A 57,671-nucleotide genomic window follows, 5' to 3' on the forward strand; every position below is an offset into this window, starting at 1 on the left:
TGCAGTCATTTTTATTTTTTCTTAAGTTCTTTTTATGCGATTGCAAAAGTAATTAAAAACATTTTTAATACAACTATTATCTCTTTTTAAAACGGCTAATCCTTTATTGTTTAGCTATAAATCGAAAATCAACATTGTATTTTTGTTCTAAAAACAAATCCATTCTTAGAAATAAAAGCCAAAGGATCCTTTAATTGAAAATTTCTGAGCATCAGGAGTATCCAAATAATTCCCTCGCCAAGTAAAATCAATTCGAAATACCTTAAAAATATTTCCGATTCCTGCACTGTATTCCCAATAACCCGTTTCAGGTGCTACATAAGTCAATCCTGAAGCATTTATCGTCTTATTTTCATCCGAAATAGAACCATAAACTGTTCTTACTCCTATAATTTCTCGCCAATTCAACTTTCGCATAAACGGAATTCGACCAAATAATCTTCCTCCAAAATTATGATTCCATTGAATCGTAGCGTATTGATCAGTTACAAATTCGTAGAAATTCAGGTTACTAAAAGTGTTTTCAATGGTAAAATAACTTTGATTTCCAGGAATCACATTCATTAAGCCTAAAGGAATTTGCCCAAAAGTTTTACCCACTTCCAGAATAATATCTGTTCTCCCTAAAGGCCCGATAATAATAGGTTGCTTGTAATACAACTGTAACTTATCATAATCAAAATCACTATCTAGCATCCCTTTGAAACCATGATTGTAATTAACAAAAAAGCGACTAAACGGACTATCTACTTCTCTTCTTTCTACACCATAACCAACCGTTTTACGATTGGGTGTAAATTCAATTTGAAAACCTACTTCAGATTGTTTTACTTCACTTTTAGTGGTTGTTTGACTGGCATCTATATAATAATCTAAACTAAAAACAGTCGAGGCAGACTCCAAGGTACGGTATGAAAACCCTGTTTGAAAAATTAAATTTTTAACCGGCTCAATTTCCACAGCAACATTGGTCAAATTGATATTGGTTAATTTTCCATTTGAACTGGTATTAAATAAGGAAGAAGAAGCAAAACTTCTGCCCAAAACGTCATTGGTGCTCGTTAAACTCGCCCCAATTTGTTCCACATCACGCCTATTCCCTGCCGAAAGAATAACTCTTTTCTTCTTGTCAACCATCCATTTTCCTGAAACCCCATACTTGAATTTATCATCATCAAACCCATAAGCGGTATATCCTTGCAATCTCCAAACATCATTAGGTCCAAAATAAGTTCGTCCTCCTACTCGCATCCGGATACCCTCTACTTGATTGTAACCAAAAGTGGAAAATATTGGTCCGTAGTCAAAATTACCAAACTGAATATACCCACTCCCTAAAATAGAAACCAAATCATATAATCGTTGAAATTTCTTGACTGTTTGAAGGGTATCCAACATTTTATAAATCCCTTTTTCGTCTTTGTTTAAATTTTCAAATCGATTTTGTGTCCAATAGGCTTCTGACTTATTGTAGACATCATTGTCGATAAAATTGACTTGATCTTTATATAAACTGTTCGGTTTTTCGATATTAAATTGATGGTTTTGATATAAGGTTGTTCGTTTCCCATACATCCCTTTGGATGCTTCTTTTTTGTTCAAAGCAAAATCAGACATCATATAATCCCGAGTCAGTAAAAAGATGGAATCATTTTGAACTTCAAATTCTTGTTCGATATAAATATCTTTTACCCAGTTAATATTGGCACTTTTAGTAACAGCCATATTGATTTTTTTGATGGCAAAAGTCGTATCGCTGACCCAAAAATCACCTTTAAACGTCAATTCATTTTTCCTTCTTGGATAAAACAAAATATTGTAGCACCACTTTTTATCTACAAAAGCACTATCTCTTAACACATAATTATAGACATCAATTCCTGTTTTTGATAGTGGACTGGTAAAACTTTTATCAAAAAACGTTAAGTGATTGCTGTAAATGTCATAGTCAGAATAGAGGTCATTTACGAAAGCTAAAATTTGTTGGTTATCACTAAACCCAGAGTTTTTATTAGCCTTGAGCTTTTCCTTGACTTTGCTTATTTTGTTGTTTCCGTAAACATCATAGAGTGATTCGTTGATGAAAATAGGTAAATAGGTTTTCCCTGTAACCCTTGATGTATCGACATGATTAAAGATAAATTCCATTCCTTTGAAAAATTTACGTTTCATAAAAGCACTATCAATCGTATTCATGTCAAACTCTACTTTCTCGTATTTTTCCATTTGATAGTAATCAAATTGAGAAAGTCCGTTCTTACGTTTTCTTTCCCATATTTTTCGAAGAATATCAAGCGCTGGATTGTCTTTTTTGGAAGTTTTACCAGTGTAAATCGTAACTTCTTTAAGGTTCTCAGCAGAATTTACGATAACTTTAAAATTATAATTAATTGTTTTGGGAAGCACCACCACTCTATCCGAATAACCTACAGAGGTAACAATAATGGCATTATAAGTATTTGGAGATTCTATATAAAACCTTCCATCCTCGTTAGACATCGTCCCTATATTGGAATCTTTAAAAACAATATTCGCAAATGGCACAGGCTGATTTGCATTATCATACACAATACCACTCACCTTAGTTTGAGCAATAAAACTATTGGCAAATCCAAAGAGCACCAATACTAAATACCAGAACTTATTCTTCATAATTATTGTTTAAAAAAAAACTTCATCATACAAACGCATGATGAAGTCTTTATAGTATTCGTATTGTTTTTATTTATTCAATACTTTCTTAACAGCTTTTACAACATCATTTGCATTAGGCAACCACTCTTCTAGTAATACTGGAGAGTAAGGAGCTGGTGTATCGGCTGTAGTAATTCTTTGAATTGGTGCATCTAAATAATCAAAAGCACGTTCTTGAACTAAATAAGTAATTTCAGAAGAAACACTTGCAAAAGGCCAAGCTTCTTCAAGAATTACCAATCTGTTTGTTTTCTTAACTGATGCTAAAACAGCATCAATATCTAATGGACGAACCGTTCTTAAATCGATGATTTCACAAGAAACTCCTTCTTGCGCTAATTGATCTGCTGCGATGAAAGCTTCTTTAATAATTTTCCCAAAAGAAACGATAGTAACATCAGTTCCTTCACGTTTGATATCAGCTACTCCAATTGGAATAACATATTCACCTTCTGGAACTTCTCCTTTATCACCATACATTTGCTCTGATTCCATGAAAATAACTGGGTCATTATCCCGAATAGACGCTTTCAAAAGCCCTTTAGCATCATAAGGAGTAGATGGAACTACTACTTTAAGACCTGGAGTATTTGCGAACCAATTTTCTAAAGCTTGCGAGTGTGTTGCTCCTAATTGCCCTGCAGAAGCAGTTGGCCCACGAAAAACAATTGGCACATTGAATTGTCCACCAGTCATTTGACGCATTTTAGCAGCATTATTTATAATTTGATCTATACCTACTAAACAAAAGTTAAAAGTCATATATTCTACAATTGGACGACAACCGTTCATTGCTGAACCTACTGCAATACCTGTAAAACCTAACTCTGCAATTGGAGTATCAATAACTCTTTTCTCTCCAAATTCTGCAAGCATACCTTTAGAAGCTTTGTAAGCACCGTTATATTCGGCAACTTCCTCTCCCATTAAGTATACAGACTCATCATGACGCATTTCTTCACTCATTGCTTCACAAATAGCCTCTCTAAATTGTATCGTTCTCATATTATATCTTGTATATGTATATTTTTCGAAAAGCAAAAATAAATATTTAAAATCATTTAACGCACCATTTCTATTAAAATAATGATGCGTAATTTATAGTTATTTGTTATATCCTGATAAAAATCAATTCAAAAAATTAACTTTACTTCCATTTAGGAATTGAATCTTAAAATAATTTACTATGCATGCATAGTAAATTATTTCATTTTTTATTCTAAATTTGTATTTGAATTTATTTACTAACAAAAATTAAGCAGTAAAAAGCAGCTTTATTAAGTTCAAATCAAATCCTAAGTATAAACTGAAAGCCATAAAATAAAAAATAAACATCAACATATGAAAATATTAGTTTGCATCAGCCATGTTCCTGATACTACATCAAAGATTAACTTCGCTAATAATGATTCAGAATTTGACACTAACGGAGTACAATTTGTTATCAACCCAAATGATGAATTTGGTCTTACTCGTGCCATTTGGTTTCAAGAAAAACAAGGAGCAACAGTTACCGTGGTGAATGTTGGAGGACCAGAAACCGAACCAACACTAAGAAAGGCTTTAGCAATTGGAGCTAATGATGCAATCCGCGTGAATGCCACACCTACTGATGGATTTTTTGTTGCCAAACAATTAGCTGAAGTAATCAAAAACGGTGGGTACGACTTGGTTATCGCAGGTAAAGAATCTCTAGACTACAACGGAGGCATGGTCCCTGGAATGATTGCCGCAATGACCAATGCCAACTTTGTCAACTCTTGCACTGAACTCACAATTGAAGGCGCCAACGCAAAAGCAGTACGTGAAATTGACGGAGGAAAAGAGACAGTATCCACGACTTTACCACTAATTATTGGAGGACAAAAAGGTCTTGTAGAAGAAAAAGATTTGCGCATTCCGAACATGAGAGGTATCATGACCGCTAGAACAAAACCACTAACTGTAGTAGAACCAACAGAGGCTCCTACACATACTAAAGCTGTAAAATTTGAAAAACCAGCACCAAAGTCAGCTGTAAAATTAATTCCAGCAGATAATTTAGACGAGTTAATCAATTTATTACACAACGAAGCGAAAGTGATTTAGAAAAATTCAGGAATTGGGATTTGGGATTTTAAAAAAATTACAAACCTCAATTCAAAATCCTTAGTCCTTAATTCAATAATCCTTAATCTTATCATTCACTATGTCAATATTAATATACGCAGAATCAGCAGAAGGAAAACTTAAAAAAGTTGCATTTGAACTTGCTTCCTACGCTAAAAAAGTAGCTAACTCACTAGGCACAACTGTTACCGCTCTAACTTTTAACAGTACTGACACCTCTGAGCTATCTAAATACGGAGTAGACAAAGTATTAAAAGTAAACGATACCAAATTAGCACAATTTAACGCTAAGGCATACGCAGATGTTATCCAACAAGCTGCAAAAAAAGAAAGCACCAAAGTAGTTTTGCTTTCATCAACTACTGATAGCACTTACCTTGCTTCATTAGTTGCTGTAGCACTAGAGGCTGGATACGCATCTAATGTAGTTGGACTACCTATAAGCACTTCACCTTTTCAAGTAAAACGAACAGCCTTTTCAAATAAGGCATTTAACATTACCGAAATCAATACGGATATAAAAGTATTGGGACTAGCCAAAAATTCATTCGGAATTATTGAAACTAGCACTTCATTAACTGAAGAAGATTTCACTCCTACACTTTCTGACAATGATTTCAATATCAAAATTGAATCTACGGAGAAAGTTTCTGGCAAAGTTGCTATTGCTGATGCTGACATTGTAGTATCAGGAGGAAGAGGCTTAAAAGGACCCGAAAACTGGGGATTAATCGAAGATTTAGCCTCAGTACTTGGAGCAGCAACAGCTTGTTCAAAACCTGTTTCCGACCTAGGATGGAGACCTCATGGAGAGCACGTAGGACAAACAGGAAAACCAGTAGCAGCAAATTTATATATTGCCGTTGGTATTTCGGGAGCCATACAACATATTGCAGGAATCAACTCCTCTAAAGTAAAAGTTGTTATTAACACTGACCCTGAAGCTCCTTTTTTCAAGGTAGCTGATTATGGTATTGTAGGAGATGCATTTGAAGTAGTCCCTCAATTAATCGAAAAACTAAAAGTGTTTAAAGGACAATAAAACTAAAATTATCCTCCATTAAAACCACAATTACACCCATAAAGAGCTATTATATTAATTTATAATAGCTCTTTTTTTAACGTTTAAACAACTATTTTTATTTACATTTATAAGTAGCATTAGTTTTTTGAAGCTAACAAAAGATTTTGTTTCTTTGTAGGCTAATCATTTCCTTTATTTACAATTGGTGAATAAGAAAAAACTGGTTTCAAAATAATTCTTTGATTTTAGCCTCTAAAATCTAAAACCTAAAATTAACATGAGTTTAGTTAAACTATCCATAAAAGGCATTTCATACAGCCAAACTCAAAATGGAGCTTATGCTTTAATTTTGAATGAAGTTGACGGAGAGAGAAAACTACCTATAGTCATAGGTGCATTTGAAGCGCAATCTATTGCCATTGCACTTGAAAAAGAGATTAAACCGCCACGTCCTTTAACACATGATTTATTCAAAAATTTTGCAGAACGTTTTGACATCATTGTAAAACAAGTTATTATTCATAAACTAGTGGATGGTGTTTTTTACTCCAGTATTATATGCGAAAGAGACAAGATTGAAGAGATTATTGACGCCAGAACCTCTGATGCTATAGCTCTTGCTTTACGATTCAACGCTCCTATTTTTACTTATAAAAATATTCTTGACAAAGCGGGTATTTACTTAAAAGCTAATCCACAAGAAACCGATAAAGATTCTCAAGAAATTGATGATATTCTTTCCAACCCAGAAACTTTTGGCAATGAAGATGAAAGTCAAAACCCTGGACGTCCATATATCAAGCATAGTCTTCAAGAATTATCAGAACTTCTTGAACAAGCTGTTAGCCAAGAAGATTATGAAAAAGCAGCAAAAATTAGAGACGAAATTTCCAAAAGAGAATCTTAACATAAGAGAATTAACAAGCCCACTGAAGCCGTAAAGAACCCCAAGTAATGAAGCAATATTTAGATTTAGTAAAACACGTAATGGAAAACGGTTGCCAAAAAGGAGACCGTACTGGAACAGGAACTAAAAGTGTCTTTGGACATCAAATGCGTTTTGACTTGAACGAAGGTTTCCCAATGGTTACGACTAAAAAATTACATTTAAAATCTATTATTTACGAACTACTTTGGTTTTTAAAAGGGGACACGAATATTGAGTACCTTCAAAAAAATGGCGTAAAAATTTGGGATGCTTGGGCAGACGAAAATGGTGATTTAGGTCCTGTTTACGGACATCAATGGCGCAATTGGAACGGTGAAGAAATAGATCAAATTAAAGATTTAATCAACGAATTAAAAACCAATCCCAATAGTCGCAGAATGCTTGTTTCCGCTTGGAACCCATCTGTACTTCCAGATACCTCTAAATCATTTGCAGAAAACGTTGCCAATAACAAAGCAGCACTACCACCTTGCCACGCCTTTTTTCAGTTTTATGTAGCCGATGGGAAATTATCCTGCCAACTATACCAACGTAGCGCCGATATATTCTTGGGAGTTCCCTTCAACATAGCCTCATACGCCTTATTAACAATGATGATTGCACAAGTGTGCAATTTAGGCTTAGGCGAGTTCATCCATACTTTTGGAGATGCACACATCTACAACAACCACTTTGAACAATTAAAATTACAATTATCACGGGAACCAAGAGCATTACCAAAAATGATATTGAATCCCGAGATAAAAGATATATTTGATTTTGACTATGAAGATTTCACACTTGAAGGCTACGAACCTCATGACAGCATCAAAGGAAATGTTGCAGTTTAATTAAACAGCAATAACTCCGTTTTCAGTACCTGCAAATTCATTCCATTTGTATGAATCAGCTTCAGCGTCGTTTACATATGTACCATCAACTACATATTTAAACTCATAGGAAGCGTCTTTTGGTAATTCAAAAACACCTTTAAAAGTTCCGTTTTTTAATTTATTTAAAGCTCCTTCTTCAACATTCCAATTGTTAAAATCACCAACTACAGCTACATTAATTGCATCTTTAGCTTCGATTGAGAACGTTACTTTACAAACTGGTTTTGACTTTATAAATTGTTTTTTTATTGACATAACTATTTCATTTTTAATATTATGGAACAAAGAAAACAAAATATATTGAACTTTATACAAAAAAATTAAGTTTTGCCAAAATAGCATTTAACTTGTTAATTTTTAATGCATTCAATAATTTAAACACTGTTAAATTTAACATGCCAAAAAAGAAATCGTTTTCTAATTAATTAATAAATCACTGAAACAATAATTTTACAAATTAAATTTTATCTTTATGCTTTAAATTTCAACATATGGAAAGAGACCAACACGAATTATACGAATACGCACGAAAAAGAATCAAGCAAAAAAAAAGACTCTATTTTCATTTTGTCCTGTTAATTTCTGCAACTCTTTTTATTTTCTTGTCAACCAAAATAATGACCATCGACATTAATCCTAATTGGCTTATTTTAGGCATCACCATATGGGCATTTATATTCATTCTACATTTCATAAAAGTCTATATTACTGATCGTTTTATGAATAAAAATTGGGAGAGAGAACAAATCGACAGATTGGTATCCTTACAAGAAAAAAAAATCAACGAATTAAAAACTAAAATCAGCGAAGACCCTACTTCAATAAAATAAAACCAAATGATTATAATGATTGCTGCGGCAGCAGAAAACAATGCCTTGGGAAAAAACAACCAAATGATATGGCATTTGCCTAACGACTTCAAGCGATTCAAAGCCCTCACAACTGGCCACCATATCATTATGGGACGAAAGACTTTCGAGAGTTTCCCAAAACCATTACCTAACAGAACCCATATCGTTATCAGTCGCCAAAAAGAGTATGCCCCTGAAGGTTGCATCGTGGTCAGTAGTATCGAGGAAGCACTGTCTGCATGCCCAAAAGACCAAGACGTATTTATTATTGGTGGTGGTGAAATCTACCAACTAGCCTTACCTCATTCTGATAAAATTGAACTTACCAGAGTACATTACAGTTTTGCGGCAGATGCTTTTTTTCCGGAAATCGAATCTGAAAAATGGGAACTTACCCAATGTGAATCGCATCCCAAAGACGAAAAACATCTTTTTGAATATTCCTTTGAAACTTACACTAAAAAATAAAAGCACCCCAGTAAAACTGGGGTGCTTTTTTTACAATGATAAGGACTTAACTGCCTATTCTTGAAGAAGAATTTGACAACTTAATATAAAAATTACAAATGTCAACATAGCCCCAGTGATGAAGATAATGACATTTGATGTTTTTTGAGAGTACATCTCAAAATAGCCTTTAATACCAAATACCACGAAGGTACTAAAGGCAAAGAAAATTAAAATTTCCAAAAACAAATTTAATCCTAAGAACGTATTTTGCGTTAATAACAAATTACTGTTTAATAAAACAGCACCGTCAAAACTAACAACAAGAACAAACGATATAATTAGCGCAAAAATTAACCATTTGATTTGGCCTGTCAGTCCTTTTATCATCATTGAAATAAATATTTAATATTTATAATGTAAAATTCGGCAATAAAAAACGGACACACAATACCCACTTTTAGTGATATTTCAATTTTAACAAACATTCACACACTATTGATTAACAGTGCTTTACATAATTGTATAATAATACACCTACAAAGCAAAACTCTTTTATAACCACTAAAAAGTCATTTTAAATTAAAATTCTACCTCAAACCATTCTGTTCCTGACCATCTATTTTATTTCAATTTTCTATTCTCAATAAAAGTTCAATTGAGATTGTATTATATTTGTGAAAAATTAAAATAAAATGTCAAAAAACGTCACCCCATATAAAGACTCCACTTTAAGTAAAAAAGAACAAGTAGCAAAAATGTTTGATACTATATCTGGAAATTACGACAATTTGAACCGCGTAATTTCTTTTGGAATTGACGTAAAATGGCGAAAGAAAGTTTTAAACATTGTCAAAAAATCCAATCCCGACACTATTTTAGATATTGCCACAGGAACAGGCGACCTAGCCATCTTATTGGCCCAGACCAAAGCTGAGAAAATTATTGGCCTAGACATCTCTGCAGGAATGCTTGAAGTAGGTGAAAAGAAGATAGCCGCAAAAAATCTCTCTAAGACAATCGAAATGGTTTTGGCAGATTCTGAAAACATTCCTTTTGAAAACAACTTTTTTGACGCCATCACTGTAGCTTTTGGAGTTCGTAACTTTGAACACCTTGAAAAAGGATTGTCTGAAATATTTCGCGTTTTAAAACCTGGTGGCGTGTTCGTAATCTTAGAAACTTCGGTACCTGATAAAACTCCTTACAAACAAGGATATCATTTTTACACCAAAAATATTTTGCCTCTAATAGGAAAACTTTTTTCAAAAGACGATGTTGCTTACGGCTATTTATCAGAATCTGCATCAAAATTCCCTTATGGAGAGGCACTAAACAATATTTTGAGAAAAATTGGGTTTATAGAGGTAAAGGCAATGCCACAAACTTTTGGTGTAGCAACCATCTATTCTGCATCCAAAAAATAAAACTGAACACTCATTAAGGATTCTTATGAAAAAAATTGTGCCGTTTCTACTTATATTCTTGCTTTCGTTCAAGGGAATGGCGCAATCTGGAACAAATATATTTGGAAAGGACCCTATCATCCATTTGGAAAACTTCCAAAAACAACGACTTTATTTTGGCTACTTCCTTGGTTTCAACAATTTTGACTTTAAGATTGATTATAAAGATCTTCAACCCACAGATATTGAAGTCACAAAATCAACTGGTTTTAATGTGGGTGTCGTAGCTGATGTTAAATTGCAAGATTACATTGATTTACGCTTTGAGCCAGGATTGTACTACGGAAAAAGAGAATTGTCTTTTCCAGGTTTCACAACTCAATCCGACAGATTAAGAGAAGTTAGTAGTACATACATCCATTTTCCATTGCTGTTAAAATTCTCGTCCCTTAGAACAGGAAACATTCGTCCTTACTTAGTAGGAGGAGTTTCTTCAACACTGAATCTTTCGGGAAACTCTAAGACAAAAGACGATAATTACGAGCAAAAATTCAGAGTCAAACCATGGTCTTCCAGTTATGAAATTGGATTCGGAATCGATATTTTCTCAGAATACTTTATATTTTCGCCCTCCATTAGAGGCCTTTTTGGATTGACCGATGAATTAATTAGAGACAATAATCCCAATAGTCCTTGGACAGGAAACATAGATGCAATGAAAACTAGAGGTATTTTAATCAACTTTACTTTTCACTAAAAGTTGGAAATCACCTTCTGAATTCACTCAAAACGATAGCCGTTGCAGTTGCTACGTTCAAACTTTCAGTCATTTGTAAGTCACCAAAACGTGGAATTGTAAGCTTGCTTGTCACCCTACTTTCTATAGCTGCTGAAATGCCGTTCGCTTCGTTCCCCATGACAATAATGCCCTCTTTAGGCAAATTGACTTTGTAGATGTTTTCTCCCTCCATAAAAGTACCAAAAACTGGCTTTGAAGTTTGAGATAAATAAGCCTCCAAATCGATATAATTCACATTCACTCTGCTTATAGAGCCCATTGTAGCTTGCACGACTTTTGGATTGTATATATCAACTGTTTCAGGACTACAGAGCAACTGCTTGACACCAAACCAATCACACAAACGCAGTATGGTACCCATATTGCCAGGATCCCGAATGGCATCTAAGGCGACAATCAATCCTGAATCCATTAGAGGTTTTCCCTGTGGAATTTTGAATACAGCCAAACAACTATTAGGAGTAACTAAAGCCGAAATTTTTTTCAAATCAGCTTCTTGAACTAAGGTTTTATTTGCAGAAGCAACAGCAGTAAAATCATCTTTAGTAGTGTACAAATGGACCAATTCAAAATTAGATTGCAACAATTCCTCTATCCCTTTTACACCTTCGGCAAAAAACATTTGATGAACTGCTCTATACTTTTTTTGCTGTAAACTAGTTATAAGTTTTATTTGGTTTTTACTAACCATAAAAATATGTACTTTTGAATTAAATATTTTAGAACACTTGAAGAAAATTTCAACAAAAATATCACTTATTATTCTAATAGGAATAATTATATCTGCTTGTAACGCTGAAAAAAGAGTTCCTGAGGGGAAACATCTCCTTATAAAAAACAAAATTACGGTAAACGGCAAACGAACTACGGAGGAAAACGTAACCAATCAACTTTACCAAAAACCCAATAGCACCTTATTAGGCTATCGCTTGCGTTTGAATATGTACAATTTGGCCAATTTGAATCCTGACTCTACCTACCAAGCCAAGTTTATTGCAAACCCTAAAAAATACGAGCGTAAATCAAAATGGTTGTCTGCCAAACAAGTAAATAGACTGGGAACATCTTTTTGGTATCACGGCATCCATGACTTCTTGAAAAAAACTGGGGAACCTCCAGTAATTATTGACACTGTAAAATCTAGAAAATCAGTATCCAGACTAAAATCTTATTATTTTAACAACGGCTATTTTAACATTAAAGCCAATTACCAATTTGATACAATCAAAAAAAAGAGAGGTCAAATTCGCTATGAGATTGCGACAGGAAAACCATATTTGCTAGACACTATAAAGACCACTATTGCCACACCGGTATTAGATTCGCTTTATGAAGCATCAAAAAATCTTAGCTTCTTAAAATCAGGAAAACAATTTAGAACTGAAAATTTTGAAGAAGAAAAAAACCGCATCTCGAGTCTTTTTAGAAACAACGGAATTTATCATTTCCAGCCTACTTATATCAACTTTGACATTGACACTATTCAAAAAGGAGACAAGGCTAATGTAAATCTTATCATTAACAATTACTCTTATCAAGACCAAGATTCTACCAAAACAGAAACTTTCAAAAGATTTAAAATTAGTGATGTAAACATTTACACGGATTATACTGCTAACAATAGCAATATGCCAATCAAGGACAGTACAACTTATAAAAATTTCAACCTGTACAGCCATGAAAAACTAAAATACAAACCGTATGCAATTACAGACGCCATCTTTATCAATAAAGGAGGTTATTTTGCCGATTTTAAAACAGTACTAACCACCCGTTATTTAAGCAACTTAAAAGTTTTTAATTACCCCATTATTCAATACGAAATTGACCGTAGAGACACCACTACCAACTCATTAATTGCCAAAATATATCTAACCCCTAGAAAAAAATACAGTTTTGGAAGCTTCTTTTGACGTTACCCACTCGAACATTCAAGACATCGGTATCGCTTTCAGTCCGTCTTTGTCCATTCGAAATATATTCAATGGAGCCGAAACACTGGAAATTTCGGCTAGAGGGAACATAGGATCTTCCAAAGATTTGGCCAATCCAAACAATCAATTTTTCAATGTATCAGAGTACGGATTGGATTTAAAATTAAGCTTCCCTAGAATCTTTCTGCCTTTTGATACCGAAAAAATCATCCCTAAAAGCATGATTCCTTCCACCTTAATCGCCACTGGTTTTTCAAGGCAAAAGAATATTGGACTGGACAAAGAAAATTTCACCGGAGCCTTCTCATACAATTGGACTCCCAAAAAGAACAACACGGCTAGATTTGAACTTTTTAACGCGCAATACATAAGAAATTTAAATACTGAAAATTACTTTAACGTATACAGTTCCTCTTACGATGCACTTAACGAAATTGCAAAAAATTACAATAATAACCCTGATTATTTAAACACCTCAGGGAATTTAATTATTGAAAAAGGAACTTCTGGTTTCACCGCTGATGTTTTGACGGGAAACACTGGACTTAATGAAACAGATAATGATTTTAAAAGCGTAAAAAGCATTGAAGAACGAAGAGTCCGTTTGACTGAAAATGATTTTATCTTTTCAAGCAGCTTTACATTTTCAAAAACAACTAAAACCGACTTACAAGACAACACCTTTTACCTCTTTAAGACGAAAATCGAATCTGCTGGTTCCTTATTATCAATGATTTCTAGAGCCGCTAAACTCCCTTATAATTCCAATGGTAACTACGAAATCTTTAACCTAGAGTATTCTGAATATGTGAAAACCGAATTTGACTATATTAAACATTGGGATTTGACCAAAGAAAAAGTACTCGCCGTACGTTCGTTTTTTGGAATAGCCATTCCTTTTGGAAATGCTGATTACATTCCGTTTTCTCGTAGTTATTTTGCAGGAGGTTCTAATGACAATAGAGCTTGGCAACCATACAGTTTGGGACCAGGACGCAGTGGTGCGACCAATGACTTTAATGAAGCTAATATGAAAGTAGCCCTAAGCGCTGAATTCCGATTCAAAATCCTAGGTGATTTAAAAGGGGCCTTATTTGCTGATGCAGGAAACATTTGGAATGTTCTGGACCGAGAGGAAGATGAAAAATACATTTTTAAAAATTTCAGCAGTCTAAAAGATACCGCCCTAGGGACAGGGTTTGGATTAAGATACGATTTAAGCTTCTTTATTGTACGATTTGATTTTGGATTTAAAACCTATAATCCTGCCAAAGAAATAGGCGAAAAATGGTTTAAAGAATTTAATATTTCTAGCACTGTATTAAATTTTGGTATAAATTACCCCTTCTAATGCTATTTAATTCTTATTTTTGCATTCTTAAACTAAAAACTAAAAGTAACTAAAAACAATTAAAATGGCACACAACATCAAACCGGGCGTAGCTACAGGAGATCAAGTTCAAGAAATTTTCAACTATGCAAAAGAAAAAGGATTTGCACTTCCAGCAGTAAACGTTACTGGTTCAAGTACAATAAACGGAGTTCTTGAAACTGCAGCGAAACTAAACGCTCCAGTAATTATTCAGTTCTCAAATGGTGGCGCTCAATTTAACGCGGGTAAAGGATTGTCTAACGCTGGTGAAAAAGCAGCAATCGCAGGTGGTATTGCAGGTGCAAAGCACATTCACACTCTTGCTGAAGCTTACGGAGCAACTGTAATTTTACATACGGACCACTGTGCAAAAAAATTATTGCCTTGGATTGACGGTTTATTAGACGCATCTGAAGAGCATTTTGCTGCAACAGGAAAACCATTGTTTAGCTCTCACATGATTGATTTATCAGAAGAGCCAATCGAAGAAAACATCGAAATCTGTAAAGAATACCTAGCTCGTATGAGTAAAATGGGAATGACTTTAGAGATTGAATTAGGAATCACTGGTGGTGAGGAAGATGGTGTTGACAACTCTGACGTTGATGCATCAAAATTATACACGCAACCAGAAGAAGTAGCTTATGCTTACGAAGAATTATCTAAAGTAAGTCCAAAGTTTACAATCGCAGCTGCTTTCGGAAACGTACACGGGGTATACAAACCAGGTAACGTAAAATTAACTCCAAAAATCTTGAAAAATTCTCAAGAATTCATCCAAGAGAAATATAAAACAGAAGCTAACCCTATTGATTTTGTATTCCACGGTGGATCAGGTTCTACTCTTGAAGAAATCAGAGAAGCAATTGGATACGGAGTAATCAAAATGAACATCGATACTGACTTGCAATTTGCTTACACAGAAGGTATCCGTGACTATATGGTTAAAAACATCGACTATTTGAAAACTCAAATTGGAAACCCAGAAGGGGCTGATGTTCCTAATAAAAAATATTACGACCCAAGAAAATGGGTTCGTGAAAGTGAAGTAACATTCAATACAAGATTAGAGCAAGCATTTGCTGACTTGAACAATGTAAATACATTATAAATTTAGGATTAAGGATTTTGGAATTGAGGATTTTCAACTCCTAATTCCAAAATCCTAATTATCAAAATTCAAAATTCGAAATTATGGCTTGGTTTAAACGACAAGAAAAGGGAATCACTACTGCTACCCAAGACAAAATGGATGTCCCAAAAGGCCTTTGGTACAAATCTCCTACAGGAAAAATCATTGATGCTGACGAGCTAGAACGCAATTTGTTCGTAAGTCCCGAAGACGGTTTTCACGTAAGAATTGGTAGTGCAACTTATTTTGAAATTTTATTCGACAACAATGAGTTTGTAGAATTGGATAAAGACCTAACTTCCAAGGACCCTCTGAACTTTGTAGACACAAAGAAATATTCAGACCGATTGAAGCAAGTGATGGATAAAACCCAACTGAAAGATGCCGTACGTACTGGAGTTGGAAAATCTAAAGGAAAAGATTTAGTCATTTGCTGTATGGATTTTGCCTTTATCGGTGGATCAATGGGAGCTGTAGTGGGCGAGAAAATCTCAAGAGGAATTGACCACGCCATCAAAAACAAATTGCCTTTCGTGATGATATCAAAGTCAGGAGGAGCACGTATGATGGAAGCGGCTTATTCCCTAATGCAGTTAGCCAAAACATCCGTAAAACTAGCACAGTTAGCCGATGCTAAATTGCCTTACATCTCTTTATGTACAGACCCTACAACAGGTGGAACAACTGCTTCTTATGCCATGTTAGGAGACATCAATATCGCTGAGCCAGGAGCCTTAATTGGTTTCGCCGGACCTCGTGTGGTACGTGACACAACTGGTAAAGACTTACCAGAAGGTTTCCAAACCGCTGAGTTCTTATTAGAGCACGGTTTCTTAGACTTTATAACCGCCAGAAAAGAATTAAAAGACAAGATTAACTTGTATATCGATTTGATTCAAAACAACGAAATTAGATAAATGAAAATCCCGAGCAATCGGGATTTTTTTTGTGTTAGATTGAACGCAATCACATTAAAATAAGCGTACTTTCTGCAATCCTATATCTGTGATGATAATTTATTAGATTATGTAGGATTGGCAATGAATTACTCTTGTTTGCAATTCAAAAACCAATAGAATCTTAAATCCCTAATATGTTTTAAAAATAAGTTGCAAATCTCTCTACTTCTTCTTTCGTACACCTATCCTTAACAAAACACACAAGCTTTTCATAAATAAACATACAACTAGATTCCCGTTCTAATCGCTTCCACAGGATCTAATCGGGAAGCGGTGATCGCCGGAATGATTCCTGCTATCAGTCCAATTATAGCAGCCAAGAACGTGCCTAAAAAAACATTTCCATAACTCAATACAAATTCAAAATCGGCTAGATTGGTAGCAACTACCGAAGTAATAAAAACAAATAACAACCCAATGATTCCCCCTATCACAGATAAAATTATAGATTCAAACAAAAACTGAAATAAGATAAAACGGTTTTTTGCCCCCAATGATTTTTGAATCCCAATGAGATTCGTTCTTTCTTTCACCGATACAAACATGATGTTCGCAATTCCAAAACCACCAACTAGCAATGAAAAACCACTGATAATCCAGCCCATCACATTCATTTGACCAATAATCCCATCAATAAAATTGGTAAAACCAGAGAAAACATTGATAAAGAAATTATCGATTTCTCCATCTTTCACTCCTCTATAACTTCTTAGTTTCCCAGTTAATTCCGCTTTATAAGCATCCATATCCACACCGCTGCTAGGTTTTAGAATAATTACTGGCGTCATAGCATCGTTGTTGTCCCCATACATCTTTCGCAAAAAATTAACAGGCAAAAAAACGGAAGTATCATTACTATCCCCAAACAAACCAGCGCCTTGTTTTTTCAAAACTCCAATCACGCTAAAGCGCTGACCATACAACCGTATGTCTTCACCAATTGGATCTTGATTCCCAAAAAGCGTATTGGCTATTTCATCTCCTATCACAATTACCGCTTTCCCAGAATTGGCTTCCGACTCATTATAAAACCGTCCCCTCTCAAATTCCAATCCTTGAATATTGATAAATTCTCCTGATACTGGAACAATATTCACATCACTTACAGATTTATCATCGTGTTTTAAGGTTTCACGACTGACAAACAATTGAAAGCCTACTTCCTCCGTTTGCGTCAAAGTACTCTTCAAATACACATATTCATCGTACTTCACATTGGGAAATTGCTCTCTTTTCCATTGTGGAACTTCGGTAGGAGCGAATGAAAATCTCATTAAATAAATCGTATTTTTATCTAAATTACTCAAATCCTTAGTGATTTTTCGATCCAAAGAATCCACAGCCGCCAAGACAGCAATGATTGAAAAAATCCCTATAGTCACTCCTAACAAGGACAATAAGGTTCGCAATTTATTGTTTGTTAAAGCATCCAAAGCAAAAACAAAACTCTCTTTTAACAATCGGAGGTACAAACGCATTACAACACGGATTTTGAATCAAGTAAAATTCCAACAATTATCTTCAAAAACCTAACAATTTCAATAAACTACTTGATATTAAAAGCCATTTTTAAAAAAATAAGGCTAAATGTTAACTATTTACAAATTATCTCTTTTTCAAATAGCTTAATTTTCAGTTTAAAAAACTATTTTTGCACTTTCAAATTATAACACAAGATGAGCACAACAAAAACAATTCAATCTGCATTAATTTCAGTTTTTTCTAAAGAAGGTCTTGAGCCTATTGTAAGACAACTACACAGTCAAAATGTAACCCTTTATTCAACAGGTGGAACTGAAGACTTTATTAAAAATTTAGGAATTCCTGTTGTACCAGTTGAAGATGTTACTTCTTACCCATCTATTTTAGGAGGAAGAGTTAAAACCTTACACCCAAAAGTTTTTGGTGGTATTTTGAACCGTCAAGACCACGAAGGTGATGTTGCCCAAATGAAAGAATACAACATTCCGCAAATTGACTTGGTAATTGTTGACTTATATCCTTTTGAAAAAACAGTAGCTTCAGGAGCTAGTGAAGCTGATATCATTGAAAAAATTGATATTGGCGGAATTTCATTAATTCGTGCCGCTGCTAAAAATTTTAAAGACACAGTTATTGTTGCTTCTGTTGATGATTATAGTTTGTTTTTAAACATGATTACAGAACAAAATGGAGCTACTACTCTTGAAGACAGAAAACTATTAGCATCTAAAGCCTTTCACGTATCTTCACACTATGACGGTGCCATTTTCAACTATTTCAATACTGACGAAACCATCTATAAAGAAAGTATTGCAAATGGTCAAGTATTGCGTTACGGAGAAAATCCACATCAAAAAGGTTTCTTTTTTGGCGATTTTGAAGCAATGTTTACTAAAGTTCACGGAAAAGAATTATCATATAACAACTTATTAGATGTAGATGCTGCAGTGAATTTGATTAACGAATTCAAAAATGACGGCCCTACATTTGCAATTTTGAAACACAATAACGCATGTGGATTAGCTTCAAGAGACACTATTGAAGAAGCCTATAACGCTGCTTTGGCTTGTGATCCAACTTCTGCTTTTGGAGGTGTCCTAATCGCCAACAAAACTATTGATGTAGCAACTGCTACTGAAATTAACAAACTATTCTGTGAAGTAGTGATTGCTCCATTATATGATTATGAAGCATTGGCGATTCTTCAAGAAAAGAAAAATAGAATAATTTTAATCCAAAACGAGGTAGAATTACCTCTAAGACAAGTAAGAACTTGTTTGAATGGATTATTAATTCAAGATAGAAATAACATCACAGACAATAAAGCAGACTTAAAGACCGTTACCCTTACAAGTCCTACAGAACAAGAAATAGAAGATTTAATTTTTGCTTCTAAAATTTGCAAAAACACCAAATCAAATACGATTGTTTTTGCTAAAAACGGAACTTTAATTTCATCAGGAACAGGTCAAACTTCAAGGGTTGATGCTTTGCAACAAGCAGTTGAAAAAGCAAAACACTTTGGATTTGATTTAACAGGTGCTTCAATGGCAAGTGATGCTTTTTTCCCTTTCCCTGATTGTGTAGCTCTTGCTAAAGAAGCAGGAATCACAGCTGTTATTCAGCCTGGAGGATCTATAAAAGACGGACTAAGCATTGACTATTGCAACGAAAACAATTTGGCAATGGTATTTACAGGAACACGTCATTTCAAACATTAATTTGTTTAACTTTGTGCGCAATTATATTTATAACTTTTAACCCAAAATAATTTATGGGATTTTTTGATTTCATGACTGAGGATATCGCGATAGACCTTGGTACCGCTAATACCTTAATTATTCATAATGACAAAGTTGTTATTGATAGTCCATCCATAGTTGCAAGAGATAGAATTTCAGGCAAAATTATAGCCGTTGGTAAGGAAGCCAACTTGATGCAAGGTAAAACGCATGAAAACATTAAAACGATTCGACCATTAAAAGACGGTGTAATTGCTGATTTTGATGCTTCTGAAAAAATGATTAGTATGTTTATCAAAAGCATACCCGCATTAAAAAAGAGAATGTTTACTCCTGCCCTGCGAATGGTAGTATGCATCCCTTCTGGAATTACAGAAGTAGAAATGAGAGCAGTAAAAGAGTCTTGTGAAAGAGTAAATGGTAAAGAAGTTTACCTTATTCACGAGCCAATGGCAGCAGCAATCGGTATTGGAATCGATATTATGCAACCTAAAGGAAATATGATTGTTGACATCGGTGGTGGAACAACAGAAATTGCTGTTATTGCTCTTGGTGGAATTGTATGTGATAAATCTGTAAAAATTGCAGGTGACGTTTTTACAAATGACATCGTTTATTATATGCGTACTCAACACAACCTTTTTGTAGGAGAAAGTACTGCTGAAAAAATCAAAATCCAAATAGGAGCTGCTATCGAAGACCTAGAAAGTCCTCCAGAGGATATGTCAGTTCAAGGTAGAGATTTACTTACTGGAAAACCAAAACAAGTAGAGGTATCCTATAGAGAAATCGCTAAAGCATTAGACAAATCAATCCAACGTATTGAAGATGCGGTGATGGAAACCTTATCTCAAACACCTCCTGAATTAGCAGCAGATATCTACAATACTGGTATTTACTTAGCGGGTGGTGGATCAATGTTAAGAGGACTTGACAAACGTATTTCTCAAAAAACAGATTTACCCGTTTACATCGCTGAAGATCCGTTAAGAGCTGTAGTTCGTGGAACAGGAATGGCACTTAAAAATATTGGCCGATTTAAAAGTATCTTAATCAAATAAGATTTTCTTATATGTAACTGAATTTTTATATTAGCTATGAAAATTCAGTTACTACGCCTATTTTGAAACACATAATCAAATAAGAGAATGCAGCAAATCTTTAATTTTATATTCAAAAACAGTAATAGACTACTGTTTTTGCTGTTATTATGCATTTCGTTATTGCTTACAATACATTCGCATTCTTACCACAAAAGCCGAGTGATTAGCTCTGCTAACTTTGTAAGTGGTGGCGTGTATGAAAAAATGAACAATGTAAGCGAATATTTGAACTTAAAAACTCAAAATGAAGCTTTGGCATTGGAAAACGCAAGATTAAAAAGTCTCTTATTTAAAACTAAAGACACTACGGAAATTAGAAAAATCGAGAGTCTTAAAGGAGTTGCTCCTGATGACATTGTTGTTTCTAAAGTGATTCATAACTCCTACAACGCCCATGAGAACTATATTACCTTAAATTCAGGCTCCTTAGAAGGCATCAAAACAGACATGGGAGTTATCAATAATTTAGGAATTGTTGGAATCGTAGATAAAACTTCTCCAAATTATGCTACAGTGGTAAGTATCTTGAATGTCAAATCTCAAATCAATGCTAAGATTAAAAAATCAAACCATTTTGGTTCTTTGGTTTGGAACGGAAAAAGCACTGGTTTTGTACAACTTATTGACGTCCCTAGATTGGCCTCCGTTAGAAAAGGAGACACGATTGTAACAGGCGGACAATCTGTAATTTTCCCTGAAAACATCAATATTGGTACGATTGACAAAATTTATATTGACAACCAAACCAATTATTACACTTTGAATATCAAACTTTTTAATGACATGACTAATTTAGGCCATGTATATATCATAAAAAGTAAAAACAGAGACGAATTGAATAATCTAGAAAAACAAAATATTAAAGATGAATAGTACTTTGTTAGTCAATGTTTTTCGGTTTATACTTTTATTAGCCGTTCAAATAGTCATCTTTAACAACATGACTTTTTTAGGGTTTATTTTGCCGCTTCCTTATTTATTATTTATATTGCTGTATCCAGTAAACGGTAACAAATCAGGCCTACTGATTTCTAGTTTCTTATTGGGACTGGTAATGGACTTTTTTTCAAACTCAGGAGGAATTCATGCTACGGCTTGTTTAATTTTAGCTAATTTTAGACCTTCTATTTTTAAATTTTCATTTGGTATCAGTTACGAATACCAAACCATTAAAATAAATGATTCCTTAACACCTGAACGATTTTCATTTATATTGCTAGCGGTGCTCATACATCATATTACGATGTTTGTACTCGAAGCATTTCAGGTCAGTTTCATCTGGGACATCTTAATCAGAACCTTGTTAAGTTCTATATTTACGATTATCAGTTGTATCATTATAATTTATCTTATTAAGCCAAACAAACGATGAGAAAACTTCTGCTGCCTACTTTAATAATCATTGCAGCATCATTGCTACTAATTCGCATATTTTATTTGCAAGTTATCAACGATACTTTCAAATTAAAATCAGAGAATAATGCAATAAAAATAAAATACGATTACCCTGAAAGAGGCTATATCTTTGATAGAAATGGCAAATTACTTGTTGCCAATCAAGCTTCTTATGATATCATGGTAATTCCAAGGGAATTAAAAAACATTGACACCCTAGAATTTTGCCAACTTCTTAACATTACCAAAGAAGATTATATCAAAAAAATTGAAAAAGCAAAAGTCTATAGTCCAAGGCTACCTTCTGTCTTTTTACCACAGCTAAACAAAAGTGAATTTGCTGCTTTTCAAGAAAAAATACGAAAATTTGAAGGTTTCTATTTTCAAAAACGTTCTTTACGTGACTATGAAGTAGACTTTGGAGCCAATATTTTCGGATTTATTACTCAAGTAAACGAAAGACTGATTGAGAAAAACCCCTATTATAAAAGTGGGGATTTGATAGGTCGTCAAGGAGTTGAGGAAAGCTATGAAGAAATTCTACGCGGTATAAAAGGAGTAAAATACATTCAAAAAGACAAATACAACAGAGAAATTGGTTCGTATAAGGATGGAAAATACGATACTATTGCTGTTCAAGGGGAAGACATCAACCTAACCATTGATGCTGAAATTCAGCGTTACGGAGAACAATTAATGATCAATAAACGAGGCGGAATTGTGGCTATTGAACCTAAAACGGGTGAAATACTAGCATTGGTAACTGCGCCATCCTATGATCCAGCCATCCTAGTAGGAAGACAACGATCTAAAAACTACACTTTACTCTACCATGATTCTATTGCTAAGCCACTATATGACAGAGGTTTATTAGCAGAATATCCTCCAGGATCCCCATTTAAAATTCTGACTGGACTCATTGCGTTACAAGAAGAAGTTATAGATGAACACACTACATTTGTATGCCACCATGGTTTTAGTTATGCCCCTGGAAGATTTATGAAATGTCATGGATCAGGGCCACACCAACTGAATAATGGGATATATAATTCATGTAATACTTATTTTGCAAATGTTTATTTACGCATAATTGGAAAATACAAAAGCACACCTTATGCTGTTGACAATTGGAGTAATCACCTTAAAAGTTTTGGTCTCGGACAATTTATGGGCTATGACTTACCTACTGGTAAAAGAGGAAAAGTTCCAACTTCTAAAACCTATAAGAGCATATATCCTAATTGGAACTATAGTGGAAAAACTATTATTTCTAACTCCATAGGACAAGGTGAAGTTTTAATGACTCCAATACAGTTAGCTAATATGATTGCAACCGTTGCTAACGAAGGTTATTACTATACGCCACATATCATTAAAAAAATTAAAGGTGCATCAATAGATAAAAAATTCACCACTAAGCATGTGACAACCATAGATAAAAAATATTTCAAACCTATGATTCAAGGTTTATTTGACGTGTATAACTATGGTACTGCTAGTTCCTTAAGAGTAGAAGGAATTGATATTTGTGGTAAAACAGGAACCGCTGAAAACTTTGCCAAAATTGGAGGCAAGCGCGTACAGCTAAAAGACCACTCTATTTTCGTTGCATTTGCCCCTAAGGACAATCCAAAGATTGCAATTGCTATTCTTGTAGAAAACGGAGGTTTTGGTGCTACAATTGCAGGCCCTATTGCCAGTTTAATGATTGAAAAATACCTTAGAAAAAAAATCACTAGGGTTGATTTAGAAAAAAGGGTTCTTGGTATCAGTTTACGAGATCAATATGCCAAACTTGGTGGTATGAAAGAAGCGAGCGCCATTGAAACAACGCCAAAAGATTCAATCAGCCGAAAAGAAACATCGACTTTAAAAGTCGATTCAACTAAACAAAATTAACTTGAGATTGTTACAATGAAAAATCAAAGTATAAAGAAAAATCTCGACTGGATTTGTATTATTATCTACAGTTTGCTAGTCATACTTGGATTGTTGAATATCTATTCCTCTTCCTTATCATCAACTGATGATACTGCAATGAAGCAATTGTTATTCATTGTTTTATCAATTCCTTTAATTTTTGTTTTACTGGCAGTTGACGGGAAAGTCTATGAAAAATATGCCAGTTTAATTTACATCATCGGACTTTTAGCTTTGGCTGGATTATTTGTTTTTGGAAAAACGATTAAAGGTCAGGCCAATTGGTATTCGTTTGGCTCATTTGGTATTCAACCGTCAGAATTTGTTAAATCAGCTACTTCATTGGCTTTAGCCAAATACCTAAGCGATGTACAAGTCAATTTAAAAGACACCAACAGACAAATTCAGGTTCTAGGCATATTAGGACTTCCTATTTTACTTATTGTTCCACACGACCCCGGTAGTGCCTTGATTTATTGTGTACTTATTCTTGTTCTCTACCGTGAAGGACTACCTGCTTGGTATGTATGGACTGCATTTGCAGCAATTATACTTTTTGTTACCACCTTAATCGTCCAACCCATATACATTATCCTTTCGATACTGGTAATTTTAATTGCTGTGCATTTTAAATCTCGAATGGGAAATCGAAATGTTATCCTAAGTAGTATTCTTTTTATACTGATGTCAGGATTTGTATTATCTGTTGACTATGTTTTCAATAACGTATTCAAACAACACCATAGAGACCGTTTTAATATCTTGTTAGGGAAAACTGTGGATTTAAAAGGCATTGGGTACAACACCAATCAATCAGAAATTGCTATTGGATCAGGAGGCTGGTTTGGAAAAGGATTTTTGGAAGGCACACAGACCAAGGGGGGGTTCGTGCCAGAACAACATACAGATTACATTTTTACTACCGTTGGTGAAGAATGGGGTTTTGCTGGTTGCTTAGTCCTAATCAGTTTATTTGTAACCTTACTATTAAGGATTATCTACTTGGCCGAAAGGCAAAAAACAAAATTTAGCCGTGTATATGGTTATTGTGTAGCCAGTATATTGTTTGTTCACTTTTTTGTAAACATTGCCATGGTAGCAGGTATCTTTCCAACTATTGGGGTTCCATTGCCGTTCTTTTCCTATGGAGGTTCTGGACTTTGGGGATTTACAATTTTGCTGTTTATCTTTCTTAAAATGGACGCTAATAAAGTAAACGAATGGTAATCTTTTAATTAGAAATCCAAAACTTGTAATCGGTATTTTTTTCCAATTCATCTTCGAGTTTGTCCTCTAAATTTGGAAAAAAATCTATTCCTGTCAATACTTCTATGCTATCAACTGAGACCACATATTCATAAAGTGCTTTTTTACTTTTTTCATTGGGCATCAAGAAGGCAATCATTTTATGTTTGCCTTTTTCATTTTCAAAAATAATTTTATAAAAATAATCAGGAACTACGACTTTTTCAGCCCCAATCGTTTTGGAAGTGTTAGTCAAAATTCCTCCTGTAACCACCATTACTCCATTATTCTTTGCTGCCCAATAGCGTACCTTTTGTTCCAAACGGTTCCAAATTCCTCCATTAAATTCGCGATTCTGAGGTGCTATATTTGAGGTGTAAAAGGTGTCGTTATAGGCATCCCAATGAAACTCCATATCTGCGGCAGGACATAGATGTCCTTTATCATAACCTGACTTTTTATAGTTCCTCCAATCAGCAGACCCAGTTCGCACTAATGGATCTTCAACAAAATAAGGCCGCTTAAAATCCCTATTCTTTAAATATTCTTTTTTTAATTCATAAGCCAGCCATTCTGCTTGCTCAGCTTTTTCATTATAAGATAAAGTATAGTAGGTGTGTTTGACAATTTGATTTTTTGAAAATTTGGGTAAAAAATACTCCCAACTTCCATTTGTATTGGTTTCCCGAGAGTCCATCTCTTCTCCTAATTCACTAGACAAACTTTTGATGTCGAAATTTTCGATACTAAGTCTGCTTGACTTAGAATCCATTTTACAAGACTGCAAAAGCAAACAACCAAAAACGCTCCAAAAAATCAAGTAGATTTTCAGGAGCGTTTGATATAAATTTAAAAGATTCTGCATTCAGAATAAATTAAGACTTTACTAATTTTTCTTTTTTGGTATTTACATTTTGCTTCGTAACAGACTTCATTTGTAAATCATCCAAAACATTCAAAGCCTCCTCTACATATATATCCTTTGACAAAGCCTCATGCCATCTGTCTCTTTTCTCTTTTAAGATGTTGTCTTTCAAAATTTGTTCGGTCTCGTAAGGCAAAGAAGCAAACTTCAAATCATTTTTATATTGAGAAATTGGCTTGTATTTTTTAGCTTTTTCTTCAATCTCTTTCTGAGACGCTCTGAATTTTTCCAGATTTAAACTATACGTATTGTCAGCACTACGGCTATCAATCCATTTGGCATTTTCATCAATTAGTTTGAAATGTTCACTTGTCGCGATACGATTTTTACTATTTGCAATTGCCTTATTAAAATTAGTGTTTTTATCCCAAACGGTATATTCTGCCGCATCAATTTTATCCCAAGGCATCGCGTTCTCAATATCACGCTCTCCCATTTTCAAATAAGAATAACGATCTGGCATCACCACATCACTACTCACACCTTCTAATTGTGTAGAACCTCCATTGATTCTGTAAAACTTTTGAGTGGTTGTCTTCAGTGCTCCTAAATCCCCAACAGCACTGTTTCTAACGAATTGATTTAAATCAATCACATTTTGAACCGTACCCTTGCCATAAGTTTGTTTACTACCGATGATAACTCCACGTTTGTAATCTTGAATGGCTGCTGCTAATATCTCAGAAGCCGAAGCTGAAAAACTATTTACCATGATTACCAAAGGCCCATCCCATTCTATCTTTTTATCTTTATCAAAAAGGATTTCTTTTCTTCTTCCTGCCGATTTTATTTGGACAATAGGTCCTTCACTAATAAACAATCCTGCAATATCTACCACCGTAGACAATGATCCACCGCCATCATCACGGACATCCAATACAATTCCGTCTACACCTACTTTCTTCAAACGTTCTACCTCAAGTGCTATATCTTTTCCAGCATCTCTTCCGTTTTTGTCTTCAAAATCAATGTAGAACTTTGGCAAATAAATCACTCCGTAGTTCAAGCCATTTTTATTAACAATACTTGATTTTACATATGTTTCTTCAATTTCAACAATATCTCTAATAATTGAAATTATTTTAATTGTACCATCTACTTTCTTTACAGTCAAACGCACTTCCGTTCCTTTAGGACCTTTAATTTTCTTTACCACATCATCCAGTCGCATTCCTACTACATCTACCGCTTCTGCATTTCCTTGTGCCACTTTCATAATCACATCACCCGCTTCTAGTTGTTTTCCTCTCCAAGCAGGTCCCCCTGAAATCAATTCAGAAATCTCAGTAAAGTCATTTTTCTTCTGCAAACGAGCACCAATACCCTCTAATTTACCACTCATACTTACATCAAAACGCTCTTTTTCATCAGGAGCAAAATAATTAGTATGAGGATCAAAACGTGCTGTTATAGAATTAATAAAAACTGAGAACCAGTCATTTCTATTCAAATCACCCATAAAACTAAAATACTCGTCTAAAGATTTTTTAGCACTTTCTCTTGTCTCTTTCTCTAATTCATCAAATGTTTTAGGCTTTTCATCGTACTTAACTTCTTCTTTTTTAGTAACTGGAGCTACTCCATCGTTTACATGATTTCCTTCTTCATCTCCTGCTTCAGTACTTAATTCTTCCTTGATACCTTTAGCTTTGTTCTCTTGCATTTTTAATCTATCTGTCAATGAAGAAAGTGCAGACAATTTAATTTGCTTGCGCCATCTTTCATTTAACTCGGTTGTGTTTTTGGCATAAGGTGCTTTGTCATAGTCTGTATTAAAACTTTCGTCCACAGTAAAATCAAATGGTTTTTCTAAAATTGTTTTATAAACAGCTTTAGATTCATCCATCCTTTTCATCAACCTTTCATAAGTCAAGCTGAAAAATGTCAAATCTTTATTTAAAATTTGGTTGTCAATTTCAGTCTCATATTTAGAAAACTCGTCAATATCCGCTTGCAAGAAAAAACGCTTAGAAGGATCTAGCGCTTGAATGTAATCTTTATACACACCTTTTGAAAAACTGTCGTCAATAGTCGCTGGACTGTAGTGCCCTTTCTCAATTACAAATGTTAATAATTCTAAAAGTAGTTTATCCTTATCAGAGTTAATTTCATTTTTATAATTACTATTAAAAGCAAACAATGTTATGGAGAGCACAACGATTGTAAGAAGTATTTTATAATGTCTTTTCATAAAGTTAATTATAGTATTCATTCAAATTTTTAAACTAAGTTAAATTAAAAACTATGCCATCAACGGTAAAGCTTCCATAATTTTTTGTTAAAGATATAAAAATGTTTTTTTGTATCTTCCTTAATACTTGAAGTTAATATTTTTTGTTTCCTTTGTTATTCTTATCAAAATAAGCATTAATAATTCAATTTATAAAACAAATATACCCACATGGATAATACCAAACCATTAATATTAGTTACTAACGATGACGGCGTAACTGCTCCAGGAATTCGAGCGTTGATTGCTGTTATGTCAGAAATAGGAAATGTAGTTGTGGTAGCTCCAGACAAACCACAAAGTGCCATGGGACATGCCATCACTATAAACAGCACTTTGTACCTCAATAAAATCTCAAAAGAAAATGCGCCCATCTTAGAATACAGCTGTTCTGGAACCCCTGTAGACTGTGTCAAACTAGGCGTGAATGAAATTTTGAGAAGAAAACCTGATTTGTGCGTTTCTGGGATTAATCATGGTTCCAATTCATCTATCAATGTCATTTATTCAGGAACTATGAGTGCTGCCGTTGAAGCAGGAATAGAAGGAATTCCTGCCATTGGCTTTTCCTTATTGGATTACAATTGGGATGCCAATTTTGATGAAATCAAACCATTTATCAAAAAGATCACGCTTGAAGTATTAGACAAAAAACTACCTAAAGATGTGGTTTTGAATGTTAATTTACCCAAGTTAAAACAGGATGAAATTAAAGGAATCAAAATTTGCCGTCAAGCCAAAGCGCTATGGGTAGAGAAATTCGATAAAAGAACCTCCCCTTTTGGCAAAGAGTATTATTGGCTCACTGGTGATTTCGTAAATGAAGACAAAGGAGAAGACACCGATGAATGGGCCTTGGCCAATGGCTACATCTCCATTGTACCTGTGCAATTTGACTTGACTGCGCATCATGCTACTCAACAACTTAATACTTGGAACTGGAATGAATAAAATAGAATTGTTTTTAGGAGTCTTGATTGGGTTTATCAGCACAGTCATTGGAACCTTTATTTTTATTCAATTTTTCACCGAATTTGACTTTAGCAACGGAATCCAGGCTATGCGAGCTCAAGGTTATTTGGGTAAAATAATCACCTTAGGATCGATTCTAAATCTCGCGGTATTTACCATCTTTATTAAACTCAACAAAGACCTAATGGCTAGAGGAATTATTATGGCCGTGATAATGATGACTATTTTTACTTTATTCATATAAAAAAACAAGAGCATCATTTGATTGCACAACCAGCAATGACTAATTTTGGCTGTTGATTAATTTAAACTATCATACATTACGCTATGAAATACTATATCATTGCAGGAGAAGCATCTGGAGACTTACACGGTTCGAACCTAATGAAAGCCTTGTACAAAGAAGATCCCACTGCTAACATCCGATTTTGGGGAGGTGATTTGATGGAACAAGCAGGAGGTACTTTGGTCAAACATTACAGAGACCTAGCATTTATGGGATTTGCTGAAGTTCTTTTCAATCTAAAAACCATCTTAGGAAATATCAAAATATGCAAAAGTGATATTTTAGAATTCAACCCCGATGTTATTATTTTCATAGATTACCCTGGTTTCAATATGAGAATTGCACAATGGGCAAAGCAACTGGGAATCAAAACACATTATTATATTTCGCCTCAAATTTGGGCTTGGAAAGAAAGCCGCATCAAAGCCATCAAGCGAGATGTAGACAAAATGTATGTTATTTTACCTTTTGAAAAAACATTTTACGAAGACAAACATCATTTTCCAGTCGCATTTGTAGGTCACCCGCTCATTGATGCGATTCACAACCATAAAGGCAATTCTGTCACTAATTTCAGAGCCGAAAATCAATTGTCAGACAAGCCTATTATAGCCTTATTACCTGGAAGCCGAAAACAAGAAATTACCAAAATGCTTTCAGGCATGTTGAGTATTGTAGACGATTTTCCAGATTATCAATTTGTCATTGCAGGAGCTCCTAGCCAAGATTTTTCCTTTTACGAACCGTTTATCACCAAGAAGAATATTCAATTTGTTTCTAATAAAACCTATGCCCTGTTACAAAATGCAACGGCCGCTCTGGTGACTTCAGGAACAGCTACTTTAGAAACGGCACTTTTTAAAGTTCCCGAAGTAGTTTGCTACAAAGGAAATTGGGCTTCCTACCAAATTGCCAAACGTATCATTACCTTAAAATACATTTCCCTTGTCAACTTGATTATGGATGAAGAAGTTGTGACCGAATTGATTCAAGACGAATTCAACCCAAAGAATATCAAACGTGAATTGGTTAAAATCTTAGAACCCAATCACCGAGAAAATCTCCTCAAAAAATACGATATTTTAGAACAAAAATTAGGTGGTTTGGGAGCTAGTGAAAAAACGGCACGTTTGATTGTCAAAGATTTAAAAACATCTTAATTTATTAGTTTTGAAACAAATAGTCTCTTTATTTATAATCACATTATTATTTGCTTCCTGTAAATCCAGTTCATCCCTAGCGAATAAAACCATCAGGAATTCCCTAGCAGATAAAATAGTAACCAACGCCAAGCAACATCTAGGCGCTCCTTATAAAATGGCAGGCAAAACCCCTTCAGGTTATGATTGTTCAGGATTAGTCTACAGTACTTTTGGTGCATTTGACATTCCTCTTCCGCGTACTTCCTACGATCAAGCAAAAGCAGGAATATCATTAGGACAAAACACAAGTAAAGCCGAAAAAGGAGATCTTATATTTTTTAAAACCAATAACAGTTCCCGAATCAATCATGTAGGTATTGTTACGGAAGTGGAGAATGATGAAGTTAAATTCATTCATTCTTCAACCTCTAGAGGTGTAATCATTTCCTCGACCAAAGAATCTTATTATGAAAAAAGTTTTACACAAATCAATAGAATTTTAGAATAACCCAATATTTATTTTAAGAAAATTAGTACTTTAGTTAAATGAAAGTACTCCAATTTCCCCTTTTTCGCCTCACGATTGGATTCCTATTGGGTATCCTTTTTTCTTATTACTTCAAATTAGCTTTAGAGGAAAATCTACTCCTTTTAGGTCTTAGCTTTTTCCCGTTAATTGGCAATTATTTTTATCAAAGAAAAAACACACAACCGCATTTCTCTTTTGGTATTCTTACCCTCTTACTGAGTTTTTCTATCGGATCCTTCACCTTATTTTCACATACTGACTCCAATAAAAAACTGCATTATAGTCACGAGGAATCCGCTTTTGACAGTAACAACCTTATTGTTGCTCACATTCAAGAAAAAATAAAAAGCACTAAAACCAATGAACGCTACATTGCTAATATCACTGAAATCAATGGCAAAAAAACAACTGGGAAAACCATTTTAAACATCAAGAAAAGCGATTTAAATCCAAAAATCAACTGTGGCAATCAGCTAATTATAAAAGGGCAACTCTATAAAACTAAAAACGCCTACAATCCCAATGCCTTTGATTATGGCAAATATTTAGAGAACAAACAGATTTACAGCCAACTCTACACTAAAGATTCCTCTTACCTTTTAACCACTGCAATAAAAAAAGATTTATTCTACTATGCCTCCGCATTTAGAACGACCATCATCACAAATCTTGAAAAAGAGCGCTTCAACAAGCAAACATTAGCTGTTGCTATCGCACTAATATTAGGACAAAAGCAAGAAGTCTCCCCTGAAGTTATGCAAGATTATCAATTTGCAGGAGCCATTCATATTTTATCCGTTTCAGGACTTCATATTGGATTTATATTGTTGTTCTTAAATTTTATTTTAAAACCCATTCCTAACACTCCAAAAGGCTCGTTTTCTAAATTATTCATCACAATTGGCTTGCTTTCCTCTTTTGCATTTATAGCGGGTTTGGCACCATCAGTTGTACGTTCTGTAGTCATGTTTTCATTTGTCGCAATTGGATTTTACCTCAGAAGAACTACAAATATTTACCATACGATTCTCGTTTCAATCTTATTGATTTTATTATTCCAACCCTATTTCTTGTTTGACGTAGGCTTTCAACTGAGCTATCTTGCATTGTTCTTTATCATTTGGGCACAGCCACTGCTTACTAGTATTTGGAATCCAAAGCATAAAATAGCAAAAACAATTTGGGAAATCCTTACAGTTTCTATGGCGGCACAAATTGGAACACTCCCGATTTGTTTGTACTATTTTCATCAATTTCCTGGTTTGTTTTTCTTAACCAATTTGATTATAATTCCCTTTTTGAGCTTTATTATGATTCTGGGAATCTTAGTAATGGTATTGGCTGCATTAAATTATACGCCTCTATTTCTGACCAAACCCTTTGAATGGAGCATAACTGGAATGAACCAAGTTGTAAACTGGATTGCCTCTTTTCGTGGCTTTGTCCTTCAAGACATACCCTTCAATAGCTACTTCTTAATCAGTTCTTACTTTTGTATTATCACTTTAATTGTTTGGTTAAAAAAACCAAATTTCTTAAAATTGAATCTTGTCCTAATTGCAATAATCTGTTTTCAATTGGCTTACATCAAAACCGAATTTGAAATAACCAATGGTAAAGAATGGATTGTATTTCACCAAAAAAACAATAGTCTCATCACAGAGCGAAAAGGCAAAGAAGTTCGGGTTTACACTAATCAGCTGAAAGATTCAAACAACAATCTCAACGATTATCTCACAGCAAATTTCAGCACAATCAAAAAAAGTTCTAACCTCCAAAACCTTTTCTATTTTAACAACCGTAAAATTATGATGATTGACAGCACAGGAGTATATCTGCCCAACCAATCCCCGGATATTCTCTTGCTCACACAATCCCCTAGAATCAATCTCGATAGAATACTGCAGACCATCCGTCCTAAAATAGTAATTGCCGATGGATCGAACTACAAATCCGTTCTAAATGCTTGGGGAAAAAGCTGTGAAAAGCAAAAAATCCCTTTTCATGCTACTGCTGAAAAGGGGTTCTATAAATTGTAATTACACATAAAAGATATTAATTATTGGATCTCAACCATAATTTTTTAAAAGTCCCGTCTCTATCGTACTCTTTTGATTGCTTTTCAATGTTAAAATAACGATTTCCACGAGGATCATTACCCACTCCTGCAAGATAAGCCCAGTTCCCCCAATTACTACACACATCATAATCAATGAGTTGCTGCTCAAAATAAGCAGCACCATAACGCCAGTCTAGTTTCAAGTCGTTACACAAATAACTGGCTACATTTTGTCGACCGCGATTGCTCATGAAACCAGTTTTCTTCAGTTCAATCATATTAGCATCTACAAAATCGACATTTGTTTTTCCATCTATCCATTTTTTCAAAAGACTAGCATTGAGAATTAAGGGCTGTTTTTCTTGATTTTTAATACCCGATTTCAAGAACAATTGATGATTGTATTTCTTCATCACAAACCTAAAATAGTCACGCCATAAAAGCTCAAAAACTAACCAATAAGTGGATTTATTTGCTGAAAATTGTTGCTCGTACTTTTTTAATTCTGAATAAATCATCCGTGGTGAAACACATCCCAAAGCCAACCATGGCGACAACTTTGATGAATAGGATTCGCCAACCATTCCGTTTCTCGTCTCTTTATAAGTGGCGATATGTTTTTTATTAAAAAAATAATCATTCAATCTTTTCAACCCTTCAGTTTCACCACCTTTAAATTCAAGTACCGCTCGATCATCAATTTTGACTGCTTTCAAACCTAAATCAGATAATTTTGGCAGTTCAAATTCTGGTAAGTCTGGACAATTAATTGCTACAGGTGCCTCAAAAACGCCTCTTATTTTAGACTCTTTTTCTACTTTTTTTCGAAAAATTGTAAAAATATCTGGAATATCTTTTATACCAAAAGGCAAATCCTCAGCATGATATAATGTACTCGTGCTAAAGGTTTCAAATTCGCATTTCATTTTAAACAATTCGTTTTGCACCAAACGTTCTGTTTGTTTTTCTTCGAAAGCAACTTCGCGCTTTGCAAATACTTTTTTTATTTTATACTGAGTGACTATTTTGGGAATTTCTATTTCTGGTTTACCTTTAAGTATTAATAAATCAGCGCCACGTTTTTTTAATTCTTTTTGTAGATCTTTTAGGGATTCTAATAAAAATGTGGCTCGGTAACTTCCCGTTTTTTTGAAACCAAAATGTGTTGTTACAAAATGTGCATCATCAAAACAATAAACAGGCAAAACGGACACACTTTTTTCTACCGCTTTCAAAAGCGTTTCATTATCCTGAACTCTCAAATCTGTTTTAAACCATACTATACTTTTCATTACAAATCGTTTATGTTTTCTAAATAAAATTTTGCTTGCTCTATCAACTCTCTTTTGGACTCCGGTTTCATCCTTCGCCATAGATTGTACACCATACCAATTCTAGGATTTTTATCCATTTTTGCTTCATGTTTGTCATAGAAATTCCAATACAGACTATTAAAAGGACATGCTTTATCTCCCGTTTTCTTGTTCTTTTGATAATAACAAGAACTGCAATAGTGACTCATTTTATCTATGTAAGCAGCCGAACTCACATACGGTTTGGTACCCACGATTCCTCCATCTGCAAACTGACTCATGCCACGTGTATTTGTGATTTCTACCCACTGGATTGCGTCCATATAGACCCCCAAATACCAAGCATCTACTTCATCTGGATTTACCCCCGCTAGTAAAGCAAAATTGCCCGTAACCATCAACCGCTGAATGTGGTGAGCGTATCCAAAATCTAAGGACTGATTGATACTGTGCTTGAGGCAGTTCATTTTAGTCCCCCCTGTCCAAAACCAATCTGGGAGTTTTTCTTTATGACCGAAAAAGTTTAAGCTTTCGTATTCTGGCATTTTCAACCAATAAATTCCCCGCATGTACTCACGCCATCCTATTATTTGTCGCACAAACCCTTCGACTTGATTGAAGGCAATTTTACCTTGATTTGATTCCCATTCGAAAATGACTCTATTAATGACCTCAAGAGGAGAAAGCATTTTGGTATTTAAGGAAAATGAAATTCTAGAATGATACAACGACCACTCAGCAGGTGTCATCGAATCTTGAAAATCTCCAAAATGAGATAAAAATTCGGTTGCAAAATAGTCCAACAAAACAATTGACTGCTCCCTATTGATAGGCCACAAAAACCTTTTATCATTAATAGTACCGATGGTTTTTATTTTGGCTAATTGTATTTCTTCAAAGATTTGCTCCACCTTATTTTCAAACTCCAAAGGCAGATTTGGTTTATGATTTTTAGGTAACTTTTTTCTATTATCTTGATCATAATTCCACTTTCCAGTTCTGGGTTGATCAGCGTCCATCAAAACACCATGCTTTTTTCGTATGTGTCTATAAAAAGTTTCCATCAAAAAAGTTTTCTTAGCATGAAAAAAGTTTCCTAAGCCATCTCTTTCTTCAAAAAAATGTTCGGTATCAAAAGCTTCCGTTGGTATATTAACAGCTTCACACCACTTTTTAATCAACTGATCTACTCTATATTCGTCTGGCAACTGATATTCAAACTTATCAAATCCTTCTTTACTTATTAGTTGATTGATATTAAGATCAAAACTTTGTAAGTTGTCAGCATCGTTGAGTTTGATGTAAATCACAGCATGATTATTAGCTATTAATTCTTGTGCAAAATTCCGCATAGCTGCAAAAAAACCAACTACTTTTTGAATATGATGAGTCACATAATCGGTTTCTGTACGCACTTCCATCATCACATAGGTAACTTGAGAATTGTCTGACTGAAACCAAGAATGATTGCTGTTTAATTGATCACCAAGAATGAGTCGAAGTGTTTTCATATTTATTTGGTATTTCTGCAACGGTCGCTACAGTATTTTACACAATCCCAGTTTTTCTCCCATCTTTTACGCCAAGAAAATGGACGATTACAAACAATGCAAATCTTGGTGGGTAAATTGGCTTTTTTAACAGTTTTCATGATTTGACTTTTTTTAACCTGATTTTTTTTTACTTAACCTAGTTGTATTTACATGCTTATTCAGAATACTAGCTGCTTCTTTCATAGTTACTGCCAATTCTCTCACGCTCCAGACACGCTCACTAGCCACTTTTCTTGTTGCTTCAATGTCTACAATAGGGCAAGGATAGTCTTCTCCCAACCTAAAATTGTATAATTGCTGTTCCATTTGACTCAATTTCCATGGCTCGTGTATGAAATTTAAGGGCAGGTTTTTCAATTCCGGCAACCATTGTCTTATAAAAATTCCTTCAGTATCATGTTCTTCAGAATTTTTTATTGGATTATAAATTCGAATTGTATTTATGCCAGTAACTCCCGCTTGCATTTGCAGTTGAGGATAATGAATACCAGGCTCATAATCCAAAAACTGACGTGCCAAAAAATGCAATTCACGCCAGTCTTGCCATAGGTTAAAAACAAAAAACGAAACCACCATGGCACGCATCCTAAAATTGATGTAGCCAGTCGCTACCACGCAGCGCATACAGGCATCTACAATGGGTATTCCAGTTTTGCCTTGTTGCCACGATTCTATGTAGTATTCATTTTTTGGTTTTATAATGGTATCGTAGGCTTTGTTGATGTTCTCGAACTCCATATTACATTCATCTTCAAACTTCTGGATAAAATGACAATGCCAAAACAAACGCGATACAAAATTGGAAAGGGCTCTTTTATTTTTCGAGCCATCATAATTTTGCATTGTATATTGATACACCATTCTCATACTAATATTTCCGTATGCTAAATAAGGGGATAATCTACTACATCCTTTGCGACTCAAACTAGGTTTGGAAATGTGCTTGCTATAATTGACCGATCGTGAATTTATAAAACTATCTAAATACCGCCAAGCCCAATATTCGCCTCCTTGTTGAAAATTTTTATCTACGGTAGTTATTTCAATTGGCAACTTTTCACCTTTTAGCTTTTCATACCATTCTGGGGACAGTTTAACCAAGTTAAGATCGGCTATCTCAACAGTTTTAATCGGTTTGGTCATTTTGTCTTTCCATCTTTCTTGCCAATTGGAACGATTTTTCAATTTTCGGATAACACCATTAGTTTGATATTCTTTCCAGATAATGCCCTTTTCATTAAAAAATTTTGTCATCGAAATATCCCGTTCAAACGAAATTTTATTTCCAATTTCTTGATAAGAGAAAATAGTTTGCAGGTCAAAATTTGATACTAATTCCTCAAAAACAGTAGAAACTTCGTTGTGAAAAAAATATAATTTAGCATCTACTTTTTCTAGTTTTAGCTGCATCTCAAGAAGTGATTCATAGACAAATCTCCAATGCCGTGGATCACTATCATCATATTGCATGAGCGAAGGTTCAAAAACATAAAGCAATACTATTGGCAAACCATCTTTTTGAGCTTCATAAAGAGGTTCGTGATCTGTAAAACGTAGATCGCGCTTGAGCCAAACAATATTTATTTTTTCTTTAGTCAACGTAAATTATTTTCAAACTTTCAAGAGCTTTATCTGGTTTTGCATAGCTCAAACGACTTAATCGATTGGTAGAATGGTAGCTGTCAAGACCACTACAAGTTATGGTTTCTGCTTTTTCTATATCAATAAAACCATCTGTACACAAGCAATCTTCTGGGTAATGGATTGCAACAACTTCGCCAATAATAAGACTGGTACCATTGAGTTCAATATCTATTTTTTGTTTGAACTTCATGGCAATTTGAATATTACTTTCTTTGACAAATGGAGCTTTAAAATCCATTTTATATTCTGATTTTAAATCTGTTGCATCAAATTCAGACACCTTAGCATCATAACGCGCTGATGTTTGATGTGCTTTTTCAAAAATCGCTGTATTAATGTGATTGATGGTGTATACTCCAGAACGAACCAAATTGGTCAAGGTATGTCGTTCCACAGAATCAGGTCTTGCTATAAAGCCGATCAACGCTGGACTAGATCCTAAATGCACAATTGAACTGAATACAGCTAAATTTTCGTTATCCAAATCATCTACTGTACCAATTAAGTTGACACACTTGAATCCGACAATTGCATTGATTAAATTGATTCGTTTTCGACTATCCATTTCTTCAAGTTCAACCGCTGATATACTTTTTAGTTTCATTTTTCTACTTTTAAAAAAGTTATTATCTTTTTTTTGTTTAATGTTTTATATGTAAAGTTAAACAAAATAAATCAACTAGATTAAAATAAAAACAAAAAGTAACAAACAAAAAAAACCCTTTTCATGCAACTGCTGAAAAGGGATCCTATAAGGTTGTAATTGTAAAATTATTTCTGTTGCAAATAACTGTTTGCTTCTGCTAACCAAGCTTGAGGGCCACCCGCTACATAACCTGTTTTACCTAATGCTTTGAAATTTATTTTTCCGTCTTTTTCTTTTTCCACATTAGTAAAAAAGATGGTTGGAAATCCTTGAATTCCAAACACCTGTTGTAATTCCTGATTTTGTTGCTTAATTTCTGGCAACTGCTCTGTTCTTCTTGGATAATCGAGTTCTACTAAAACTACATTGTTTTTAGCCCATTTTTTAAACTCAGGAGTAAGCAAAACTTCTTTTTGCAAACGGATACACCATCCACACCAGTCGCTTCCAGTAAAAAACAACATCATGGGTTTGTTTTCTTTGCTACTTACATTAATTGCTTCCTTAATATTGGTATGCCATTTCAAATCTTGGGCTTGACTACTAATTGAAAAAACAATAAGTAATGCTAGTATTATTTTTTTCATTTTCTTCATTTTCTTCGAATTTCTTTTTATACAGTCTAACAAATATAGTGCCTTAATTTTATTTCACACCATGCATTAACTTTTTCAACATTGGATTTAACATAATTACAATTAGTCCCGCTAATATAGGCACTATAGTAAAAATCAGAAAAAAGGTGGATAATGAGTAGGTATTTGTAATATTCTCAATTTGGCCTCCCAACACCGCAGCCAGTTTATTCCCGATGGCTATAGCCAGGTACCACATTCCAAACATAAAAGCAATCATTCGCGCAGGAACTAATTTGGAAACATAAGATAGTCCCACTGGTGATAAAAACAACTCTCCTAGTGTATGAAACAAATAAGCCAAAACAAGCCAAATCATTGAAACCTTAATTCCCTTTTCAACTCCATGAGAACCGTATGCTAACAACCCAAAACCAACGGCCATAATAATTAATCCCAACCCATACTTAGTAGCCGCAGGGGGATTAAACTTGCTGTCCCAAATTTTGGAAACTGTTGAAGCAAATGCAATGATAAAAAAGGAATTTAAAATTGAAAACCAACTAGGATCAATCTCTGAAGCTTCTTTCCCAAATTCATTATTAAGCATCCAAATAGAGATTCCCCAAACACCTAAAAAGGTAATGGCAAGTACGACATTTGAAATCAATGCTTTCCTCCAAGTTTGTTTAGCCAATAAAAACAAAACCCAAGAAATAATAATTAGTGGTACCACCGTCAATAATGTATTGACCGTATTAAAGATCGTAAGTGAAGTCCCTACTAGGCTTCTATCCACATTATCTCGTGCATAAATCACTAAAGAGGAAGCCCCTTGTTCAAAAGCCATCCAGAAGAAAATAGTAAAAAAAGCAAAAATCACCACAGCAATCATTCTGTCACGAACGACAGTAGTATAACGCATCAAACGTGAAATCACTAAATACAGAAAAAGCGCTAAACCTAACAAAATCATAAATATAGAACCGTCTACATTTGCAATTGAAAAATCAAAAAGATTAATTCCACCAATTTTAGAAAGCGGATCATTAAATGCATACAAGAGACCTATAATTGTACTAATACCAATTAAGGCATAGTCAATTGCAGTGTATGGATTTGGTTTATCCTCTGGATTGTTAGACAAACGAGCAGTCGTTTCAGCAGCCTCTCTTTTTTCTTTTGTAGGTAGTTCTCCAATGCTACCAAATAAAGGTTTTGCCATCCAAAACTGAATGGTTCCTAGCAACATGAAAATCCCTGCTAAACCAAAACCCCAATGCCAACCTAAATTAGAAGCTAGATATCCGCAAAGCATCATCCCAAAAAAGGCTCCAGCATTGACCCCCATATAAAAAATAGTGTAGGCACCATCTTTTTTTTCTGGAAAAGCTTTGTACATATCCGATAAAATAGAAGTCATATTAGGCTTAAAGAAACCGGTCCCTATAACCAGTAAACCCAATCCTAAATACAGCATAAAGGGCGTATTAAGAAACATGGCCCCATGCCCTAGGGTCATGACAACAGATCCAATTACGACAGCCCAACGATAACCAATATACCTATCAGCCACTATCCCTCCAAAAATTGGGGTAATATACAAGAGCATGGCATAGGTTCCATATAAGGCACCCGCGTTTTCAGCATTCCATCCCCAACCTGCATTGTCTCCAGTGAGAGAGGCCGTTAAAAACAAAATCAATAAGACACGCATTCCATAAAATGAAAAGCGTTCCCACATTTCTGTAAAAAACAAAACGAATAATCCCGAAGGATGTCCTAAAACAGTACTATTAAAAAAATTATCTTCTGAAGTATTTTGATTCATATGTAGGTTTAAATGCAGGTTTTAAAAACAAATTTTTGCTGTTCAATTGTAAAAATAATCTAAAAATTAAATTATAAGCGTTCTTTGATAAAATTTGTCATTTTGTGATACAAATGAATTCGGGTATTTCCTCCGTAAATACCGTGATTTTTGTCGGGATAAATTTGAGAATCGAATGGCTTATTGGCTTGAATCAATGATTCCATCATGAGCATGGAATTTTGCACATGCACATTATCATCACTACTTCCGTGTATCAACAAATAATTCCCCTTTAATTGATCCGCAAAATTGATTGGCGAATTATCGTCATAACCAGTCGGATTTTCTTGAGGAGTTTGCATGTATCTTTCAGTATATATTGTATCGTAAAAACGCCAATTGGTCACTGGAGCTACAGCAATGGCTAACTTAAAAATACTATTTCCCTTCAAAATAGCATTGGACGCCATAAATCCACCAAATGACCAACCAAAAATCCCAATTCTATTAGCGTCAATATAAGGATAGGCTCCTAAAACTTTGGCCGCTTCCATTTGATCTTCGAGTTCGTATTTTCCAAGTTGCGTATAGGTCACTTTCTTGAATGCCTCACCTTTGAATCCAGTTCCTCTTCCGTCCACACAAGCCACGATATACCCTTGCTGTGCTAGCATCATAAACCAATAATCATCATAAGTCTTCCAATCATTTTTTACCTGTTGAGAACCCGGTCCTGAATATTGGTACATCAAAACAGGATACTTTTTAGATGCATCAAAATCGTTAGGTTTTATCATCCATGCGTTTAACTCCACATTTTGCACAGTTTTCAAGGTAAAAAATTCTTTTGTTGGCAAATCATAAGCTTTCAGACGTAGTTTTAAATCTTCATTATTTTCAATGATTTGCAATTCTTTGCCTGTTTTAGCATCATTTAGAGAGTAGACTGTAGGTTGATTGAAGGACGAAAAACTATTAATATAAAAGTTGTAGTCTGGACTAAAAGTTGCCTTATTGGTTCCCGTATTTTTAGACAAACGCGTCTTTTTTCCTCCATCTAAACCGATCCTGTATACATCACGATTAATAGTCCCATTTTCAACTGATTCATAATATATATTTTGGTTTTTTTCATCCAAACCATAAAACTGAGTTACTTCCCAATTGCCTTTTGTAATCTGTCGGATTAATTTCCCTGTCTTGTCGTACAAATAAATATGATTGAAACCGTCCTTTTCACTGGTCCAAATAAATTGATTGTCCTTCAAAAAAGTCAGGTTATCATTGTCAACAAAATCAATATACTTTTTATTGGTTTCATTTAAGACTACTTTCGTTCCTCCAGACTTTGCATTAACAAATAGTAAATCCAGATTATTTTGATGGCGGTTCAAAATTTTAGCAGACAGTACGTGAGCATCATTCGTCCATTTGATTCTGGGAATATAAAAGTCTGTATAGTGGTCTAAATTTACTTTTTGTGTTTCCTTAGTTTGAACATCATAAATATGCAATGAAACTAAGGCATTCTTTTCACCTGCTTTTGGATATTTGATGGTTTCTATAGATGGATACAATCCATTAGCAAAAACGGACATAGAAAATTCAGGCACTTGACTTTCGTCAAAACGGATATAGGCAATTTTTTCACTATCAGCACTCCAATCAAATGCTTTCACAAATGCAAACTCCTCTTCGTAAACCCAATCACAAATTCCGTTTATAATTTCGTTTTTCTTCCCATCATTAGTTAAGGCGATCGTCGCTTTTGAAGCAATATCATATAAATATAAATTATTTCCCTTGGCAAAAGCAATTTTCCTTCCATCAGGAGAAAAAGTTGGTTCTTGAATAGGAGTATCAACTAATCTCGTCAATTCTTTTTTGTCCAAATCATAAATAAAATAATCTGCTGTAAAAGAATATCGATAAATGGGAACAACATTAGTTGCCAATAAAATTAACCTTTCAGACGGATCAAAAGAATAGCTTTCAATCCGAGGCAATCTACTGTAATTTTTGGTATCAAATAAAGTAGCTACTTTTTTCAAACTTGCAAAATCATACAAATCAATTTGGATTCGAGGACTGTCCGTTTCATAATTAAGCACAGTATACTGATTGTTTTTTTTCAAAGATTGAAACTCTTCCATACCTTGTGGCTGAAATACACCTCCATAAATATCTTCGATAGTTATCTTTTGTTGAGCAAAAAAAACCGGACTACATACTAACAATAGAATGAAAAAGCAACGAAACTGCATAGAGGGAAATTTAAAGTAAATTTAATATACCAATTTTACAGAAAATTTTGCATTTAATATCCTTTCAGAACGTTAAATCCTAAAAATTACTTTTAATAACAATGCTGATGCATTATAATTTGTACCGATTAAAACTCCTAAAAATGTATCTTTGCTGCTAATTATGTTTTAATCCACCATAGAATGAACCAACCCTTTTCCGGATTTTCGAAGTTATCCAAAGAAGAAAAAATAAACTGGATTGCCGCAACCTATTTTACTACTCCTGAAGAAGCAGTAGCATTGTTAAAAAAATACTGGAATTCAGATGCTAAAATCCAAAAACTACATGATGAATTCATAGAAAATACCATTACCAATTTCTACATCCCTTTGGGCGTTGCTCCTAATTTTTTAATTAACGGAAAATATAGCACCATCCCAATGGCAATTGAAGAAAGTTCTGTGGTTGCAGCAGCATCTAAGGCTGCTAAATTCTGGTCTACTCGTGGCGGATTTAAAGCAACAGTTATCGACACGGAGAAAATTGGACAAGTCCATTTCACATACAAAGGAGACGTTTCAAAACTAGAATTGTTTTTTGCACAAATCAAAAGCACTTTTTTCACCGACACTGAAAATATCACCACTAATATGCAAAAACGTGGTGGTGGAATTCTAGATATCGAACTCCGTGACAAAACCAATTTGATGGAAAATTATTTCCAATTGCATGCAACTTTCGATACTAAAGACAGTATGGGTGCCAATTTTATCAATTCTTGTTTGGAACAATTTGCCAATACTTTAAAAAGAGAGGCACAACAATTTGATTTATTTTCTGAAACAGAAAAGAACATTCAGGTGGTTATGAGCATTCTTTCTAATTATGTTCCCAATTGCATTGTTCGGGCCGAAGTTTCTTGTCCAATAGAAGATTTAGAAGAAAAACACATTCCCAACCCAATTTCTTTTGCTGAACGTTTTGTACAAGCCGTAAAGATTGCCGAAATCGAACCTTATCGTGCCGTAACGCACAATAAAGGAATCATGAATGGAGTTGATGCCGTTGTTATCGCTACCGGAAATGATTTCCGTGCCGTTGAAGCTGGTGTTCATGCCTATGCCTCTAAATCTGGTCAATACTCCAGTTTATCACATGCCAAAATCGAAAATGGATTTTTTACTTTCTGGTTGGAAATTCCTTTAGCCTTAGGAACCGTTGGCGGATTAACAAGCTTGCACCCTTTGGTTAAATTATCATTAGAAATGCTAGAAAACCCATCCGCTGAAGAACTAATGCAGTTTGTAGCTGTAGCAGGTTTGGCGCAGAACTTTGCCGCTTTGCGTTCGTTAACTACTTCCGGTATTCAAGAAGGACATATGAAAATGCATTTGAACAATATTTTAAACCAATTTGACGCTACTGAAGAAGAACGTCATCAAGTAAAAAACCATTTTAAACATCATGTAGTTTCTCATAGTGGTGTGGTGAATTTCATTGAAAGCTTGAGACAATAACTAAAAAAAACAGATGAAAAAAACCTTTTATAGCAATGGCAAACTTTTAATCACAGGGGAATACTTGGTATTAGACGGTGCTAAAGCTTTTGCATTGCCCACAAAGTTAGGTCAAAACCTTACTATTGAAGATGGAAAAAACCAAGAGATTCAATGGAAAAGTTATGACGCTGATGGAACTGTATGGTTTGAAGATACTATTACTTTTACTGAAATAACCCACTTTGCTGTACAAGAATCAGATTCCATTAGAAACACTTTAATTAGGATATTACATCATGCTTATTTACAAAACCCTGATTTTATTCATACAAGTGTAGGATACCAAGTCCATACTCAACTTACTTTTTCTAGAAAATGGGGACTTGGAACCTCCTCTACTTTGATTAATAATATTGCACAGTGGTTGAGGATTGATGCATTTGAACTACTAAACAGCAGTTTTGGCGGAAGTGGATATGACATTGCTTGTGCTCAAAACGACAGTGCTATCATCTATAAACTAGAAAATGGAAAACCTTTAGTGGAGCCAATCAATTTTAATCCTGAATATACCAATCAAATCTACTTTGTATACTTGAACAGAAAACAAAGCAGCAAAACAGCTATTGCTAATTACAACAATAATAAAAATCAGAATTTAGAAAACAGTATCTCTAAAATCAACTCAATTACTGAGGAAATAATCTACGCTACTAGCGTAGATTATTTTCGAAATACCTTAGAGAGGCATGAGACAAAAATGAGTCATTTGTTAGAAACTTGTACCGTCAAAGAATTGCTTTTCCCTGATTTCAAGGGAACCGTAAAAAGCCTAGGCGCGTGGGGTGGCGACTTTGTCATGGTAGTTTCGGATAAGAACCCAGCGGATTATTTCTTTGAAAAAGGGTTTAGCGTCCTGTTTCCCTATGAAGAACTGATATTGACTTAATTCAAAATATATCCAACAAAAAAATCCGATGTTTTCACATCGGATTTTTTTGTTGAAATAATAATTACTAGATAAGATTAGAAATTAAATTGTCTTCTATTGTCTTTGATATCTGCCATATCTTTAAGAACAGGCAAAATTCTATTTGCATCACCAGCAGATTGTGTTTTTATTTTCGCTACATAAGGACTATAATCTTTAATAGCTGGTGCTTTTGTTGTTTTAACATTCTTAACTACATAAACTCCAGTAATACCTTCAATTGGAGCTGAAAGTTTATTCGCTGACAAAGCAAAAGCAGTACCCACAACTTTAGGCTCTTGCCCTACATTCTCTAACATTGGATTATCCAAAGTAACATCTGCTGCTTGTTGAACAGCTGCTCCTACAGTTTTAGCGATAGCCTCAATTGAACTACCAGCCATTTTTGCTTTAATCAATTCGGCTTTTTTCTTGTTTTTCAAGATAGACTCTACATAAGGTTTAGCTTGTGCCAAGGGCATTAAACCTGAATCATCAATTGATTTTAATCTTGCAATAACGTGACCCACATTAGCTACTTCAAAACGTTTTACAGCATCAACTTCTGTGTCGTTACTAAATGCCCATCTTACAATAGCTCTTTGGTTTCCTAATGATCCAAAATTTTCGTCCATTGCTGTTACTGAAACTGCTGGATTAACAGTTAATCCCATTGATTTTGCCACTTGATTAAAATCTTTGTCTGCTGCACCCATTTCAAATTGAGTCGCTTGTGTAAATATTTTATCAGAAGTTGCTTCAGATGGTTGGATTTTTTGAGCTACAGTGGCCAAACGAACTCCGTCTTGCTTGTCGGTAACCTTGATAATGTGGTATCCAAAATCAGTTTCTACCAAACCTATTTTTCCAATAGCGTTATTAAAAACAAAATCATTGAAAGGTTTCACCATTTGACCAGGTCCAAAATATCCTAAATCTCCTCCTTGTTGTGCAGATGAATCATCAGAAGAAGTATAAGCTAACATCAAGAAACTTTCTGGATTAGCATTTACTTGTGCTAACAAACTTTCTGCTTTAGCACGAGCTTGATCTTTACTTCTCTTTTCTTTTTGGTTTGGAACTTGAGTTCCTTCATAACTAATTAAGATATGACTTGCTTTTGCATTAACACCATTCTTTTTCCCTAATGATTTAGAAATGCAATAGTAACCTCCATTTACATAAGGTCCGTAAATTTCACCTGGAGCTAAGTTGTATAATTTATCAGCATCTACAGCTGGCAAACGATTCTTGGCAATATAGGTTGAATCATAAGGAATATCAGAATTTGAATTTACAAATTCAGCAATATTTTTAGTATTTCTAAATCCAGCAAGAGTATCGTTTTTACCTGTAGCTTGGTTGTACACAACAGTTCCAGATAACAATCCTGTAATTTTAGCTTTTACTTCATTTACATCTTCTGCAGATGGCTTGTCTTCTACCAAAACATATTCTACATCACGAGATTCTTCAGACTTGAATTTTTTCTCGTTTTTCTTCATGTAATCTAAGATATCGCTATCTGATATTTTAACATCACTATCTTTAATTGTAGAGTACAATCCCGCAACATAAGCAAAACTCACCTTGTTTGCTTCCATTTCATATTTCAATTTTCCTTCACTTTTAGTGGTATAGCTACCCGCTTTCACTAAAGTGTTATAGATTTGAAATTTAGCATTCAATTCTGCACTCTTCTCTCTTTCTTTCAAATTCGCAGCTAATTCTGGATTTGATTTAAAGAACTCTTTAAATTTAGCCAAATCAAACACTCCTGCTCCGTTTAAAAACTGTGGATTTTGTCCAATATTTGGATCCGATTTCAACACTTCGATTAGATGTTTTTCACCTACTCTCAATCCTAATTTGTCAAACTCAGAAGTTAATAAAGCAATGGAAACTTCTTCGTCCCAAACTCTATTTGCCGCAGCTGTAGCAGTGATTCCTTGACCACTTTTTTCGACATTGCTTACTTTTATTCTAAAATCTTCAAATGAAATATCTTTCCCATTAACACTTCCTACATCTTTAGAAGTACTGCTAAAGCTACCGCTCTTGAACAAATCACCTATGATAAATGCAAATAAAGCCAAAGCGATAACTGCAATCATTAAAGCGGAACGTTGTCTAATTTTTGATAAAACTGCCATTTTATATTGTTGTTAATTTTATATTCAGTTTGCGAAAATACAATTATATGATTAATATTTACAATTGTACCCTTTTATTTTGCAAAAATTTTGCTAGAACAAAAAAAATTACTCTTTTAAAGTCAATTTTACTAATTCTATTTTTTTATTTGTGGCTTCTTCAATCACAAAATGATAGTCTCCTATCACGATAACTTCGCCTTTTTGCGGTATATCTTTAGTAAAATCTACGATAAAACCACCTAAGGTTCCGTACGAATCACTTTCGGGAATATTTAATTTATAAGTTTGATTTAAATATTCCACATCAAAGCGAGTCGAAAACAAATACGTATCTTGATCAAGCTCTTTTTCAATTAATTCTTCATCAGAATCATGCTCGTCCTCTATTTCACCAAAAAGCTCTTCTACAATATCTTCAATAGTGATAATCCCTGAAGTTCCTCCGTATTCGTCCAAAACAACCGCTACACTTTTTCTTTTTTTAGTCAATAGATCCATCACGTCTTTGATAAAAATCGTTTCAGGCACAAATTCTACTGGAATGACAATCGACTTGATGTTTTTAGGTTTTTTGAACAAATCAAAAGAATGCACATAACCTACAATGTCATCTAGTGAATTTTGGTACACCAATATCTTTGAATAACCTGTTTCAATAAACAATTCCTTCAGTTCATTCACCGAATCAAACAAATCAATTGCTACGATCTCTGTTCGCGGACTCATAATATCACGAGCCTTGACACTCGAGAAATCCAAAGCATTCTGAAACATCTGAATTTCCGAATCAACTTCTTCATCATCTTCTACGGTGCTCATTTGTTCTGTGATATAATCTCCTAATTCGACTTTACTAAAATACATTTGTACTTGATCGCCTTCGGTTCTGAAAAATTTTCTCAAAATAAAATCAGAAACCCAGATAAAAAAGGATGACAAATAGTAAAACAATCTATAAAAAAAGTAAGCCGGAATGGCAAAAAACTTAATTAATGAGTTGGCGTAAATTTGAAAAAAAACTTTTGGAAAAAATTCTGCTGTAATTAATACAATGATTGTTGACAAAAGGGTTTGCAGAAACAAATTAGACAAATTGGACAACTCAAAAGGCAAGGTGTCCAACCACTGCATCAATAAATCGCCCATGAAAAATCCATAAACTACCAAAGCAATATTGTTCCCAATAAGCATGGCAGCAATAAACTTGGAAGGTTTCTCAGTAAGTCTTGTTAGAATTTTAGACAAGAAATTATCTTGCTTCTTTTCAATTTCCAGGTATATTTTATTGGATGAAATAAATGCAATTTCCATCCCTGAAAAAAAAGCACTTAGTATTAAACACAATATTATAATACTAATTTCCATGTATTAGGATTTTTTATTTCGGTCGTTAAATTTTTTGGCGAAATTTCTACGAAAGAAAAACATAAAAATTGCCATGGCAGCTATCATAAAGTGCAACCAAGGTTTTGTTTCGGATTCACTCCATTTCATTGCACCATCATAGATAAAATAGATAGCAAAAACAAGATAAACGTATTGTGTATATTTTAAGTAATTCATTAAATGTATTCAATTATTTAGTTAAGCAGTATCGTGGTTCATTATTCTTCAGATTCCAATTCTCCAGTAATCCTCTGTGAATTGATTACTTTAAAATCTTTGCTAAAGTCAATCCCTTGACCATTTGAAGTCCCTTTAAGGTCTGTAAATTTAAACTTTTTTTCAGTAAAAAACCATTCATTCTTTTGATCATAGTACAATTGCTCTGTTTCCAACATTTGACCTGCCTCTGAAGCAATCTTTACTTTTCCTTGCAAATCTATAATATTGGTTAACCCATAAGAAACTGCATATTTTGCAGTAATGCGTGTTTTTTTAGCTTTTGCATCATACAAAGTCAAGTGAATGCCTTTTGGAAACTCTGTAAACGGAAATTCTACATTGGAATAATCCAACATCTTTGAGCTCAACAAAATCACCTTAATCAAACCTGAATCTGTATATTTCAAATTCACATTATCGGCATCACCTCCTGGGGTGAACTCAGAATAGTTTATTTTTTGAACCTCCTTAAAGTTACTTTCGCACCCAAAAAAGAGAGTCACAGCAATTGCTGTGACTATATAAACCTTCATATTTTTTTTTCTAAAGCTCATGATTATTCCTAAGGTAAAAAGCAAATCCTATTTTTAGTTAAATTTACGCTTTTCAAACCATTTGTCATTTAAAGACATGCCCACGCTAATATTGGCATAATTTTCTTGAATCAATCCAGAAGAAGTCGTCCCTCTTTTACCTAACTCCAATCCGATATTTATATTCGAAAAAGACCCCGTTATTGGCAAACCTAGCCCTAAAGTAACCCCCATATTATCAATAGACTCAGAGTTAATTATTAAACCTGTTCTTTCGAATTTAAGCCCCCCACGATAAACGATGCGTTTGGCATAATTTGTAAAAGAGTTGTAATCCGGAATATAATACCCCCCAAGGCTAGCACTCCCGTATGTTCCGTAAGTTGCATTGGCCGATTTATTATAACTATTAGACCAGTCCGAAGCTTCTTGATAAACTAATCTTCCACCTATTAACCATTTTTTAGCTTGACCTATTCCCGCACTTACACTAATTCTAGAGGCAAAAGAAATTTTTTCGTCTGGCTGTTCTACATTGTTTACCTCTGAAGAGGTTTCAATAACTCTGTCATTAGTAGCATTCAAATCATTAGCTAGGGTATAGTTCAAACTACTAAACAAACTCAATTTCTTGTTTAGCTTAGTTTGATACATCGTTCCTACATTAAAATTTACTCCAGATAATTTTGATGTATTGGTTTCACGTGTTCCTGAAACAACATTACTATTCAATTCAGAATTAATAATTTTAATAACCCCAAAATTGTAATTAAAGTCGGCTCCCACACTTAATTTTGGAGTAATCTTATAACCCACTCCCATAAAAACCTTGTTTAATCCTCCTGTACTAGTCATAGTAGTACTATTTGCGGAGTTATCATCAGCAGTCGTTTGAATTTTATATCCCAAAGAAGAATAAGGAATCAATCCAAAACCAACTCCAAACTTCCCTAAAGGCAATCCAACTGCTAAATAATCTAGAGTGGTACGACTTGCTTTTTCTGACTTTGATTCATCCTTTAAAGTTGTTGAATTATAGGTGCCACCCACCGCAAATGAAGTCAATTTCAAACTAGAAAAACTTGCAGGATTCTCTAAATTGATATGAATACTATCTTGTTCTACAGCAATACCTCCCATAGAGCGAACCTCAGCAGTCCCTTTGAAACGAACTTCTCCAATACCATAAAAAGAATAAGGTGATGACGAACCTTCCTGCGCAAAGGACAGTAGCCCTGTAAACAAACAAAGACTTAGTAGAATTTTTTTAATCATTTTTGATTTTATATTGAAAAGTTTGATTCAAACTCTCTAAAAGGAAATTTGAATTGGCAAATATGGTATTTTTTAATCGTTTAGCCAAAAAAACCGTATCACCACCCGTTAAAATTATGATAAAGTTTGGGTTAATCCCTTGATATTCCTCTATAAAACCATTGATTTCATAGACCAGTCCATTAACCACTCCAGAGTGAATAGACTCCTTAGTTGAACTCCCTACAAACGACTGCGGTTGTTGTGCCACAAGTAAGGGCAATTTAGAGGTATACCCATTAAGTGCTTTATAGCGCAACTGAATTCCGGGACTTATAGCTCCCCCTAAATAATTATCATTCTCGTCTATAAAATCATAAGTCACGCAAGTACCCGCATCAATTACCAATCGATTTTGTTTTGGATATTTTAAAACAGCACCTGCAGCCAGCACCATGCGATCAATTCCTAAAGTTTTTGGGGTTTCATATTTATTGACAAATGGAAAAACGTCACTATGGGATACAAAATGCACTTTAATGTCTTTTTCAAAAGCCAAAAAAACTTGTTTTTCGACATCACCCACCGAAGCAACGACCAAAAATTGGCATTTTTTATATTTTTCTAAAATAATTTTAATTTTTTTTTCAAGCTCTATTTTCTCAAAAACAAACTGCTCCAAAAGAGTATCTACTTCAAAAACAGCACCTTTAATTCGGGTATTCCCAACATCAATCGTTAGAATCATAATTCAAAATTTGATAGCGCGAAGATACGAATAGATTTTTTTAAACAAATGTTTTGGTGAAACCAAAAAACATCCTATATTTGCACTCGCAATAAGCAAGGTACCTTAGCTCAGTTGGTAGAGCAATGGACTGAAAATCCATGTGTCCCTGGTTCGAACCCTGGAGGTACCACAAAACCCACTCAAACGAGTGGGTTTTTTGTTTTTAAAATATTTCGGATGGCGCACTTTCTTTACATTCTTTATTCTGAATCAAACAACAAATTTTACGTAGGTGAAACACATGATATTGAAGGATCAAGTTCAAAAGTTGGGGATTAGGCAAAAAGATTGGATAATCTAAACAGGAAGAAATCAAGAATCAATCCTAAATCAGACGCCTCGAGCTATATTAATTTGCTAAACATATTTTTGTGTAATTTCAACAAAGGAAAAATCACTTTACGTGAGCAACTACTAGGATTGCTTTGCTAGTTCGTTTTCGCTCGTGCCCTCATGCTTCGGAATAACAAAACAGAGCGCACCAACCCTTAACTTAATAACATCGCTTCGGGACAAACCGACATTTTAAACACAACTACCTTTAGCGACCAAGAATATTAAACCTAACCAAATAGCGCCTTAATGTTTCAAAAAAGTTAAAAAAAATCCCCTTCGCTCACACGAAAGGGACTATGTTAAAAATTAGTTTTAAAAACTAATTATGAATTCTTCAAATTAATGATTTCTTGGTCTGTAAGCAATCTCCAGTTTCCTCTTGGCAAGTTTTTCTTAGTCAAACCTGCAAAAGCAACACGGTCAATACGCAACACATCATAATTAAAATGCTCGAAGATGGAACGAACCACTTTCACGTTAGATGAACGCAACTTCAATCCTATTTCGCTTTTTGCCTCACCTTCAATATAACTTACTTCTTCTACAAAAACGCGGTGACCATCAAGAACCAAACCTTTCGAGATTTTTTCTAAATCTTCAAACTTCAAGTTTTTATCTAGCGATACTTGGTAAATTTTAGATGATTTATTCGTTGGCAAACTAAACTTACGAATCATATCCGTATCGTTTGTAAACAACAATAAACCAGTGGTGTTCTTATCCATACGCCCCACGGCACCAATTTTTGCTGTAGTCGAACCTTTTACCAACTCCAATACATTACGGAATTCCTGACCTTCATCAAAAGCCGTTGTAAAGTTCTTAGGCTTGTTCAATAAGATATATACTTTTTTCTCAGGAGTCAATTTCACTCCGTCAAAATTCACTTCATCCGTTGGTTTCACCAAATACCCCATTTCGGTTACAGGAATACCATTTACTTTTACATTTCCAGATTGAATGTAAATATCCGCATCACGACGCGAACACACCCCTGAGTTGGCAATGTATTTATTTAAACGAATTTCGTCTTTTTCTTTTTGTCTCTTTGGAGCCTGATTTGGTTTCTTTGCCTTAGCAGCTTCCTCTTCAACAACTTTGGTGTTTACTTTAGCTTTTTTAGGTCCTTGCGCCCTTTTTTGCATAGCGGGTTTTGGCTTATTCGAATTCGTTCTTGAACCACCTGGTCTAGAACTTCCTCCTCTATTACTGCCTTGCTTGTTATTCATAATATTCTGTAATTTACTTCGTCAGTTCGGCCTTAGGGCCTCGTGTTTGCAAAGATAGTATTTATATTTTTGCAAATAGCTACTTCCAAGTCATTAAGTCACAACTACTAAAGATTAACAATGAAGGAGTTAACTAATAATTCTTACCAAAATCATTTTTAAGAAGCTATTCCTGCCTTCCATTTCAAGCTTTTAGCACAAAAAGCTTTTTTTCTAGGTCATAAAAGGAGCTTCCTCTGGTCGCTCTTTTATGCCCAGAAAAAAATAGCTTTTGTTGCTGCAAGGCTTTCCATTTCAGTCAGGGCTAAGGGATCTTCAATCTTAATAATAATTCTTTCAACTTTTAAGAAGTAAGAATTTTATTTGTAATTCTTTTTTACATACATTCGCTTCATTCAAAAACCAAACAAAAAATGAGACAAAACATACTCTTAGCGCTATTAGTATTTTTTTCGATTAACTCTTTTTCTCAAACATCAAAATTGAGCCTTGAAGCAAACTACCCCATTCCTACATGCAATAATTTCACTAGCAAATCTTATAAAGGAATCATCGATTTTGAATCCAAATACCGATTTGCAGAGACTCACAACTTCCAATTTGGCGCTTCAATGAACGGAGGATTACTCACAAACACGACTTATAAAAATTATGTCCTAAATGTTAATTTGGGAATCGCATACGACATCAGCACAAAAGTGTTTGCAACTGCTCAATATAACTTTACTAAATTGAATACAAAAGACGGAATTCCTAACACTCCTTTTAATACAAATGTAAGTTTAGTCAAAACAGGTATTAGTCTTCGCTTAAAATTGAATCCTTCAATCTAAAAGAACACAAAACAACTACAACCCCTTAAAAATGAATACAATGAACACTTTTTTTAAAAACAACATACTACTAATCAGCTTTTATATTGTATTCAACTTTATTGGAACCATTAAAGCAACTGGACAGGAATATAAAATAAACCCCAATGATCCTGAAGTTAGCTTTATAGAACACAATTCACCTTACGACTTTGTTTATACAGATGGAGTTTATGACAACGGAAAAGCCATAAACAGATACGAACAGACCAATTACAACCGCTTTGACTGGGAGAGCTTTTCTTTAGACTTTGATTTTTATACTTCTGAAATTAGGGAACAGTGGCCATTGATTATGGGAACCTCTACCAGATCATTAGGTTTTTTACTTAAAGACAACAGAACGATTGAGATTACTGTAAACCATCAAAAACAAGTTTATTTAACTCAAGGAATCTATGAGAAAAATAAATGGTATCATGCCAAAATAATAAAAAACGGAAGTAATACGGAAATATACCTAAACGATATCAAAATAGGAGAATTACAAGTGTTTTTTGAAATAGATACAAAGAACTACTACCAAAGATGTCTTTCTTCTATTAACTATTCAAATGGAATTGCTTTTGATGGCTTACTAAGAAATATAATTTACACCAAAAAAGGAGACCTCGAATTCTCTAAAAAAATGTATGAAAAATATGCGTCAAAATATAGTAACGAAAATCTAATACTTTCTATTCCTGAAAATGTTTTTCAAAGAAACTACAAGTACAACTTATACAGTCTCAACTGGAAATCTTTCAAAATTCAATTTGATTACACGCACATCAATGATGAAACACAATTAATCCTTGGAAGTAAATGGAAAGTTATTGATTTTCATACTATAAATGACACCGCATCTATTTCAATCAATAATAACAGAATTAACTTTTTGAGTAGCTTAAAGTTAGAACCTAATCAGGAATACAAAGTTGAAATTATAATCAACAACAATGTAATACAGATGCTGATTGACAATACAATCGTTTTGCATACATCATTTGAATATCACAACAAAAAGATTTTAGAATACGAAAAAGAAATTCTAACTTTTTCTAAAACACATAAACCATCAACTATTTTTAAGAGCCTAACAATTGAAAACAATGTCCCGCTAAAAAACATTGAAAACCCCATAGTATTAACTACAAAACACAACAAATCAATTGATATAAAAAACGAAGGAGTAATTATGACTCTCTTTACCCCTCCTTTTGAATTAAACATTAAAGAGAATAATCCTGAGAATGAATTTACATTTACAAAAATGATTACAGGTTTTGATGCTAGTTCATTCGAAATGAACTTTGATTTTGCAACTACTAAAAAAGGAGAACAAGACCTTTTAGAATTAGGCGTTTACACTAAATCTTCCGAGATTGCTTTATCTATCAACAACAATAATCTTGTCTTTAAAACTAAAAACAAAACTATGGTCATTCCATCAATCAATTCTACGGCATTAAAAGAAGACTGGAATAATTGTAAAATAGTATCTAATAATGGCTTAGTTAAAATATACCTCAACAATATCAAAACCTATGAAATAAAATTTCGTTTTTCATATCAATATTACAAATCCAAATTACTAATGATAAGAAACAATTTCATAGGTAGTTACAGAAATCTTTACATATACGAATCGCCAAAATAAATAAGAAAATGGATTACCAAGCGATACTTTCAATCCCCAATCCCCGCCCCAGATAGCAGCGGTAGCCCCGACTGAAAAAAGCTATTTTTTACGGAAACAGCAGAGCGACCAGCGGAAGCTCCTGCTGTGACCTAGTAAAAAAAGCATTTTGAAGGAGGGCTATAGCGAATAGCTGGAATAGGCGCATAACACTACTCCCTCTTATGCACCGTAATCACAACAGTCTTAGAAGTCGGCGTATTACTAATTCTAGCCTTGGATTGCAATGGCACCAAAACATTGGTTTCTGGAAAATAAGTCGCGGTACACTGACGCGGAATACTGTATGGAATCACCAAAAATTGTTCGGCGCGGCGTTCTTGTCCTTCAAAATGACTGACTAAATCGACCAAATCATGGAGTTTTAACCCTGCGGCATTCATATCGTCTTGGTTCATGAAAACAACCCGTCTTTCGTTGAGAATGCCACGATAACGATCGTCAAGACCATAAATAGTGGTATTGTATTGATCGTGTGTACGAATGGTCATCATCAAGTATTGGTCTTTTTGCAAAACAATATCCGAAAGTTGATTAATGGTGAAATTAGCCTTACCAGTATAAGTTTTGGTAAAATCGTTTTCACGGGCGTTATTCGGTAAATAAAAACCTCCCGGAATGCGTACGCGTTCGTTAAAATTTTCAAAGCCCGGAATAGTCGCTTCAATAGCGTCCCGAATCAAATCGTAATTGCCAGCCATGGCCGTCCAATCCACATTTGAATTTTGCAAAGTAGCTGATGCGATACCTGCAACAATTGCAGTTTCGCTCATCAAATAATCCGACAAAGGCTCTAAATGCCCCACCGATTTAGAAACCACGCCCATCGAATTTTCGACGCTAACAAACTGTTCCCCACTGGCTTGAATATCTTTTTCAGTTCGTCCTAAACAAGGTAAAATCAAGGCTTCCTTACCGTGAATCAAATGAGAACGGTTAATTTTTGTCGAAATATGTACGGTCAAATCACAGTTGCGCAAGGCTTCAGCAGTAACTTCTGTATCCGGAGTGGCGGATATAAAATTCCCGCCCATTCCTAAGAAAAATGTAGCCTTGCCTTGATGCATGGCTTCAATCGCATCGACCACATCATAGCCGTGTGCTCGAGGTGATTTGAAATCAAAATGAGCATCCAGCGCATCCAAAAAGCCTTCGGATGGTTTTTCGTAAATCCCCATCGTTCTATCGCCTTGCACATTGGAGTGCCCACGTACAGGACAAGTCCCTGCTCCTTGCTTGCCAATGCTTCCCATCAACAACAGTAAATTCACTACTTCCCGAATGTTGTCGACACCGTTTTTATGTTGGGTTAATCCCATTGCCCAGCACACAATTATTTTTTTATTGACAGCAATCATATCCGCTGCTGTTTCGATTTCA

General features: G+C 34.4%; 50 protein-coding genes, 1 tRNA gene and 1 pseudogene (2 of these 52 cut by a window edge). 28 read left to right on the forward strand and 24 right to left on the reverse strand.

The genetic code is table 11. From position 1 onward, the window contains the following. The 3 genes and pseudogenes from ACNH59_RS03415 to ACNH59_RS03425 form a co-directional block, all read right to left on the reverse strand. Positions 1 to 9: pseudogene (locus ACNH59_RS03415) on the reverse strand (inorganic diphosphatase) (it extends 526 nt beyond the left edge of the window). A 156-nt stretch (positions 10 to 165) separates the two neighbouring features. Further along, a complete protein-coding gene (locus ACNH59_RS03420; RefSeq protein ID WP_418264031.1) occupies positions 166 to 2,652 on the reverse strand; it encodes a DUF5686 family protein in 2,487 nt (828 codons plus the stop codon). A gap of 69 nt (positions 2,653 to 2,721) precedes the next feature. Then, positions 2,722 to 3,699 carry a pyruvate dehydrogenase complex E1 component subunit beta gene (locus tag ACNH59_RS03425; RefSeq protein ID WP_418264032.1) on the reverse strand — a complete coding sequence of 326 codons (978 nt, stop codon included), beginning with the start codon at positions 3,697 to 3,699 and terminating at the stop codon, positions 2,722 to 2,724. 336 nt (positions 3,700 to 4,035) lie between these two features. On the opposite strand from ACNH59_RS03425, the gene ACNH59_RS03430 reads away from it, so the two are divergent. The 4 genes from ACNH59_RS03430 to ACNH59_RS03445 all read left to right on the forward strand — a co-directional run bounded on the left by ACNH59_RS03430 (position 4,036) and on the right by ACNH59_RS03445 (position 7,606). Next, positions 4,036 to 4,782, forward strand: coding sequence for an electron transfer flavoprotein subunit beta/FixA family protein (locus ACNH59_RS03430; RefSeq protein ID WP_418264033.1), 747 nt, complete (start codon positions 4,036 to 4,038; stop codon positions 4,780 to 4,782). 100 nt (positions 4,783 to 4,882) lie between these two features. Further along, complete coding sequence (locus tag ACNH59_RS03435; RefSeq protein WP_418264034.1) at positions 4,883 to 5,845, forward strand: electron transfer flavoprotein subunit alpha/FixB family protein; 963 nt, start codon at positions 4,883 to 4,885, stop codon at positions 5,843 to 5,845. A 259-nt stretch (positions 5,846 to 6,104) separates the two neighbouring features. Then, entirely contained in the window at positions 6,105 to 6,734 is a 630-nt protein-coding gene (locus ACNH59_RS03440; RefSeq protein ID WP_418264035.1) for a bifunctional nuclease domain-containing protein, read from the forward strand. A gap of 47 nt (positions 6,735 to 6,781) precedes the next feature. After that, positions 6,782 to 7,606 (forward strand): thymidylate synthase, encoded by an 825-nt coding sequence (locus ACNH59_RS03445; protein ID WP_418264036.1) that lies wholly within the window; start codon positions 6,782 to 6,784, stop codon positions 7,604 to 7,606. Here ACNH59_RS03445 and ACNH59_RS03450 read toward each other — a convergent pair whose 3' ends face one another. Further along, positions 7,607 to 7,903 (reverse strand): isoamylase early set domain-containing protein, encoded by a 297-nt coding sequence (locus ACNH59_RS03450; protein ID WP_418264037.1) that lies wholly within the window; start codon positions 7,901 to 7,903, stop codon positions 7,607 to 7,609. Positions 7,904 to 8,139: 236 nt separating this feature from the next. On the opposite strand from ACNH59_RS03450, the gene ACNH59_RS03455 reads away from it, so the two are divergent. Further along, a complete protein-coding gene (locus ACNH59_RS03455; protein WP_418264038.1) occupies positions 8,140 to 8,478 on the forward strand; it encodes a 2TM domain-containing protein in 339 nt (112 codons plus the stop codon). Between the two features lie 6 nt (positions 8,479 to 8,484). Further along, positions 8,485 to 8,967 carry a dihydrofolate reductase gene (locus tag ACNH59_RS03460; protein ID WP_418264039.1) on the forward strand — a complete coding sequence of 161 codons (483 nt, stop codon included), beginning with the start codon at positions 8,485 to 8,487 and terminating at the stop codon, positions 8,965 to 8,967. 54 nt (positions 8,968 to 9,021) lie between these two features. On the opposite strand, the gene ACNH59_RS03465 is transcribed toward ACNH59_RS03460, so the two are convergent. Continuing rightward, on the reverse strand, positions 9,022 to 9,339 hold the full coding sequence (locus ACNH59_RS03465; RefSeq protein ID WP_418264040.1) for a hypothetical protein: 318 nt from the start codon (positions 9,337 to 9,339) through the stop codon (positions 9,022 to 9,024). A gap of 302 nt (positions 9,340 to 9,641) precedes the next feature. Here ACNH59_RS03465 and ubiE point away from each other — a divergent pair, with 302 nt between their 5' ends. Then, on the forward strand, positions 9,642 to 10,373 hold the full coding sequence (gene ubiE / locus ACNH59_RS03470) for a bifunctional demethylmenaquinone methyltransferase/2-methoxy-6-polyprenyl-1,4-benzoquinol methylase UbiE (RefSeq protein ID WP_418264041.1): 732 nt from the start codon (positions 9,642 to 9,644) through the stop codon (positions 10,371 to 10,373). 25 nt (positions 10,374 to 10,398) lie between these two features. After that, positions 10,399 to 11,109, forward strand: coding sequence for a porin family protein (locus tag ACNH59_RS03475; RefSeq protein ID WP_418264042.1), 711 nt, complete (start codon positions 10,399 to 10,401; stop codon positions 11,107 to 11,109). Between the two features lie 10 nt (positions 11,110 to 11,119). Here ACNH59_RS03475 and ACNH59_RS03480 read toward each other — a convergent pair whose 3' ends face one another. Beyond that, positions 11,120 to 11,842 (reverse strand): TrmH family RNA methyltransferase, encoded by a 723-nt coding sequence (locus tag ACNH59_RS03480; protein WP_418264043.1) that lies wholly within the window; start codon positions 11,840 to 11,842, stop codon positions 11,120 to 11,122. A 37-nt stretch (positions 11,843 to 11,879) separates the two neighbouring features. Here ACNH59_RS03480 and ACNH59_RS03485 point away from each other — a divergent pair, with 37 nt between their 5' ends. The 4 genes from ACNH59_RS03485 to accD all read left to right on the forward strand — a co-directional run bounded on the left by ACNH59_RS03485 (position 11,880) and on the right by accD (position 16,506). Further along, complete coding sequence (locus ACNH59_RS03485; protein WP_418264044.1) at positions 11,880 to 13,064, forward strand: hypothetical protein; 1,185 nt, start codon at positions 11,880 to 11,882, stop codon at positions 13,062 to 13,064. After that, entirely contained in the window at positions 13,048 to 14,436 is a 1,389-nt protein-coding gene (locus ACNH59_RS03490) for a BamA/TamA family outer membrane protein (protein ID WP_418264045.1), read from the forward strand. Before ACNH59_RS03485 ends, ACNH59_RS03490 begins: the two co-directional genes overlap by 17 nt. A gap of 64 nt (positions 14,437 to 14,500) precedes the next feature. Beyond that, the gene (gene fbaA, locus ACNH59_RS03495) at positions 14,501 to 15,568 is read left to right on the forward strand and encodes a class II fructose-bisphosphate aldolase (protein ID WP_418264046.1); all 1,068 of its coding nucleotides are present in this window, start codon (positions 14,501 to 14,503) and stop codon (positions 15,566 to 15,568) included. 83 nt (positions 15,569 to 15,651) lie between these two features. Then, positions 15,652 to 16,506 (forward strand): acetyl-CoA carboxylase, carboxyltransferase subunit beta, encoded by an 855-nt coding sequence (gene accD / locus ACNH59_RS03500; protein ID WP_418264047.1) that lies wholly within the window; start codon positions 15,652 to 15,654, stop codon positions 16,504 to 16,506. Between the two features lie 269 nt (positions 16,507 to 16,775). On the opposite strand, the gene ACNH59_RS03505 is transcribed toward accD, so the two are convergent. Further along, positions 16,776 to 18,026 carry an ABC transporter permease gene (locus tag ACNH59_RS03505; RefSeq protein ID WP_418264048.1) on the reverse strand — a complete coding sequence of 417 codons (1,251 nt, stop codon included), beginning with the start codon at positions 18,024 to 18,026 and terminating at the stop codon, positions 16,776 to 16,778. Positions 18,027 to 18,224: 198 nt separating this feature from the next. Between ACNH59_RS03505 and purH the strand changes: the two genes are divergently transcribed. The 6 genes from purH to rodA all read left to right on the forward strand — a co-directional run bounded on the left by purH (position 18,225) and on the right by rodA (position 25,417). Then, positions 18,225 to 19,751, forward strand: a complete 1,527-nt coding sequence (purH, locus tag ACNH59_RS03510) for a bifunctional phosphoribosylaminoimidazolecarboxamide formyltransferase/IMP cyclohydrolase (RefSeq protein ID WP_418264049.1) — start codon at positions 18,225 to 18,227, stop codon at positions 19,749 to 19,751. A gap of 53 nt (positions 19,752 to 19,804) precedes the next feature. Then, a complete protein-coding gene (locus ACNH59_RS03515) occupies positions 19,805 to 20,833 on the forward strand; it encodes a rod shape-determining protein (RefSeq protein WP_418264050.1) in 1,029 nt (342 codons plus the stop codon). Positions 20,834 to 20,920: 87 nt separating this feature from the next. Beyond that, a complete protein-coding gene (gene mreC / locus ACNH59_RS03520; protein ID WP_418264051.1) occupies positions 20,921 to 21,748 on the forward strand; it encodes a rod shape-determining protein MreC in 828 nt (275 codons plus the stop codon). After that, entirely contained in the window at positions 21,741 to 22,247 is a 507-nt protein-coding gene (locus tag ACNH59_RS03525; RefSeq protein WP_418264052.1) for a rod shape-determining protein MreD, read from the forward strand. Before mreC ends, ACNH59_RS03525 begins: the two co-directional genes overlap by 8 nt. Next, positions 22,244 to 24,169: a penicillin-binding protein 2 gene (gene mrdA, locus ACNH59_RS03530; RefSeq protein ID WP_418264053.1), complete on the forward strand. Its 1,926-nt coding sequence runs from the start codon at positions 22,244 to 22,246 to the stop codon at positions 24,167 to 24,169. Before ACNH59_RS03525 ends, mrdA begins: the two co-directional genes overlap by 4 nt. A 15-nt stretch (positions 24,170 to 24,184) precedes the next feature. Next, positions 24,185 to 25,417: a rod shape-determining protein RodA gene (rodA, locus tag ACNH59_RS03535; protein WP_418264054.1), complete on the forward strand. Its 1,233-nt coding sequence runs from the start codon at positions 24,185 to 24,187 to the stop codon at positions 25,415 to 25,417. 4 nt (positions 25,418 to 25,421) lie between these two features. On the opposite strand, the gene ACNH59_RS03540 is transcribed toward rodA, so the two are convergent. Together ACNH59_RS03540 and ACNH59_RS03545 are read right to left on the reverse strand one after the other, a co-directional pair. After that, positions 25,422 to 26,207, reverse strand: coding sequence for a DNA/RNA non-specific endonuclease (locus ACNH59_RS03540; RefSeq protein ID WP_418264055.1), 786 nt, complete (start codon positions 26,205 to 26,207; stop codon positions 25,422 to 25,424). Positions 26,208 to 26,310: 103 nt separating this feature from the next. Further along, on the reverse strand, positions 26,311 to 28,572 hold the full coding sequence (locus ACNH59_RS03545) for a carboxy terminal-processing peptidase (protein WP_418264056.1): 2,262 nt from the start codon (positions 28,570 to 28,572) through the stop codon (positions 26,311 to 26,313). 189 nt (positions 28,573 to 28,761) lie between these two features. On the opposite strand from ACNH59_RS03545, the gene surE reads away from it, so the two are divergent. From surE to ACNH59_RS03570, 5 genes are all read left to right on the forward strand, one after another. After that, positions 28,762 to 29,541: a 5'/3'-nucleotidase SurE gene (surE, locus tag ACNH59_RS03550; RefSeq protein WP_418264057.1), complete on the forward strand. Its 780-nt coding sequence runs from the start codon at positions 28,762 to 28,764 to the stop codon at positions 29,539 to 29,541. Continuing rightward, positions 29,534 to 29,806, forward strand: a complete 273-nt coding sequence (locus ACNH59_RS03555) for a hypothetical protein (protein ID WP_418264058.1) — start codon at positions 29,534 to 29,536, stop codon at positions 29,804 to 29,806. Before surE ends, ACNH59_RS03555 begins: the two co-directional genes overlap by 8 nt. 83 nt (positions 29,807 to 29,889) lie before the next feature. Then, on the forward strand, positions 29,890 to 31,008 hold the full coding sequence (gene lpxB, locus ACNH59_RS03560; protein WP_418264059.1) for a lipid-A-disaccharide synthase: 1,119 nt from the start codon (positions 29,890 to 29,892) through the stop codon (positions 31,006 to 31,008). 10 nt (positions 31,009 to 31,018) lie between these two features. Next, entirely contained in the window at positions 31,019 to 31,498 is a 480-nt protein-coding gene (locus ACNH59_RS03565; RefSeq protein WP_418264060.1) for a C40 family peptidase, read from the forward strand. A gap of 38 nt (positions 31,499 to 31,536) precedes the next feature. After that, complete coding sequence (locus tag ACNH59_RS03570; protein WP_418264061.1) at positions 31,537 to 33,558, forward strand: ComEC/Rec2 family competence protein; 2,022 nt, start codon at positions 31,537 to 31,539, stop codon at positions 33,556 to 33,558. A gap of 16 nt (positions 33,559 to 33,574) precedes the next feature. On the opposite strand, the gene ACNH59_RS03575 is transcribed toward ACNH59_RS03570, so the two are convergent. From ACNH59_RS03575 to ACNH59_RS03610, 8 genes are all read right to left on the reverse strand, one after another. Beyond that, positions 33,575 to 34,870, reverse strand: coding sequence for a DASH family cryptochrome (locus tag ACNH59_RS03575; RefSeq protein ID WP_418264062.1), 1,296 nt, complete (start codon positions 34,868 to 34,870; stop codon positions 33,575 to 33,577). Next, on the reverse strand, positions 34,870 to 36,402 hold the full coding sequence (locus ACNH59_RS03580) for a cryptochrome/photolyase family protein (RefSeq protein ID WP_418264063.1): 1,533 nt from the start codon (positions 36,400 to 36,402) through the stop codon (positions 34,870 to 34,872). Before ACNH59_RS03580 ends, ACNH59_RS03575 begins: the two co-directional genes overlap by 1 nt. Positions 36,403 to 36,404: 2 nt before the next feature. Then, the gene (locus tag ACNH59_RS03585; RefSeq protein ID WP_418264064.1) at positions 36,405 to 36,542 is read right to left on the reverse strand and encodes a DUF2256 domain-containing protein; all 138 of its coding nucleotides are present in this window, start codon (positions 36,540 to 36,542) and stop codon (positions 36,405 to 36,407) included. Positions 36,543 to 36,555: 13 nt separating this feature from the next. Beyond that, the gene (locus ACNH59_RS03590; RefSeq protein ID WP_418264065.1) at positions 36,556 to 38,043 is read right to left on the reverse strand and encodes a deoxyribodipyrimidine photo-lyase/cryptochrome family protein; all 1,488 of its coding nucleotides are present in this window, start codon (positions 38,041 to 38,043) and stop codon (positions 36,556 to 36,558) included. Continuing rightward, positions 38,036 to 38,692: a flavin reductase family protein gene (locus tag ACNH59_RS03595; RefSeq protein ID WP_418264066.1), complete on the reverse strand. Its 657-nt coding sequence runs from the start codon at positions 38,690 to 38,692 to the stop codon at positions 38,036 to 38,038. Before ACNH59_RS03595 ends, ACNH59_RS03590 begins: the two co-directional genes overlap by 8 nt. Before the next feature lie 167 nt (positions 38,693 to 38,859). Continuing rightward, positions 38,860 to 39,321 (reverse strand): thioredoxin family protein, encoded by a 462-nt coding sequence (locus ACNH59_RS03600; protein ID WP_418264067.1) that lies wholly within the window; start codon positions 39,319 to 39,321, stop codon positions 38,860 to 38,862. 58 nt (positions 39,322 to 39,379) lie between these two features. Then, complete coding sequence (locus ACNH59_RS03605; RefSeq protein ID WP_418264068.1) at positions 39,380 to 41,140, reverse strand: peptide MFS transporter; 1,761 nt, start codon at positions 41,138 to 41,140, stop codon at positions 39,380 to 39,382. 71 nt (positions 41,141 to 41,211) lie between these two features. After that, on the reverse strand, positions 41,212 to 43,386 hold the full coding sequence (locus ACNH59_RS03610) for a S9 family peptidase (protein WP_418264069.1): 2,175 nt from the start codon (positions 43,384 to 43,386) through the stop codon (positions 41,212 to 41,214). Between the two features lie 183 nt (positions 43,387 to 43,569). On the opposite strand from ACNH59_RS03610, the gene ACNH59_RS03615 reads away from it, so the two are divergent. Next, the gene (locus ACNH59_RS03615) at positions 43,570 to 44,886 is read left to right on the forward strand and encodes a hydroxymethylglutaryl-CoA reductase, degradative (protein WP_418264070.1); all 1,317 of its coding nucleotides are present in this window, start codon (positions 43,570 to 43,572) and stop codon (positions 44,884 to 44,886) included. A gap of 13 nt (positions 44,887 to 44,899) precedes the next feature. Further along, entirely contained in the window at positions 44,900 to 45,817 is a 918-nt protein-coding gene (locus tag ACNH59_RS03620) for a GYDIA family GHMP kinase (RefSeq protein ID WP_418264071.1), read from the forward strand. A gap of 77 nt (positions 45,818 to 45,894) precedes the next feature. Here the strand turns inward: ACNH59_RS03620 and ACNH59_RS03625 are convergent, their stop codons facing one another. The 5 genes from ACNH59_RS03625 to ACNH59_RS03645 all read right to left on the reverse strand — a co-directional run bounded on the left by ACNH59_RS03625 (position 45,895) and on the right by ACNH59_RS03645 (position 52,134). Next, a complete protein-coding gene (locus ACNH59_RS03625) occupies positions 45,895 to 47,991 on the reverse strand; it encodes a peptidylprolyl isomerase (RefSeq protein WP_418264072.1) in 2,097 nt (698 codons plus the stop codon). Positions 47,992 to 48,099: 108 nt separating this feature from the next. Then, positions 48,100 to 49,359 (reverse strand): hemolysin family protein, encoded by a 1,260-nt coding sequence (locus tag ACNH59_RS03630; protein WP_418264073.1) that lies wholly within the window; start codon positions 49,357 to 49,359, stop codon positions 48,100 to 48,102. Positions 49,360 to 49,598: 239 nt separating this feature from the next. Then, positions 49,599 to 50,132, reverse strand: a complete 534-nt coding sequence (lptC, locus tag ACNH59_RS03635; RefSeq protein WP_418264074.1) for an LPS export ABC transporter periplasmic protein LptC — start codon at positions 50,130 to 50,132, stop codon at positions 49,599 to 49,601. A gap of 54 nt (positions 50,133 to 50,186) precedes the next feature. Beyond that, positions 50,187 to 51,407, reverse strand: coding sequence for a hypothetical protein (locus tag ACNH59_RS03640; protein ID WP_418264075.1), 1,221 nt, complete (start codon positions 51,405 to 51,407; stop codon positions 50,187 to 50,189). After that, a complete protein-coding gene (locus tag ACNH59_RS03645) occupies positions 51,400 to 52,134 on the reverse strand; it encodes a type III pantothenate kinase (protein ID WP_418264076.1) in 735 nt (244 codons plus the stop codon). Before ACNH59_RS03645 ends, ACNH59_RS03640 begins: the two co-directional genes overlap by 8 nt. A 99-nt stretch (positions 52,135 to 52,233) precedes the next feature. Here ACNH59_RS03645 and ACNH59_RS03650 point away from each other — a divergent pair. Further along, positions 52,234 to 52,306: transfer RNA gene (locus ACNH59_RS03650), tRNA-Phe, on the forward strand. Between the two features lie 529 nt (positions 52,307 to 52,835). On the opposite strand, the gene ACNH59_RS03655 is transcribed toward ACNH59_RS03650, so the two are convergent. After that, positions 52,836 to 53,741, reverse strand: coding sequence for a pseudouridine synthase (locus ACNH59_RS03655; RefSeq protein ID WP_418264077.1), 906 nt, complete (start codon positions 53,739 to 53,741; stop codon positions 52,836 to 52,838). A gap of 413 nt (positions 53,742 to 54,154) precedes the next feature. Here ACNH59_RS03655 and ACNH59_RS03660 point away from each other — a divergent pair, with 413 nt between their 5' ends. Together ACNH59_RS03660 and ACNH59_RS03665 are read left to right on the forward strand one after the other, a co-directional pair. Continuing rightward, a complete protein-coding gene (locus ACNH59_RS03660) occupies positions 54,155 to 54,574 on the forward strand; it encodes a hypothetical protein (protein ID WP_418264078.1) in 420 nt (139 codons plus the stop codon). Positions 54,575 to 54,614: 40 nt separating this feature from the next. Next, a complete protein-coding gene (locus tag ACNH59_RS03665; protein ID WP_418264079.1) occupies positions 54,615 to 56,252 on the forward strand; it encodes a hypothetical protein in 1,638 nt (545 codons plus the stop codon). A gap of 191 nt (positions 56,253 to 56,443) precedes the next feature. Here ACNH59_RS03665 and ACNH59_RS03670 read toward each other — a convergent pair whose 3' ends face one another. Further along, positions 56,444 to 57,671, reverse strand: the 3' portion of a protein-coding gene (locus tag ACNH59_RS03670; RefSeq protein ID WP_418264080.1) for an FdhF/YdeP family oxidoreductase. It continues 1,067 nt past the right edge of the window; only the last 1,228 of its 2,295 coding nucleotides appear in the window; its start codon lies beyond the right edge, outside the window — the gene reads right to left on this strand; it ends in the stop codon at positions 56,444 to 56,446.

It is taken from the genome of Flavobacterium faecale (genome assembly GCF_048320115.1).
Lineage (GTDB): Bacteria > Bacteroidota > Bacteroidia > Flavobacteriales > Flavobacteriaceae > Flavobacterium > Flavobacterium faecale_A.

Coding starts and splice junctions, on each gene's coding strand:
- ACNH59_RS03455 (WP_418264038.1), top strand. CDS start 8,140: ATGGAAAGAGACCAACACGAATTATACGAATACGCACGAAAAAGAATC.
- ACNH59_RS03440 (WP_418264035.1), top strand. CDS start 6,105: ATGAGTTTAGTTAAACTATCCATAAAAGGCATTTCATACAGCCAAACT.
- mrdA (WP_418264053.1), top strand. CDS start 22,244: ATGAGAAAACTTCTGCTGCCTACTTTAATAATCATTGCAGCATCATTG.
- ACNH59_RS03595 (WP_418264066.1), bottom strand. CDS start 38,692: ATGAAACTAAAAAGTATATCAGCGGTTGAACTTGAAGAAATGGATAGT.
- ACNH59_RS03660 (WP_418264078.1), top strand. CDS start 54,155: ATGAGACAAAACATACTCTTAGCGCTATTAGTATTTTTTTCGATTAAC.
- mreC (WP_418264051.1), top strand. CDS start 20,921: ATGCAGCAAATCTTTAATTTTATATTCAAAAACAGTAATAGACTACTG.
- ACNH59_RS03625 (WP_418264072.1), bottom strand. CDS start 47,991: ATGGCAGTTTTATCAAAAATTAGACAACGTTCCGCTTTAATGATTGCA.
- ACNH59_RS03575 (WP_418264062.1), bottom strand. CDS start 34,870: ATGAAAAGTATAGTATGGTTTAAAACAGATTTGAGAGTTCAGGATAAT.
- ACNH59_RS03665 (WP_418264079.1), top strand. CDS start 54,615: ATGAACACTTTTTTTAAAAACAACATACTACTAATCAGCTTTTATATT.
- lpxB (WP_418264059.1), top strand. CDS start 29,890: ATGAAATACTATATCATTGCAGGAGAAGCATCTGGAGACTTACACGGT.
- rodA (WP_418264054.1), top strand. CDS start 24,185: ATGAAAAATCAAAGTATAAAGAAAAATCTCGACTGGATTTGTATTATT.
- ACNH59_RS03505 (WP_418264048.1), bottom strand. CDS start 18,026: ATGCGTTTGTACCTCCGATTGTTAAAAGAGAGTTTTGTTTTTGCTTTG.
- ACNH59_RS03630 (WP_418264073.1), bottom strand. CDS start 49,359: ATGGAAATTAGTATTATAATATTGTGTTTAATACTAAGTGCTTTTTTT.
- ACNH59_RS03475 (WP_418264042.1), top strand. CDS start 10,399: ATGAAAAAAATTGTGCCGTTTCTACTTATATTCTTGCTTTCGTTCAAG.
- ACNH59_RS03655 (WP_418264077.1), bottom strand. CDS start 53,741: ATGAATAACAAGCAAGGCAGTAATAGAGGAGGAAGTTCTAGACCAGGT.
- ACNH59_RS03545 (WP_418264056.1), bottom strand. CDS start 28,572: ATGAATACTATAATTAACTTTATGAAAAGACATTATAAAATACTTCTT.
- ACNH59_RS03645 (WP_418264076.1), bottom strand. CDS start 52,134: ATGATTCTAACGATTGATGTTGGGAATACCCGAATTAAAGGTGCTGTT.
- ACNH59_RS03450 (WP_418264037.1), bottom strand. CDS start 7,903: ATGTCAATAAAAAAACAATTTATAAAGTCAAAACCAGTTTGTAAAGTA.
- ACNH59_RS03640 (WP_418264075.1), bottom strand. CDS start 51,407: ATGATTAAAAAAATTCTACTAAGTCTTTGTTTGTTTACAGGGCTACTG.
- purH (WP_418264049.1), top strand. CDS start 18,225: ATGAGCACAACAAAAACAATTCAATCTGCATTAATTTCAGTTTTTTCT.
- ACNH59_RS03555 (WP_418264058.1), top strand. CDS start 29,534: ATGAATAAAATAGAATTGTTTTTAGGAGTCTTGATTGGGTTTATCAGC.
- lptC (WP_418264074.1), bottom strand. CDS start 50,132: ATGAAGGTTTATATAGTCACAGCAATTGCTGTGACTCTCTTTTTTGGG.
- ubiE (WP_418264041.1), top strand. CDS start 9,642: ATGTCAAAAAACGTCACCCCATATAAAGACTCCACTTTAAGTAAAAAA.
- accD (WP_418264047.1), top strand. CDS start 15,652: ATGGCTTGGTTTAAACGACAAGAAAAGGGAATCACTACTGCTACCCAA.
- surE (WP_418264057.1), top strand. CDS start 28,762: ATGGATAATACCAAACCATTAATATTAGTTACTAACGATGACGGCGTA.
- ACNH59_RS03620 (WP_418264071.1), top strand. CDS start 44,900: ATGAAAAAAACCTTTTATAGCAATGGCAAACTTTTAATCACAGGGGAA.
- ACNH59_RS03600 (WP_418264067.1), bottom strand. CDS start 39,321: ATGAAAAAAATAATACTAGCATTACTTATTGTTTTTTCAATTAGTAGT.
- ACNH59_RS03570 (WP_418264061.1), top strand. CDS start 31,537: ATGAAAGTACTCCAATTTCCCCTTTTTCGCCTCACGATTGGATTCCTA.
- ACNH59_RS03460 (WP_418264039.1), top strand. CDS start 8,485: ATGATTATAATGATTGCTGCGGCAGCAGAAAACAATGCCTTGGGAAAA.
- ACNH59_RS03580 (WP_418264063.1), bottom strand. CDS start 36,402: ATGAAAACACTTCGACTCATTCTTGGTGATCAATTAAACAGCAATCAT.
- ACNH59_RS03480 (WP_418264043.1), bottom strand. CDS start 11,842: ATGGTTAGTAAAAACCAAATAAAACTTATAACTAGTTTACAGCAAAAA.
- ACNH59_RS03605 (WP_418264068.1), bottom strand. CDS start 41,140: ATGAATCAAAATACTTCAGAAGATAATTTTTTTAATAGTACTGTTTTA.
- ACNH59_RS03430 (WP_418264033.1), top strand. CDS start 4,036: ATGAAAATATTAGTTTGCATCAGCCATGTTCCTGATACTACATCAAAG.
- ACNH59_RS03445 (WP_418264036.1), top strand. CDS start 6,782: ATGAAGCAATATTTAGATTTAGTAAAACACGTAATGGAAAACGGTTGC.
- ACNH59_RS03425 (WP_418264032.1), bottom strand. CDS start 3,699: ATGAGAACGATACAATTTAGAGAGGCTATTTGTGAAGCAATGAGTGAA.
- ACNH59_RS03610 (WP_418264069.1), bottom strand. CDS start 43,386: ATGCAGTTTCGTTGCTTTTTCATTCTATTGTTAGTATGTAGTCCGGTT.
- fbaA (WP_418264046.1), top strand. CDS start 14,501: ATGGCACACAACATCAAACCGGGCGTAGCTACAGGAGATCAAGTTCAA.
- ACNH59_RS03435 (WP_418264034.1), top strand. CDS start 4,883: ATGTCAATATTAATATACGCAGAATCAGCAGAAGGAAAACTTAAAAAA.
- ACNH59_RS03585 (WP_418264064.1), bottom strand. CDS start 36,542: ATGAAAACTGTTAAAAAAGCCAATTTACCCACCAAGATTTGCATTGTT.
- ACNH59_RS03615 (WP_418264070.1), top strand. CDS start 43,570: ATGAACCAACCCTTTTCCGGATTTTCGAAGTTATCCAAAGAAGAAAAA.
- ACNH59_RS03540 (WP_418264055.1), bottom strand. CDS start 26,207: ATGGATTCTAAGTCAAGCAGACTTAGTATCGAAAATTTCGACATCAAA.
- ACNH59_RS03465 (WP_418264040.1), bottom strand. CDS start 9,339: ATGATGATAAAAGGACTGACAGGCCAAATCAAATGGTTAATTTTTGCG.
- ACNH59_RS03515 (WP_418264050.1), top strand. CDS start 19,805: ATGGGATTTTTTGATTTCATGACTGAGGATATCGCGATAGACCTTGGT.
- ACNH59_RS03525 (WP_418264052.1), top strand. CDS start 21,741: ATGAATAGTACTTTGTTAGTCAATGTTTTTCGGTTTATACTTTTATTA.
- ACNH59_RS03420 (WP_418264031.1), bottom strand. CDS start 2,652: ATGAAGAATAAGTTCTGGTATTTAGTATTGGTGCTCTTTGGATTTGCC.